The sequence below is a fragment of the Rheinheimera pleomorphica genome (assembly GCF_011634895.1).
In the GTDB taxonomy this organism is placed as follows: domain Bacteria; phylum Pseudomonadota; class Gammaproteobacteria; order Enterobacterales; family Alteromonadaceae; genus Alishewanella; species Alishewanella pleomorphica.
In genome coordinates this window covers 230,438-288,108 of record NZ_SIRR01000031.1, presented here as the reverse complement: position 1 = coordinate 288,108, position 57,671 = coordinate 230,438, and the positions used below count along the sequence as shown (strand labels likewise).

45 protein-coding genes (1 of these 45 cut by a window edge) are annotated in these 57,671 nt (G+C 49.9%); 22 read left to right on the top strand and 23 right to left on the bottom strand.

The annotated features are described in order from the left end of the window. Positions 1–131 precede the first annotated feature (131 nt). The 4 genes from thrS (at position 132) to rplT (ending at position 3,288) form a co-directional block, all read left to right on the top strand. On the top strand, positions 132–2,042 hold the full coding sequence (gene thrS, locus EYB30_RS17620; RefSeq protein ID WP_166840708.1) for a threonine--tRNA ligase: 1,911 nt from the start codon (positions 132–134) through the stop codon (positions 2,040–2,042). Between the two features lie 40 nt (positions 2,043–2,082). Beyond that, positions 2,083–2,625: a translation initiation factor IF-3 gene (infC, locus tag EYB30_RS17615; RefSeq protein ID WP_166840879.1), complete on the top strand. Its 543-nt coding sequence runs from the start codon at positions 2,083–2,085 to the stop codon at positions 2,623–2,625. A gap of 88 nt (positions 2,626–2,713) precedes the next feature. Next, entirely contained in the window at positions 2,714–2,911 is a 198-nt protein-coding gene (gene rpmI, locus EYB30_RS17610) for a 50S ribosomal protein L35 (protein ID WP_027672243.1), read from the top strand. Between the two features lie 17 nt (positions 2,912–2,928). After that, the gene (gene rplT, locus EYB30_RS17605; RefSeq protein WP_008219135.1) at positions 2,929–3,288 is read left to right on the top strand and encodes a 50S ribosomal protein L20; all 360 of its coding nucleotides are present in this window, start codon (positions 2,929–2,931) and stop codon (positions 3,286–3,288) included. A gap of 86 nt (positions 3,289–3,374) precedes the next feature. Here rplT and EYB30_RS17600 read toward each other — a convergent pair whose 3' ends face one another. Genes EYB30_RS17600 through upp form a run of 3 tightly spaced genes read right to left on the bottom strand, consistent with a single transcriptional unit; the run spans position 3,375 to position 6,096 of the window. Beyond that, on the bottom strand, positions 3,375–4,481 hold the full coding sequence (locus EYB30_RS17600; protein ID WP_166840706.1) for an META domain-containing protein: 1,107 nt from the start codon (positions 4,479–4,481) through the stop codon (positions 3,375–3,377). Positions 4,482–4,540: 59 nt separating this feature from the next. Continuing rightward, a complete protein-coding gene (locus EYB30_RS17595; protein ID WP_166840704.1) occupies positions 4,541–5,431 on the bottom strand; it encodes an alpha/beta fold hydrolase in 891 nt (296 codons plus the stop codon). Positions 5,432–5,469: 38 nt separating this feature from the next. Continuing rightward, positions 5,470–6,096 carry a uracil phosphoribosyltransferase gene (gene upp, locus EYB30_RS17590; RefSeq protein ID WP_166840702.1) on the bottom strand — a complete coding sequence of 209 codons (627 nt, stop codon included), beginning with the start codon at positions 6,094–6,096 and terminating at the stop codon, positions 5,470–5,472. A 117-nt stretch (positions 6,097–6,213) separates the two neighbouring features. On the opposite strand from upp, the gene EYB30_RS17585 reads away from it, so the two are divergent. Then, a complete protein-coding gene (locus EYB30_RS17585; RefSeq protein WP_166840699.1) occupies positions 6,214–8,433 on the top strand; it encodes a S9 family peptidase in 2,220 nt (739 codons plus the stop codon). Between the two features lie 41 nt (positions 8,434–8,474). Here the strand turns inward: EYB30_RS17585 and EYB30_RS17580 are convergent, their stop codons facing one another. Then, positions 8,475–9,731: a cyclic di-GMP phosphodiesterase gene (locus EYB30_RS17580; protein ID WP_166840695.1), complete on the bottom strand. Its 1,257-nt coding sequence runs from the start codon at positions 9,729–9,731 to the stop codon at positions 8,475–8,477. A 116-nt stretch (positions 9,732–9,847) separates the two neighbouring features. Then, positions 9,848–12,448, bottom strand: a complete 2,601-nt coding sequence (locus EYB30_RS17575; protein ID WP_166840691.1) for a TonB-dependent receptor plug domain-containing protein — start codon at positions 12,446–12,448, stop codon at positions 9,848–9,850. A gap of 458 nt (positions 12,449–12,906) precedes the next feature. Here EYB30_RS17575 and psrA point away from each other — a divergent pair, with 458 nt between their 5' ends. From psrA to EYB30_RS17550, 5 genes are all read left to right on the top strand, one after another. Then, complete coding sequence (gene psrA / locus EYB30_RS17570; protein WP_166840688.1) at positions 12,907–13,605, top strand: TetR family transcriptional repressor PsrA; 699 nt, start codon at positions 12,907–12,909, stop codon at positions 13,603–13,605. A gap of 1 nt (position 13,606) precedes the next feature. Further along, positions 13,607–15,922 carry an acyl-CoA dehydrogenase gene (locus EYB30_RS17565; RefSeq protein WP_166840686.1) on the top strand — a complete coding sequence of 772 codons (2,316 nt, stop codon included), beginning with the start codon at positions 13,607–13,609 and terminating at the stop codon, positions 15,920–15,922. Continuing rightward, the gene (locus EYB30_RS17560; RefSeq protein ID WP_241698080.1) at positions 15,879–16,520 is read left to right on the top strand and encodes a GNAT family N-acetyltransferase; all 642 of its coding nucleotides are present in this window, start codon (positions 15,879–15,881) and stop codon (positions 16,518–16,520) included. Before EYB30_RS17565 ends, EYB30_RS17560 begins: the two co-directional genes overlap by 44 nt. A 145-nt stretch (positions 16,521–16,665) precedes the next feature. Beyond that, entirely contained in the window at positions 16,666–17,532 is an 867-nt protein-coding gene (locus EYB30_RS17555) for a PEP-CTERM/exosortase system-associated acyltransferase (protein ID WP_166840679.1), read from the top strand. Positions 17,533–17,577: 45 nt separating this feature from the next. Further along, positions 17,578–19,230, top strand: coding sequence for an FAD-binding oxidoreductase (locus tag EYB30_RS17550; protein ID WP_166840674.1), 1,653 nt, complete (start codon positions 17,578–17,580; stop codon positions 19,228–19,230). A gap of 27 nt (positions 19,231–19,257) precedes the next feature. On the opposite strand, the gene EYB30_RS17545 is transcribed toward EYB30_RS17550, so the two are convergent. The 4 genes from EYB30_RS17545 to EYB30_RS17530 all read right to left on the bottom strand — a co-directional run bounded on the left by EYB30_RS17545 (position 19,258) and on the right by EYB30_RS17530 (position 24,673). Beyond that, entirely contained in the window at positions 19,258–20,118 is an 861-nt protein-coding gene (locus EYB30_RS17545; protein WP_166840670.1) for a PEP-CTERM sorting domain-containing protein, read from the bottom strand. Between the two features lie 217 nt (positions 20,119–20,335). After that, positions 20,336–23,095 (bottom strand): XrtA/PEP-CTERM system TPR-repeat protein PrsT, encoded by a 2,760-nt coding sequence (prsT, locus tag EYB30_RS17540; protein WP_166840667.1) that lies wholly within the window; start codon positions 23,093–23,095, stop codon positions 20,336–20,338. A 31-nt stretch (positions 23,096–23,126) separates the two neighbouring features. Then, complete coding sequence (gene wecC, locus EYB30_RS17535; protein WP_166840663.1) at positions 23,127–24,371, bottom strand: UDP-N-acetyl-D-mannosamine dehydrogenase; 1,245 nt, start codon at positions 24,369–24,371, stop codon at positions 23,127–23,129. 59 nt (positions 24,372–24,430) lie between these two features. Next, on the bottom strand, positions 24,431–24,673 hold the full coding sequence (locus EYB30_RS17530; protein ID WP_166840660.1) for an acyl carrier protein: 243 nt from the start codon (positions 24,671–24,673) through the stop codon (positions 24,431–24,433). Between the two features lie 158 nt (positions 24,674–24,831). On the opposite strand from EYB30_RS17530, the gene EYB30_RS17525 reads away from it, so the two are divergent. The 6 genes from EYB30_RS17525 to EYB30_RS17500 are packed head-to-tail and all read left to right on the top strand — an operon-like array spanning position 24,832 to position 31,428. Next, positions 24,832–26,424, top strand: a complete 1,593-nt coding sequence (locus EYB30_RS17525) for an acyl-CoA ligase (AMP-forming), exosortase A system-associated (protein ID WP_166840876.1) — start codon at positions 24,832–24,834, stop codon at positions 26,422–26,424. Beyond that, entirely contained in the window at positions 26,421–27,659 is a 1,239-nt protein-coding gene (locus EYB30_RS17520; RefSeq protein WP_166840658.1) for a pyridoxal-dependent decarboxylase, exosortase A system-associated, read from the top strand. Before EYB30_RS17525 ends, EYB30_RS17520 begins: the two co-directional genes overlap by 4 nt. Next, positions 27,656–28,054 carry a GtrA family protein gene (locus EYB30_RS18835; RefSeq protein ID WP_166840656.1) on the top strand — a complete coding sequence of 133 codons (399 nt, stop codon included), beginning with the start codon at positions 27,656–27,658 and terminating at the stop codon, positions 28,052–28,054. Before EYB30_RS17520 ends, EYB30_RS18835 begins: the two co-directional genes overlap by 4 nt. 12 nt (positions 28,055–28,066) lie before the next feature. Further along, positions 28,067–29,023 (top strand): glycosyltransferase family 2 protein, encoded by a 957-nt coding sequence (locus EYB30_RS17510; RefSeq protein WP_166840654.1) that lies wholly within the window; start codon positions 28,067–28,069, stop codon positions 29,021–29,023. Further along, complete coding sequence (locus tag EYB30_RS17505; RefSeq protein WP_166840652.1) at positions 29,024–30,478, top strand: glycosyltransferase family 39 protein; 1,455 nt, start codon at positions 29,024–29,026, stop codon at positions 30,476–30,478. After that, positions 30,475–31,428 (top strand): sulfotransferase, encoded by a 954-nt coding sequence (locus tag EYB30_RS17500; protein WP_166840650.1) that lies wholly within the window; start codon positions 30,475–30,477, stop codon positions 31,426–31,428. The genes EYB30_RS17505 and EYB30_RS17500 overlap by 4 nt, the downstream gene beginning before the upstream one ends. Before the next feature lie 8 nt (positions 31,429–31,436). On the opposite strand, the gene EYB30_RS17495 is transcribed toward EYB30_RS17500, so the two are convergent. The 3 genes from EYB30_RS17495 to EYB30_RS17485 are packed head-to-tail and all read right to left on the bottom strand — an operon-like array spanning position 31,437 to position 35,665. Further along, positions 31,437–33,959: a PHP domain-containing protein gene (locus tag EYB30_RS17495; protein ID WP_166840648.1), complete on the bottom strand. Its 2,523-nt coding sequence runs from the start codon at positions 33,957–33,959 to the stop codon at positions 31,437–31,439. Between the two features lie 18 nt (positions 33,960–33,977). Then, positions 33,978–34,832 carry a hydrolase 1, exosortase A system-associated gene (locus tag EYB30_RS17490; RefSeq protein ID WP_166840646.1) on the bottom strand — a complete coding sequence of 285 codons (855 nt, stop codon included), beginning with the start codon at positions 34,830–34,832 and terminating at the stop codon, positions 33,978–33,980. Then, entirely contained in the window at positions 34,829–35,665 is an 837-nt protein-coding gene (locus EYB30_RS17485) for an alpha/beta hydrolase family protein (protein ID WP_241698078.1), read from the bottom strand. Before EYB30_RS17485 ends, EYB30_RS17490 begins: the two co-directional genes overlap by 4 nt. A gap of 168 nt (positions 35,666–35,833) precedes the next feature. Between EYB30_RS17485 and EYB30_RS17480 the strand changes: the two genes are divergently transcribed. Together EYB30_RS17480 and EYB30_RS17475 are read left to right on the top strand one after the other, a co-directional pair. Beyond that, positions 35,834–36,952 (top strand): DegT/DnrJ/EryC1/StrS family aminotransferase, encoded by a 1,119-nt coding sequence (locus EYB30_RS17480; protein ID WP_166840644.1) that lies wholly within the window; start codon positions 35,834–35,836, stop codon positions 36,950–36,952. Further along, positions 36,949–37,986: a GNAT family N-acetyltransferase gene (locus EYB30_RS17475; protein WP_166840642.1), complete on the top strand. Its 1,038-nt coding sequence runs from the start codon at positions 36,949–36,951 to the stop codon at positions 37,984–37,986. The genes EYB30_RS17480 and EYB30_RS17475 overlap by 4 nt, the downstream gene beginning before the upstream one ends. Positions 37,987–38,002: 16 nt before the next feature. Here the strand turns inward: EYB30_RS17475 and EYB30_RS17470 are convergent, their stop codons facing one another. From EYB30_RS17470 to EYB30_RS17460, 3 genes are read right to left on the bottom strand one after another with little or no spacing between them, the layout of a single operon-like run. Continuing rightward, entirely contained in the window at positions 38,003–38,947 is a 945-nt protein-coding gene (locus tag EYB30_RS17470; protein ID WP_241698077.1) for a polysaccharide deacetylase family protein, read from the bottom strand. Continuing rightward, on the bottom strand, positions 38,940–40,712 hold the full coding sequence (locus EYB30_RS17465; protein WP_166840640.1) for an asparagine synthetase B family protein: 1,773 nt from the start codon (positions 40,710–40,712) through the stop codon (positions 38,940–38,942). Before EYB30_RS17465 ends, EYB30_RS17470 begins: the two co-directional genes overlap by 8 nt. Positions 40,713–40,735: 23 nt before the next feature. Then, positions 40,736–41,965, bottom strand: a complete 1,230-nt coding sequence (locus EYB30_RS17460) for a glycosyltransferase (RefSeq protein WP_166840638.1) — start codon at positions 41,963–41,965, stop codon at positions 40,736–40,738. A gap of 166 nt (positions 41,966–42,131) precedes the next feature. Here EYB30_RS17460 and EYB30_RS17455 point away from each other — a divergent pair, with 166 nt between their 5' ends. Genes EYB30_RS17455 through EYB30_RS17440 form a run of 4 tightly spaced genes read left to right on the top strand, consistent with a single transcriptional unit; the run spans position 42,132 to position 46,864 of the window. Further along, on the top strand, positions 42,132–42,809 hold the full coding sequence (locus tag EYB30_RS17455; RefSeq protein WP_166840636.1) for a tetratricopeptide repeat protein: 678 nt from the start codon (positions 42,132–42,134) through the stop codon (positions 42,807–42,809). Then, positions 42,806–44,305: an asparagine synthase-related protein gene (locus EYB30_RS17450; RefSeq protein ID WP_166840634.1), complete on the top strand. Its 1,500-nt coding sequence runs from the start codon at positions 42,806–42,808 to the stop codon at positions 44,303–44,305. The genes EYB30_RS17455 and EYB30_RS17450 overlap by 4 nt, the downstream gene beginning before the upstream one ends. After that, positions 44,292–45,770: a lipopolysaccharide biosynthesis protein gene (locus EYB30_RS17445; RefSeq protein ID WP_166840632.1), complete on the top strand. Its 1,479-nt coding sequence runs from the start codon at positions 44,292–44,294 to the stop codon at positions 45,768–45,770. The genes EYB30_RS17450 and EYB30_RS17445 overlap by 14 nt, the downstream gene beginning before the upstream one ends. Next, positions 45,767–46,864 carry a CapA family protein gene (locus EYB30_RS17440; RefSeq protein ID WP_166840630.1) on the top strand — a complete coding sequence of 366 codons (1,098 nt, stop codon included), beginning with the start codon at positions 45,767–45,769 and terminating at the stop codon, positions 46,862–46,864. The genes EYB30_RS17445 and EYB30_RS17440 overlap by 4 nt, the downstream gene beginning before the upstream one ends. On the opposite strand, the gene EYB30_RS17435 is transcribed toward EYB30_RS17440, so the two are convergent. The 8 genes from EYB30_RS17435 to EYB30_RS17400 all read right to left on the bottom strand — a co-directional run. After that, entirely contained in the window at positions 46,832–48,184 is a 1,353-nt protein-coding gene (locus tag EYB30_RS17435; RefSeq protein ID WP_166840628.1) for a putative O-glycosylation ligase, exosortase A system-associated, read from the bottom strand. The two genes, EYB30_RS17440 and EYB30_RS17435, sit on opposite strands and share 33 nt — an antisense overlap. Positions 48,185–48,263: 79 nt before the next feature. After that, entirely contained in the window at positions 48,264–49,622 is a 1,359-nt protein-coding gene (locus EYB30_RS17430) for a phenylacetate--CoA ligase family protein (protein ID WP_166840625.1), read from the bottom strand. Then, positions 49,619–50,737, bottom strand: a complete 1,119-nt coding sequence (locus EYB30_RS17425) for a glycosyltransferase family 4 protein (protein WP_166840623.1) — start codon at positions 50,735–50,737, stop codon at positions 49,619–49,621. Before EYB30_RS17425 ends, EYB30_RS17430 begins: the two co-directional genes overlap by 4 nt. Then, a complete protein-coding gene (locus tag EYB30_RS17420; RefSeq protein WP_166840621.1) occupies positions 50,727–51,935 on the bottom strand; it encodes a TIGR04063 family PEP-CTERM/XrtA system glycosyltransferase in 1,209 nt (402 codons plus the stop codon). Before EYB30_RS17420 ends, EYB30_RS17425 begins: the two co-directional genes overlap by 11 nt. Beyond that, positions 51,935–53,827 (bottom strand): XrtA/PEP-CTERM system amidotransferase, encoded by a 1,893-nt coding sequence (locus EYB30_RS17415; protein WP_166840619.1) that lies wholly within the window; start codon positions 53,825–53,827, stop codon positions 51,935–51,937. The genes EYB30_RS17420 and EYB30_RS17415 overlap by 1 nt, the downstream gene beginning before the upstream one ends. A gap of 2 nt (positions 53,828–53,829) precedes the next feature. Next, on the bottom strand, positions 53,830–54,981 hold the full coding sequence (locus EYB30_RS17410; RefSeq protein ID WP_166840617.1) for a TIGR03088 family PEP-CTERM/XrtA system glycosyltransferase: 1,152 nt from the start codon (positions 54,979–54,981) through the stop codon (positions 53,830–53,832). Beyond that, positions 54,974–56,458 carry an exosortase A gene (gene xrtA / locus EYB30_RS17405; protein WP_166840615.1) on the bottom strand — a complete coding sequence of 495 codons (1,485 nt, stop codon included), beginning with the start codon at positions 56,456–56,458 and terminating at the stop codon, positions 54,974–54,976. Before xrtA ends, EYB30_RS17410 begins: the two co-directional genes overlap by 8 nt. Beyond that, positions 56,455–57,671 carry the 3' portion of a TIGR03087 family PEP-CTERM/XrtA system glycosyltransferase gene (locus EYB30_RS17400; protein ID WP_166840613.1) on the bottom strand. It continues 4 nt past the right edge of the window, so 1,217 of the gene's 1,221 nt are visible here — the last part of the coding sequence; its start codon lies off the right edge, out of view — the gene reads right to left on this strand; the stop codon is at positions 56,455–56,457. Before EYB30_RS17400 ends, xrtA begins: the two co-directional genes overlap by 4 nt.

The following is a 57,671-nucleotide window of genomic DNA, read 5'->3' as shown; positions in this document are numbered from 1 at the left end:
CGCCTAGCTGTCGGCACCTTCTTATGACTTTTCGTGTAAGTCATTAACTGACGGTGTCGTAGCGAGGGTGTCAGCCCTTTGTTTAAAACATGTGACCCTTGGTATGGGCCACCACTGTATAAGGATTTATCATGCCAGTTATTACTCTGCCAGATGGCAGCCAACGCGCTTTTGATCATGCTGTTTCTGTTATGGATGTCGCCAAAGACATCGGCCCCGGTTTAGCTAAAGCCACCATCGCCGGTAAAGTGAATGGCCAGTTGGTGGATGCCTGCGATCCTATTGAAACTGACGCTACCTTAAGCATTATTACCAGCAAAGATCAGGAAGGTCTGGAGATTATCCGCCACTCCTGCGCGCACTTATTAGGCCATGCCATTAAGCAGCTGTGGCCGAATGTAAAAATGGCCATAGGTCCGGTAATAGATAACGGTTTTTACTACGACGTCGATTTAGACCAGCCGATTAGCAGCGACGACTTGGCTAAGCTTGAGCAGCGCATGCTGGAGCTGGCGAAAACTGAATACGACGTTATTAAGAAAAAAGTCAGCTGGCAGGAAGCGGTCGATACCTTTAAAGCCCGTGGTGAGAGCTACAAGCTGGAAATTCTTGAGCAAAACGTCAGTAAAGACGACCAGCCGGGTTTGTATCACCACGAAGAATACATTGATATGTGCCGTGGCCCGCATGTACCGAATATGCGTTTTTGTCAGCACTTTAAAATTATGAAAGTGGCTGGTGCCTATTGGCGCGGCGACTCAAAAAACAAAATGTTGCAGCGTGTGTACGGCACTGCCTGGGCAGATAAAAAGCAACTTGCGGCTTATTTGCTGCAGTTAGAAGAAGCGGAAAAGCGCGATCATCGTAAAATTGGTAAGGCGCTGGGCCTATTTCACTGGCAGGAAGAAGCACCTGGCATGGTGTTCTGGCACAACGATGGCTGGACCATCTTCCGCGAGCTGGAAAGCTTTGTGCGCGAAAAGCTGGGCGAATACGACTACGACGAAGTAAAGGGTCCGTTAATGATGGACCGCGTGTTGTGGGAGAAATCCGGCCACTGGGAAAAGTATGCCGACAATATGTTCACTACCCAGTCTGAGCACCGCGAGTACGCCATTAAGCCAATGAACTGCCCGGGTCACGTGCAGATATTCAACCAGGGCTTAAAGTCGTACCGTGATTTACCGCTGCGTATGGCCGAGTTTGGCTGTTGTCACCGTAACGAGCCATCCGGTGGTTTACACGGTTTGATGCGGGTGCGTGGTTTTACCCAGGACGATGCGCATATCTTCTGTACCGAAGATCAGGTGCAGGCTGAAGTCACCAAATGTATCCAGATGGTATTTGATACCTACAGCACCTTCGGCTTTAAAAACGTCGCGGTAAAACTGTCAACCCGGCCGGCGCAGCGCATCGGTAGCGATGAAATGTGGGACCGCGCTGAGCAAGGCCTGATGGAAGCGTTAAAAGCCAACGATATAGCCTATGATTTACAGCCGGGTGAGGGTGCCTTTTACGGCCCGAAAATTGAATTTACCCTGCATGACTGCTTAGGCCGTGCCTGGCAGTGTGGTACTGTGCAGTTAGATTTTGCCTTACCGGGCCGATTAGGCGCGACTTTTGTCGCGGAAAGCGGTGAAAAGCAAACGCCAGTGATGATCCACCGTGCTATCTTGGGCTCAATTGAGCGTTTTATCGGAATTTTAATTGAAGAATACGCCGGTTTCTTCCCGGCTTGGTTAGCACCAACGCAGGTGGTGGTGATGAACATTACCGATAATCAGGCCGAATATGTACAAAATTTAGTAAAAACTTTCAAATCTCGTGGTATTAGAGTCATAAGTGACTTGAGAAATGAGAAGATAGGCTTTAAAATTCGCGAGCACACGCTTAAGCGCATTCCTTACCTTGTTGTCGTTGGTGATAAAGAAATGGAAGCCGGTGATATTGCACTGAGAACGCGCAAGGGTGAAGATTTGGGTAAAATGTCGGTTGAGGCTTTTGTAGAGAAGCTAACCACTGAGATTAAAACCCGGGTTTAACCAGGTTAAGCGATAAGAATAATTTTCGGAGGAACATACTATTAAAGTAGGAAAGAAGACATTACCTGCAAACCGTCCTAACAGGATCAATGAAGAGATTAACCTGCCAGAGGTACGGTTAATTGGTTTGGAAGGTGAGCAGCTGGGAGTAGTAAGTATTGCTGAAGCCATTCGTTTGGCCGAAGAAGGCGGCGCCGATTTAGTAGAAATTAGCCCGACAGCCGAACCGCCAGTTTGTAAGTTGATGGACTACGGTAAGTTCCTGTTCGAAAAGAGTAAAGCTCTGAAAGAGCAAAAGAAGAAGCAAAAACAGATCCAGATTAAGGAAATAAAATTCCGGCCTGGAACTGATGAAGGCGATTACCAGGTAAAACTACGCAACCTGCGTCGCTTCATTGAAGAGGGTGACAAAGCTAAAGTAACGCTACGTTATCGTGGTCGTGAAATGGCGCATACTGAGATAGGCATTGAGATGTTAAATCGGATTAAAGAAGATTTATCTGACATTGCCGTGTGCGAATCTTTCCCTTCACGGGTGGAAGGTCGCCAGATGATCATGATGCTGGCCCCAAATAAGAAGTAATAAGCGCTTTCAAGTGTAGCCCTGCTCTGTAAAGGGTGGGGTTGACGCCTTATTATTCGTTGTAATTTAACAATGCGAGTTTTTAACTATGCCAAAGATGAAAACCAATAAAGGTGCTGCGAAGCGTTTCAAAAAAACCGCTTCTGGTAGCTTTAAACGTAAGCAATCACACCTTCGCCACATCCTGACGAAGAAGACCTCTAAGCGTAAGCGTCAGTTAGGTCCAAAAACCTTAGTCGCTAAAGTAGACATCGCCGGCTTAGTCCGTTGCATGCCTTACGCATAATTAATTAGGAGTCTGACATGCCAAGAGTTAAACGTGGTGTAACGGCGCGCGCGCGTCATAAGAAGGTGTTAAACCAGGCTAAAGGTTACTACGGTGCCCGCAGTCGTGTTTATCGTGTTGCTTTCCAGGCTGTTATTAAAGCCGGCCAATATGCTTACCGTGACCGTCGTCAGCGTAAGCGTCAGTTCCGTCAACTGTGGATCGCGCGTATTAACGCTGCGTCACGTATGAATGGTCTGTCTTACAGCCGTTTCATTGATGGCCTGAAAAAAGCCTCTGTGGAAATCGACCGTAAGATTTTAGCTGACATCGCCGTATTCGACAAAGCAGCCTTTACTGCTTTAGTTGCCAAAGCGAAACAAGCCTTAGCCGCTTAATTTAAGTTGCTAATAAAAAAGCCACCTTAGGGTGGCTTTTTTTATACCGTTGCTCCGGCGCTATGTCATTTGAAGCGACGCTGCGGTTAGTTAACCGCAGGCTTAAATTGCAAAATCAGCTGATTATTTTTAAACAACTGCAGCTTGTCGCCGTTAACTTCAGCGCGATCTGCCGATTGCAGTGAGCGGGTAAACTGCTGCTCTAACTCACTACTGTCAGCGCAGAATTTACGGGTGCTAACCAGCGGCTGAATGCTCAACTGGCTGGAGCGCTGCTTATAGTTGCCGTTAAAGTTATTACAACCGGCAAAGCCATAAAGCCGCTCATTTTGATCAAAAATAACCCGTACATTTAATTGCTGCGGCACATATTGGTCGGTCAGTTTTTCTGCGCGCCAGACAATACCTTGCATTTTGCCTGGTGGCACCTGATCCGGGCAAACGGCGCCAGGCCAGAATTGCTCAAACTTATCAATAAATAAGGTACCAGCCTGATCGTCCTGGCCTCTGCGACCCAGTAGAGTGGCGATAACGGCCTGTCCTTGATAACGCTCGTCCTGTTGATACTGGCGCATTACTGGTAAATGGTGTTGGGTATTGGCGACATTTAACGTCTCACCGCTGCGACAGCTGGTAAAGCTGGCCTGATTATCGGTTAACTTATACAACCCCAACATGGCCTGACGGGTGTCGAGTTTTTTAAACTCAGCATCACGCTGCAATTGGTACTGCTCGTTGCCAGCGATAGGTTTATTGTTTAAACCTAACATGGCTAAACGTTGGTTAGATAAAAAATGAAAGGCCGGCAAAGTTTGCTGCTGATTAACCAGGTGCAGGCTGCGTTTCTCCAATAACCAAATGCCTTTGACCAGCTCTACCTGATTGCGCTCAAGATACTCCTGGCGCACCTCAAAGCGACCATCACGAAATAAATTCAGATGGTAGCTGATACCCGGACAATCGGCACAAGGTAAAGTACCGGTAAACGTCATATCACTGTCGACAAAGATATGCTCAAAGTCTGTTGCGACAGACTCGGTAGTGTCGGAATTTGCTATCACGACTTCTTCAGCGACGTCGGGCTGTGAGCTTTGGCCCGGCACAACCAGGGTATCAACTTCAGCACTGCGCTCAGAAGGCAACTGACTACAGGCTGACAACAGCAGTGCGGTAAACAATAAGCGCTTTTTCATCTGGGGTTCCAGGTTAAAATTTTCGCTATTATAACGGAATTCCTAAGCCGCATTAACTGCTATTTAAGCTTTGGATCCAGTGATTTGATCGCATCCCGCACTTGCTGTGCAGCTAATGTGGGGTGTTCTTGCATAAAGCAGTGGCCGCCACTGATGCTGGCTACACTGACGGCAGCATTACGTTTTTGCCATTTTTGCACAGCTTTGGCCACAAAGTCATAGCTTTTGTCACCATAAATAATCTGTACCGGCGGACAGGGCTGGGCTAATTGCTGCCACAGTTTGTCCGGATAAGAGGCAAAAATTTCCGCCTCGCGCTCTGGCTGGCATTTTAAACTTAAACCGTGTTCAGTCGGTTTTAACGCATGGTCGATATAGGCAGCCAGGGCATCGGCCTGCCAATTGGCAAACATGCCGCGGTTGGTCAGGTAATGTATGGCACTGTCACGATCGGGCCAGTGCTGGCGGCGACGTAAGGCGGCTTTGGCCAGCGGGTTTTTATGATACAGCCGCACTCCGTTTAACGTGCTCATCAGGGCTAGCATAGTGGGGGTAAATAATACCGGGTCCAATAAGATAGCCGCGCTAAACGGGCTTGGGGTGGTAGTATGAATTAACGCTGTTAATACGCCACCAAAACTGTGGCCGATACCATACACCGCAACACCTGTGTACAAGTGCTTGTGCGCTTGCCAGGCAGCCGCGGCCAGTTCGGCGCTTTTATTCCAGCCGACAAAAGGGCCGCCATGATCGCTGTCACCATGGCCCTGGGCATCGGATAAAAATAAATCAAAATCTTGTGCCAACTGCTGCAGCATAGGCTGATACATGCGACTGCAAAAACCATTGCCATGCAGCATATGCAATACCGGTTTGCCTCGTGTTTCGCTACGGTAACCGCGCAGGGTAAAGCCCATAGCGGTATGAAAAGACCACGGAACTAACTGCAAAACGGGCTCCTTATTTGTATGGTTAAAGCCGAAAATGGTTATTTGGTACCAAAGAGTTTATCACCGGCGTCACCCAGGCCAGGTAAAATATAGCCCTGCTCGTTCAGGCAGCGGTCAATGGCGGCGGTATAGAGTTCAACATCGGGATGTGCCTGTTGCAGCGCGCGAATCCCCTCTGGTGCAGCCACCAGCACCAGGGCTTTTATCTGCTTTGCGCCTTGTTGTTTTAACAAATTAACAGTGGCAATAAGCGAGCCGCCGGTGGCCAGCATAGGATCTACAACAATGGCCAGCCGCTTGTCTAAATCGGCGGCCAGTTTCTGAAAATAAGGCACCGGTTGCAAGCTTTGTTCATCACGATAAATGCCTACTACACTGATGCGGGCGCTGGGCAGCAGCTCAAGCACGCCATCGAGCATACCAAGGCCAGCTCTTAGTATCGGTACTATGGTAACCTTTTTGCCCTGAATTTGTTCAATGCTTACCGGGCCGCTCCAACTGTCGATGCTAACCTGTTCGGTGGCCAGATCGCGCGTGGCTTCGTACGTCAGCAAACTGCCCAGTTCGGCCGCCAGCTGGCGAAACTGTTTAGTGCTGATGTCGGCTGCACGCAGCAGGCCAATTTTATGTTTAACCAGCGGGTGTTTCACTTCGGTCAGTTTCATGTGTTTAATCCTCTGTTTAGCGCAGATTAGCCTGTCGCAAGCGGCTTTTTCTTGCAGTTTAGTGCGAAGCATTATACAAACGGCAGGCACAATTAAAGCAAGAACGCAGGGACACTAATGCAAGTTAAATTACCACGTTTTTTACTGACACTCAGTTTATTACTCGGAGGCGCCGGTATGGCAGATGCAAAGCAACTGGAATTGGAGCGCTTGTTTGCTGATCCGGCACTGAGTGGCACCACACCTCGCTCACTAACGATGGCGCCGGATGGCAGCCGGGTTACCTATTTAAAAGGCAAAGCCGAGGATGCTAACCGTCTTGACTTGTGGCAGTACCATATCAAAGACGGCAAACACAGTCTGCTGGTTGATGCCGACAGTTTAGTTACCGGGGCAGAAACCCTGTCGGATGAAGAAAAGGCCCGCCGCGAGCGGATGCGCTTGTTTGCGTCTGGCATTATTAGCTATAGCTGGTCGAAAAACAGTGATGCTTTGTTGTTTCCGTTAAATGGTGATTTGTACTACTACGAACTGGCCGGAAAAGCGGCAAAAAAACTGACCAACACCAGCGAGTTTGAAACCGACGCGACGATTTCGCCCAATGGCCGTTATGTGGCCTTTATCCGCGCACAAAACCTGTTTGTGCTGGATATTGCCAGTGGCAAGGAAAGCCAACTAACCTTTGATGGCGGCGGTGAGATTAAAAACGGCATGGCCGAATTTGTTGCCCAGGAAGAAATGGGCCGGATGACCGGCTACTGGTGGGCACCGGATGACAGTAAAATAGCCTTTACCCGCACTGATGAGAGCGCTGTGGCAGAGGTGGTGCGTAATGAAATTTATGCTGATGAGATTAAGCTGTTTAACCAGCGTTACCCATATACCGGCACCGCCAACGCGAAAATTCAACTGGGTGTGGTGAGCCTTAGTGATGGCAGCGTGCAATGGATCCCACATGGCGATAATGAGGATATTTACCTGCCGCGGGTAGAGTGGAGTAAAAGTTCACGCTACTTAAGCTATCAGTGGCAAAGCCGTAATCAGCAACAACTTGAGTTGCGACTGGTTGATTTGAACAAAAATCAGCAAAAAGTGCTGCTGACAGAAACCAGCAACACCTGGCTGAACCTGCACGATGATTTGCATTTCCTCAGTGCAGAGCAGGGTTTTATCTGGGCATCTGAGCGCAGCGGCTATAAGCATCTGTATTATTATGACTTTAACGGCAACTTAATGCGCCAGCTCACCTCGGGCGACTGGGTGGTTGATGAGCTGGATGCGGTGAATGAAAAGCAGGGCATGGTGTACTTTAGCGGCCGCAAAGATACCCCGCTGGAGCGCCACCTGTATCAGGTCAGTTTAAAAGACGGCAACATTAGCCGCTTAACCGAAGCGGGTTTTGACCATGCGCTAGTGGTAGCCAAAGACGGCAGCAGCTTTATCGACAGTTTTTCCAATGTCAGTACACCCAATAAGGTGGCACTGCGTGCCATTGACGGCAAGGTGCTGACCTGGCTGGAGCAAAACACCCTTGATAACACGCACCCGCTAACGGCTTATCATGCCGAGCTTAACCCGCCGCGCTTTGGCACTTTACAGGCTGAAGATGGGCAAACGATGCATTACCGTTTGTTTGCGCCGAAAACGCTGACTGCGGGTAAGCAGTATCCGGTGATCGTCAGTGTTTATGGTGGGCCACATGCACAGCGCGTGACTAATAGCTGGAGTGCCCGTGACTTATACCTGCATTATCTGGTGCAGCAGGGCTATCTGGTGTTTCAGCTGGACAACCGCGGCTCTTATAACCGGGGCAAGGCCTTTGAAGATCCGATCTATAAAAAGTTAGGCGAAGTGGAGCTGCAAGACCAAATTCGCGGCGTAGAGTATCTGCGCAGCCTGCCGTATGTGGCCGCCGATAAAATTGCCATTTACGGCCACAGCTATGGCGGCTATATGGCGATAATGGCGATGTTTAAAGCCAGTGATTATTTTGCTGCGGGTGTATCGGGCGCACCGGTCACAGATTGGGCTTTGTATGATACGCATTATACCGAGCGTTATCTGGGCCACCCAGCAGAAAACGCTAAGGGCTATACCGACAGTGCGGTGTTTCCTTATGCTGATGGCTTAAAAGGCCGCTTGCTGATTTACCATGGTATGGCCGATGATAATGTGTTGTTTACCCACAGCACCAAGCTGTACAAGCAGCTGCAGGATAAAGGGTTAATGTTCGATATGATGAACTACCCGGGCAGCAAACATTCAATGTTTGGCCAACCGGTGCAAACGCATTTGCATAAAAGCATAACGCAGTTTTTTGACCGTTATTTAAAGTAAAAAAGCAGGCCGGTGTCAGTACCGGCCTTTCTTTACGCCTGTCAGGGCTTGCCCTGAAGATGATAGCTAACCTGGGCTCTGGGGTTGAGGTATTCTGCAACCTGTTGCGGTAGATGTTGAATTTTCAGTACTTTACTAATACTTAGCTTATCTGCATCCAGGGTCAGTACCGGTGCTTCTAAGCGCGGTACATCAGCGTCGTATACCATTACGTTCGGGCATAACAGGTTGTCGCTGTTAACGGACATAACAATACCGACCCGCTGGTCCGATAGCTGCACTATAGTACCTGGTGGGTAAACGCCCATCATTTTAATCATCACCCGCATTTCCAGCTCAGGCAGTTTACCTTTCATACTGCGATACATATAAGATAGCGCGTGGTGCGGTGAGCGGGCTTTGTTGATATCCAGTGGATGACACAGGTTATCAAAGGCATTGACGACACAAACAATGCGGGCAAGTTTATCAATTTGTTTCTCTTTTAACCCCTTCGGGTAACCGGTGCCGTCAATTAATTCGTGATGCTGCTCTATAATAGGCCAGGCCTCAAGTGGAAAGGTATCGGTCAACCCCACCAGTTCAACACCATAATGAGTATGTAGTTTTAGCAGGTTTTGTTCCGGCGCAGTCAGTGCGGTGGTTTTGCGTAATATTTGCGATGGAATTTTAAGCTTGCCAATATCATGAAACAGCGCTCCCATGCCGACAGCTTTTATCTCTGAGGCACTGAGTTTCAAATTTTTTGCCAGCATCATTGATAAGGTGGCTACGTTCAACGCGTGATAATACAAGCCTTCCTGCTCTTTATTGGCAGCGGAGATTAAATGCAGTATCAGCGAGTCTGCACCCAGTAATACATCGGCCATTGCGCTGATAAGGCTGCTGGCATCGTCAATCGCATTCAGCGGCCGGCCTTTTATCTTGCTCATTAATGCCTTTACCTGGATCAGCGATTGGGCGAAGGCTTTTTCGGTTTTCTGAATATCGCGGCGGTTAGCTTTGGCTTGCTCTATCCGCTGCATTTTCTCCTGCTGTAGCTTTATTTGCGCCTCATTGGCCGCCATATTAAAGCTGGCCAGCTCATCGTCGGATAGCTCAGGCGGTTGCGCCAGTTTTTTGCTTTTATCGGGATAAAAATAAACATAGTCCAGATTTAATGCGCGGATAATTTGTAATTGCTGATGGGTTTCGATCACCATATCACCAGACAAAAAAGGATGCTGCATCCAACTGCCGGGCAACTTCACGGCATAGCCCAGTTTTAACTCTGCTGGCTTAATTTTTAATACAGACAACCAAGATGCTCCAAAGGCGATAACTTTAAATAGTTTAAGCCCGTTAACTGACAATACCAATGATACAGAACAAAAAAAGGCCAGAAAACTCTGGCCTTGGTTGTGGTAACGGCGCTTTAGAAGCGAAGGGTGTAGCGCACCGTCCACAGGCTGCCTATCCAGTCATGCACTGAGCTGGCGTAGCCATTAGTCGGCGAGGACGCATAAGGTGGCTTCTTGTCGGTCAGGTTGCGTACCGATAACAGCAGTGATTGGTTGTCGTCAATGTCATAACCCAGACTGGCGCTAAATACCAGCCAGGCGTCTACGGTTTCGTTGCCCCCAAATTTAAAATCGCCATCACCCAGCTCACTGATATAGTGGGCTGAAACACTGGCAGACCAGTTATTCAGTGTCCAGTCTGTGCCGATGTCAGCGACAAAATCTGGCCGGGCGATCTCGTTGGCCCCACTGAGCTTGCCAAGTAAATCTTCTTTGGCACTGTCCGGCGTAACCTGGCGTTCATAGCTAAAGGTTTTGGTACCGGCCGCGAACAGTTTAAAGCTACCAAGGTTGTTGGTGTCAATACGGTAGTTTACTTTAACATCAAGGCCATCGGTTTCCTGGCTACCTACGTTAAAGAAGCCGGTACGTAAAAAGGTCAGGTCGCCGCCGGCATCCAGGACACAGCCAAATTCGCCGTTTAATGCCGCTATGTTATCTGTAACCGGGGCGGTACCGGCGATACAGGCTTTTAGCGTGGTATTAGCATCAACATCAACGATATCAGTATGTTCATAACGCCAGTAATCTGCGGTAAGTTGCAGGTGTTCTGTCAGGTTCCAGGAGAAACCCAGGTTAACGGCTTCTGAGTTTTCGGCACCCAATCCCCGGTTACCCAAAGTTTCCTGATCCAGCTCCAGCTCGCCGAATGAGGCACCAAAGTCACCGCACAGGGCATCAAAAGGCTGCTCAGCACCACAGTTAATATAGGCTGTACCTAAAGACTCACCAGCACCTAGTTGCGACAATGACGGCGCACGGAAGCCGGTGCTCCAGGAAGCACGCATAATCAGATCGTCAGTAGCGCGATAACGCAATGACAATTTCGGATTAACGTCACCGCCAAAGTCGCTGTAGTGGTCATAACGCAGGGCCGCAATTAAATCCAGACTGTCGCTCAGTGGCACATTAAATTCAGCATAAGCTGCGTACTGTGTACGATCAGCTTTGGCGTCGCTGGCGCCCAGGGCAAATACACCATCCTCTTTGGCGATTTGCGCGGGCTGGTCAAAAATATCTTCGCTACGGAATTCACCGCCGAACACGGCGCTGATATTACCGGCGGAGAGTTCCAGTGGTAAATCACCGGCAATATTGAAATCAACTGAAAGTACTTCAGACTCGCCAAGCCTTGGTGCCAGTTCACGCACCGCAGCAAACGCCGTTTCGCTGTTATCCCGGCCCAGGTTAAACGGATTAAAGCTACCGCTGGCAATGCCCGCAGCCACTTTATCTTTGCCTAAATAGCCTTGCACATGAGTAATTTCGTTTTCAGTTTTGCCATAGGTGGCTGCAGTTTCCCAAGACCAGTCGGCCAGTTCGCCCCGTAAGCCAGCTAGTACCCGGTAGCTGGTCGTGTCGTAATCCTGGATACGTGTTTCGCCGAAGCGCGAACGCAACCGAATGGCGTTGACTTCGCCGTCTTGCGCATCGATATCGCGCGCCCATTGGGGCACCAGCACAGAGTCGCCGTCGACATCAATATCAAAGGCCGCGGCGGCGTCGTAAGCTGAACCGGTATTATTTTGCAACATGGCTTCGGCAAAAAATTCGTTGCCGTTACTCAGGCGGTAGTTGTGGTGTAATGTCGCGCCCAGCGCTGTGGTATCAGGCTGAATGGCACGTTCAATAACGTAGTCATAGCGGCAGCGTGTGCCGCCACTGCTGGTATTGTCACCACACCAGGGTTCTGCATAGTCCACGCCGTCTATGGTTGTGCGGGTGCTGGATGTCAATGTCACTTCAATTGGCCGGTCGCTGTTAAACAGCGCTTCACGATCAAAATAGTCAATCACCAATGTGGTGTTGCTGTTGGTTGTGTTAAAGCCACCGACATAAGTCAGGTTAGTGCGGCCAAAGTTACTGCTTTTGGTATCGTCACCATATGACGCCGAAATTTCATGGCCTTCAACATCTTTACGCAGAATAAAGTTAATAACACCAGCAATGGCGTCAGAGCCATAAACCGATGAGGCGCCATCGGTTAATACTTCTATGCGCTCCAGCGCAGACATTGGAATGGAGTTGACGTTAACAAAAGAATCAAAACCATTGGTAAAAGAGTCAACTGCCACCCGGCGGCCATTTACCAATACCAGGGTAGAACTGCTGCCCAGACCACGTAGACTTACACCTGACGAACCCGCTGGCGCACCATCGGCACCACCAACACCACCGTTTTCGGTAAAGGTACCTGCGCTGGACGCCTGGGGTAAGTCACGCAGGAAAGAGCCGACACTGTCATAGCCACGGTTCGCCATGTCTTGCCGGCTGAAGATTTGCACCGGGTTGGCGCCTTCCATATCCACGCCTTTTAAGCGTGAGCCGGTTACCTGGATTTTTTCTATTTTTTCCAGTTCTACGGCATCCTCTGCTGCCTGCACAGCATAGCCAGATGAGGCCATTAACATGGCCATACTTAGGGTAGATAGCTTCATTTTTGCTTTAACGTACATACACATTCCTCTGGATAATAAACGCTGCCTTAAATGGCAGTCTGATTAAAAAGCAGTAAAAATGCGTCTTAGCAGCGGGATCTGCCATACACGGCCTGATCGCATAGCGCGATGACCAATCAGATCAGCAAATGGATAGCAAGATTGCCCTCTGCCAGACGCAGAGGGAGAACTAATTATTGAACCACTCGGATAAGTAGTAGGGAGAGACGTAATAGCCGTAATGATTAACTGCACATTTTTGCATCGTTACGTCTCCTGTAGTAATGGGGTAGGTTATAGCCAGTTAAGCTCGCGGATCTGCGCGTCAGTGTCAAGCGCTTTTTAACAATTGGCTGAAATGTACCCATATTGCTGCTTATTCTACGACTGAGGTAAGACCAGAAGTGGATTTGTCGCTTGACAGTTGGCATATTCAAACGTACATTTCAAACACTTGTTTAAATATTGGTTTGGTTATGTCGAACAAACTCAGTACACAGCATAAAATACTGGATGCGGCACAAAGCCTGTTTGCTGAAACCGGCTTTAATGGCACCTCTTTGCGGCAGATTACCAGTCAGGCGGAGGTAAACCTGGCATCGGTGAACTATCATTTTGGTTCGAAAAAAGAGCTGATCCAGGCGGTGTTGCAGCGCTATCTGGTGGTGTTAATGCCAAGGTTAGATCAGGAGTTTACCCGACTGTTAGCAGCGCAGCAGCCTAATAGCCTGAGCCAGGTGTTGTCGGTGTTTGTAAAGCCGCTGCTGGAATTAAATAAAGTGCATTCGCACGGCACTCGTATTTTTTTGCAGCTGTTAGGGCGTGGCTATACCGATGTGCAGGGGCATTTGCGCTGGTTTTTTAACCATCATTATGGCCGCGTACTGGATAAGTTGGTGCTGTTGGTGCAGCAGGCCTGTCCGGATTTGCCGGCCAGCGAGCTGTTCTGGCGTTTGCATTTTTCGCTCGGTACTGTGGTGTTTACCATGGCATCCAATGAAGCGCTGGCCGAAATTGCCGAAGCTGATTTTAATGAAAAAGTCGATATTGAAGGCGTCATTTTACGCCTGTTGCCGTATTTATCTGCTGCCATTGCAGCACCCGTACCCCAAGTTGCTCAACTTAGTCAAACTACAAGTCAAACCGCGCCGCTGATGGCGAGTGAAGGAAGGTAATATGTTAGTCCTGTTAATATTAGTTGTTGCTGTGGCGGTGATTTTTGGCGTTGCCGATATTCGCCGTAATCTGATCACTAAACCGGTATTTACCGTGTTTAAAAAGATCTTACCGCCCTTGTCAGATACCGAACGCGAAGCTATGGAAGCCGGTGATGTGTGGTGGGACGGTGAGTTATTCAAAGGTAAGCCAGACTGGCAGCAACTGCACAGTTTCCCTAAGCCTGAATTGAGCGCCGACGAGCAGGCCTTTATGGACAATCAGGTTGAAACCCTGCTGGCAATGCTGGATGACTATAAAATTGTGCAGGAACAACGTGACCTGCCAGCCGAAGTGTGGGACTTTTTAAAGCGCGAAGGTTTCTTCGCCATGATTATTCCTAAAGCTTATGGCGGCCGCGAATTTTCTGCTATCGGCAACTCGACCATAGTGTCGCGCATTGCTACCCGCAGTTTGACGGCGGCCGTTACCGTTATGGTGCCAAACTCGTTAGGCCCGGGCGAGCTGCTAATGCACTATGGCACGCAACAGCAAAAAGATTTTTGGCTGCCAAGTTTAGCCAACGGCACTGATGTACCTTGTTTCGCCTTAACCGGGCCGGAAGCAGGATCTGACGCCGGGGGTATTCCGGATACCGGTGTGGTGTGTAAAGGTGAATTTGACGGTAAAGAGGTACTGGGGATCCGGTTAAACTGGGACAAGCGTTATATCACGCTGGCACCGGTGGCAACGGTGCTTGGCCTGGCGTTTAAACTGTACGACCCTGAGCAGCTGTTAGGCGACAAAGAAGAGCTGGGTATTACCTGTGCGCTGATACCCACCAGCCACAAAGGTGTTGAAATTGGTGACCGCCATTTCCCTATGAATATGGCCTTTATGAACGGTACGACCTACGGTAAAGACGTATTTATTCCGTTGGAGTGGATTATCGGTGGACCGGATTACGCCGGTCGTGGCTGGCGTATGCTGGTAGAGTGTCTGTCTGCAGGGCGGGGTATCAGCTTACCTGCTCTGGCGACGGCCACCGGACATTTAGCAGCACGTATGACCGGCGCTTATGGTTATGTGCGCCAGCAGTTTGGTATGTCTATCGGTAAGTTTGAAGGTGTCCAGGAGTCGCTGGCACGCATCGGTGGCTTAACGTATAGCCTTGAGGCGATGCGGGTAATGACCGCCGGCGCTATCGATATGAAATTAAGCCCGAGCGTGGTCACGGCGATTGCCAAGTACCACATGACCGAGATGTCGCGCACCTTAATGAACGATGCTTTTGATATTCATGCCGGCCGCGCAATTCAGGTTGGGCCGAAAAACTATCTGGCTCACGGCTATATGGGCATTCCCATTTCTATCACGGTGGAAGGCGCCAATATTTTAACTCGCAACCTGATGATTTTTGGTCAGGGCGCCACCCGTTGTCACCCTTATGTGCTGGCAGAGTTGGAAGCGGCGGCAAACCCGGATGCAGAGCAGGGCTTAAAACAGTTTGACAGCTTGCTGCTGAAACATATTGGCTTTGCTGTGGGCAATACCTTTGGCGCGCTGTGGCAGGGTTTGAGCGCCGGTGCTTTTAACAGTGCACCTGTATCGGGTGAAACCGCTAAGTATTACAAGCAGCTTAGCCGGATGAGCCGGGCATTGGCGTTAAGTGCCGATTTCTCGATGCTGATTTTAGGTGGTGAATTAAAGCGCCGTGAAATGTTGTCTGCCCGCTTAGGTGATGTGCTAAGCCAGTTATATATTGCCTCAGCAGTACTGAAGTTTTATGAAGACAGTGGCCGTCAGCAGTGTGATTTACCTTTTGTGCATTACAGCCTGGAGCGCGCGCTGTTTGAAATTGGCCGTGCTTTTGATGGTTTCTTTGCTAACTTCCCTAATCGTATTGTCGCGCGGCTGTTAAAGACACTGGTGTTTCCGTTTGGTATAGGTTACAAAATGCCGGGTGATGATACCGCTATTCAAATCTGTGAGGCCTTATCTAAGCCTGGCGTGGTGCGCGATCGTTTAACGCATCTGTGTTATATCGGTGCAGATGAAAACGATGCTACCGGCCTGATGGAGAGCGCTTTTGTTGCTATGTATGAAGCCCAGCCGCTGCTGAAGAAAATTTATCAGGCGCAGCGCGCCGGGACTCTGGCACGTAAGCAGCCAATGCAGCAGACCATAGAGCAGGCGTTGGCCGCCCAGGTGCTTACCGATGCCGAGGCTGAACAGTTGACACAAATGAATAGCCTGCGTTTTAGCGCTATTAGTGTTGACAGCTTTAAAGCTGGTGAGCTGGAAGCGATGGCGCTGGGCGCTACTGACGCCGCGTAAACAACTTGCTACACTAAAACGCCGCCAGGGTTGTGCCTTAGCGGCGTTTTTTTATTACCCAACACTGTTGTTGGATGATGTGTTATTAATGGAGAAAATTATGTCTGCACAGATCAGCCTACGTTTGGCTACGCAAGATGACCTTGCCACCATTTTAAGCTTTATCAAAGGGCTGGCAGAGTATGAAAAATTATCGGATCAGGTCGTTGCAGATGAAGAAAAGCTAAGGGAAACCTTATTTGGCAGCAAAGCCTATGCAGAAGTCGTCATTGCTGAATATCTGCAGCAGGCTGCTGGGTTTGCGTTGTTTTTCCATAATTACTCGACCTTTTTAGCCAAACCCGGCATTTATCTGGAAGATTTATTTGTATTGCCGGCGTTTCGTGGTAAAGGCCTGGGTAAGTTACTGCTTAGCTACCTGGCTAAATTGGCGGTTGAGCGCAATTGTGGCCGGCTGGAATGGTCTGTATTGGACTGGAATCAACCGGCGATTGATTTTTATCAGTCTCAGGGTGCCCAACTGCTGCATGATTGGCGCATTAACCGGCTTACTGGTCAGCAGCTTGTCGCGCTGGCACAACAGTATCCGACGTCCTGACACTGTGGTATTTTTTGCGTAGCGCCTGAAATATCGTGCCGGCAAAAATAAGCCGATTTTGGTGTGGCAACTCATCTAACTCAGACTAAGCTAAGTAGAGTTATTTCCCGTATATTGCTTGGTCTGAAGGATCAGAGGAGTTCCCATGAAACGTTTAAAAGCGCTGGCAGACAAGCCAATTATTGGTGGTGTGGTTAAAAAAGCCATGGCGTCATTGGCTAGCAACGATGCGAAAACCATTTCCGAGCATTTCTCACAGTACTTAAAGCCGCAAATTGCCGATACTGAACAGTTAAAGCATGAAGTGTATAAGCTGCGGCATAATGTCTACTGCGAAGAGCTGCATTTTGAAGATGTAAAAGCATCTCACGAAGAGCACGACGAGTTTGATAGCCGGGCCATCCATTGTTTTGTCCGGCACTTAGGTTCAAATGCGCTGGCGGGCACCGTAAGGCTTATTACGTCGGCAAATGCAGATCAGCTATTACCGATAGAACAGTTTTGCTCACATGCCCTGACCGATGCCAATTTGCATCCGAAAGATTTTGGCCGGCATGAAATTTGTGAGATTTCCCGTCTGGCGGTACCGGCGGCGTTTAGAAAGCGTGAGATAGATAAATTTTCTGGTGCGGCGACAGGGGCCATTAATGAGCAGCAATATTCTGAGACCGAGCTGCGCTGCTTTCCCTATATTGCAATATGTCTATATTTGTCTGCAGCAGCCATGTCATTGAAGACAAAGCGGTTTCATGTTTTTGTGATGATGGAGCCCCGGCTGGCGCGCAGTTTATCTTTTGTGGGTATTATGTTCCGACAACTGGGCGCAGCGATTGAGTTTCATGGCAAACGCGCACCTTATTATGTCGATGCCCGCGAGCTGAAACGCACCCTTAGCCCAGGCTATCTTAAGCTGCTCCATTCCATGGAGGCGTCGCTCTTTAACACTCCGGCACAGAAATCCAGCCCGGGTTCGGCGAAAAGTGCACCTGGCAATGCCATTTTGCTACGCTAATCTATTTGGCCCCGGCGTGAGATAGCAGCCTTACAGTAGAAATGTATGAACGAAATATGTCTGAATGAAATTAGCCGGGTGCTGAGTGCTAACAGTGTATTGCTGAGCACACCAGAGCAACTGCAGCCGTATCAACTGAATTGCGAAGGGCGTGATGCCAGCGTCAGTGCAGTGGTAAAAATTGCCAATAAAGCCGACATCAAGGCGATTTTGCTATTGGCAAATCGGTTAGCTGACACAGAGCAGGCGTTTTCTGTTTATCCGATTAGCACAGGGCATAATTGGGGCTACACCTCTGCATTGGCAAATGACAGCCGTTCAGTGTTACTGGATTTATCGGCGCTAACTAAGATCAGCCTGAACAGTAAATCACTGGGGCTAGTGACGGTAGAGCCTGGTGTCACCCAGCAAATGCTATGGGACTTTTTCCAACAACAGCAATTACCTTTTTTAGTGCCTGTTACCGGTGCCGGGCCGTCGTGCAGTATTTTGGCCAATGCGTTGGAGCGCGGTTATGGTATTACACCTTTTACCGACCATTTTGCCGCGGTAAATAGTGTAAAAGCTTATCTGGCAGATGGCAGCTTTTATCAATCTGCTATCTCAGAGCTGGACCAGTCTGGTAGCGATTTTATCGATAAAACCTTTAAATATGGTATCGGACCTTATCTGGATGGCATGTTTACCCAATCAGGGTTTGGCATTGTTACCGAGGTTACGCTGCGGCTAAAAGCCCGGCCGCAGGCGTTTGACTCATTTTATATTCAGTATGCTGCTGACAGTGATTTTGAATCTGCCGTTACCACGGCTTTTACGATTTTGCAGCAGTTAGATGGCATTGTCGGTTCAGTTAACCTGATGGATCAGCGCCGCTTGTTGTCGATGATGGCGGATAACCCTAATGGTCGCGCTGTTCATAAGGCAATGAGCGCAGAGCAGGTTCGGCAGCTGGCAAAACAATACGACACGCCAGGTTGGATGTTAGTTGGTACCTTGTATGGTCAGAAAAGTGTCGTCAAGGCTGCCCGTAAAGAGGTTAAAGCCTTTGTGGCGGGTAAAGCGAAGCGGATTATTTTTTCCGAGGGGGCTTTGTTAACCGTGGCAAGGCGGCTGCTGGCATGCTTACCTGCGACCTGGCTGACAGAGATCCGCGGTATGCTAAGCACATTGGATAAAGGCATAGAAGTGATGCTGGGTAAACCTAACCAGGTGGCGTTGCCTTTAGCCTACTGGCGTAACCCGACCTATCAGGCAGGCACTGAGCTTAACCCGGCTGCCGATGGCTGCGGCCTGTTGTGGTATGCGCCGCTTATTCCGATGGATAAAGTGGCGATGCGCCGTTTTATCAGTATGGTAAGAGAAATATGCCCCAAGTACGGCATAGAGCCGCTGATTACCTTTACCAGTTTAAAATACGATACGGTGGATAGTACTGTGCCTATAGTGTTCAACCGGCAGGATCCTGCTGCTGTGGCGCAGGCGCAACAGTGTCTGCAAAAGCTGGTCAACACCGGCTTAAAACAGGGCTGGGTACCTTATCGGTTAAACCTGCAGCAACAACAGCAGTTACTCGACCAGAATAGCGTATTTTGGCAGTTTGCCGGCCAACTAAAGCAAGCGGTTGACCCGCACGATATCGTTAGCCCCGGGCGCTACCAACCGGGTTACTTTAGCAAAGCAGATAAAAAAACCCTGTAATAACAGGGTTTTTTTACAGGACAACAATTATGCTTTTCTGCGCATTAAGCGTAAGCCTAATAAGCCGGCACCAAACATAAACAGTATGCCAGGCTCAGGGATAGTATTGGCTAATACTGCACCGTTACCACCTGATGAAAAGCGTGAGTTTAAGTTGATATCAATTGGGTTGGTACCAAAATAAGCACTACCATTATAGGATAACAACGCAGGGTCAAAATTGTCTGCTGCCTGACCACCAATAATATTGAAGGTTGCAGAAACAAAACCTGACGCCGCACCTGAAATTAAAGAGGTAAATTGTAAATCAGCAAATGATAAGTCCAGCCAGACGTTGCCGTCATGTGCGTTAGCTGGCATGGTGCCGGCATTTAACGTTGACACTGGGATAGCAAAATCCGGGCTGCTGTCGACATAAATTCTTGCCCAGGCGTTGGTTAAATCAAATGACAGATCGTCAAATAATTCTAAACCACCAAAAGCAAATGTCAGCTCACAACCTGGGCAAAAACTACCCAAGGCACCACCAAAGGGGTCGGCAATGGTGACATCATTTAAAGGGTCATTAACCTGATAAAACTCACCTGCACCACTTAAAAAATAGCCGGTAGAATCGCCAGGACCGCCACCTAAACCACCTGCGGCTAAAACATCACCAATGGTAGCGGCACTGGTAGCACTGCCTAATGAGCCCAGCGGATCGGAAACTGTGCTATACCACTGGGTGAAGTTGTAGCGACCAATAAAATCTTGCTCTGATGCCGGATCACCGCCATCTGTCCAATCTGGATCCCAAACCACACCACCAACATTTATTTCGCCAGCTTGCGCAGCGAAACCGGACATAGCAAGTACAGATGCTGCGGCCAGTGTTTTTAAATATTTCATAACGAGCTCCTTGTTATACATATAAAGTTACAACACCCTTACATTAAGCATTATCCGTGCCTGAATTTAATTTTTTTTAACTTTATGAATTATATGAAGAAAAAAGAATCGCTGAGCAATGGTCTTGGCTAGGTGTAAATTTATCTGACAGCTGCTTTGCAACTGGAGATTGCCATGTGCCTGCCAATTAGGTTGCCAGCACATGGCTTGGTGAGTGTTATGGTAAAGCCGCCATTAAGGTTGTTTTACGCGCCATCAGATTGGGATCATCGCTGTTCACGGCGTTTAGTATCTCTTCTGCTTGTTGATAAACTGCGGTTTTTATCAATAATTCGGCATAATTTAACTGCACTTCAGCATTAGCCGGCCTAAGCTGCAGCGATTTTTCATACTGTGCTTTAGCTTTGTCGTACTGGCCTAGCGCGAACAAAATTTTGCCGTATGAATCCAGAATATCCGGATGGTTGGCATTAATTTTCATTGCCCGCTCTATATAGGGTAAAGCGTCTTCCGTTTTACCTGCTTGTTGTAGTACCCAGGCGTAATTATTTAATGAGATAAGGTTATCTGGTTCTTCTTCTACCAGCTTCTGGTAAATGCTGACCGCTTTGTTAACATCGTCCTGCAGCAGCAGGTTGGCATAAAACGCCCGTAGCGCTTTGTTGTCGCCGTGTTTGGCAAAATGCTCTTCAACGAAGGTTACCGCACGGCGATAGGAGATATCCTTTGCCGTGGCTTCGGCAATCGCCAGGGCTGTCACGGGCGAGGGGTGTTGGTTGTATGACTTATGCAGTGACTGCAGCCCCGGTGTGAGTTGGTTGTCCAGCAGTTGGATACGGCCTTTATGATACAGCATATCGGCGTTTTCAATAATGTCAGCCGGCAGTTGTGCATAAGTTGCTAAAGCACCTTTGTAATCTTTATTTTCGGTTTGCATATGCATTTTGGTTTTCAGCAAAATGGCATTTTGCGGGTGTCGCTGTAAGGTGTTATTCACTATCCGCAGCGCTTCGTCATAGCGTTTTGCTGAGGCTAAAAAATTAACATGGGCAAAAGTGGCCGGCAGGCTATTGGGGGTTTCATTTAACCAGCGCTGCGTTACTTTAAGGCCAGGCTCAACTTGATTAAGCGTGGCATAAGCGCGTGACAACAGCAGGTAAAATGCCGGTGGCAGTTGTTGCTGCTGATCGACGACGGGGGCAATCAGTGAAACTATCTCCGCCGGACGTTTATTCAGCTGATACAGGTTCGCTAATAATAGCCTGAGCTGAATATTATCAGGGTGCGCTTTTTGTGATTTTTCTACCAGGGCAATGGCGACTTCGGGCTTGCCCTGGCGGCTTTGTGACTGGTAGTAGTTAGCCAGCGCGGGTTGATAGTCAGAACGTAGCGAAATCGCTGTTAGCAGATGCTGATCTGCCAGTGCTGTATCGTTTTCCTGTTGCGCCACCACCGAGAGCAGGAAATAGGTAAATACATTGTCTTCATCAGCAGCAAATGCTTCAGCCAGCAAGGCTTTGCCGCCGCTGAGGTCCTGTTGTAATAAGGCCAACAGCGCTTTTAGATTGTAACCTGCTGCAGCGGTCTCGGTGTTGTTTATCCACTCATCAGCCAGTGCGGCGGCCTTATCGTATTGCTTCAGCCGGATATAGCTGCCGGCTAAAATAAGCCGGGTATGATGTTGGCTGGGATCAAGCAGTAAAGCCTGCTCCAGAGCCTGAATGCCGGCGGTTTCCTGACCGCTGATACTAAGTTTAAGCCGGCCTAAGGTTTGCAGTGATTCGGCATCTTCGCTGACCACAAATTGCTCATAGCGTGCTATCAGTTCAGCCGCTGCGGCATCGTCGCCTTTTTTTATCAGTTCTAATGCAGTTGTGGAGATTAGCGCCAGGTCCTGGGTAGTTAACTCGGTTGTACTTATCGATTGCGCTGCGTCCAGCGTTTCCCCGGCTTTTAACTGTAAAGCCGTATATAGCCGGTTAATGTCAGGCAGTTGCGGTAAATATTGTTTTACCGCAGATAAGTGCACCAGGGCCTGGGTTTCCAGCCCTAACTGATAGTTGGTTAAACCGGCCAACACCCGGCTTTGCAACGTATTGTGCTTTGCCTGTAAGGCTTTATCGATATGTTCTTTGGCGGCTTGATAATTTTGTTTCTGGTATTCAACAACGGCGGTTAAATAATTCGTCAGGCCATGTTCTGGGGCGGCCTTTTGTAATTGGTTTAGATGGCGCTCTGCTTCGGCAAACTCGCTTTTTTGCACTAAAATCTGCGCTGCCAGCAACCTGACTTTTAATGCTGATGGCATATAGTCCAGATAACGGTGCAGCCCCTCCAGAGCCGCATCGTGCTGTTTTAATATTAATGCGACATGCGCCTGCATTAGCACGGCCTGAAAATACACCGGGCTGTCTGTTGCTATCTGCTGTAATTTCAGCTGGGCGTTGTCATAGCTTTTAGCGCTAATTGACAGGGCGGCCTCGGCGAATAAATTGAGATCAGTTTGTTCAACCAGCAACAGCTCATCAAATAGTGGTACGGCACTGTCAATGCTACTGAGTTCAATTTCTGCCAGGGCCTGATATAACTTGATATAGTTTTCTGTCTGTGGGCTTAGCGTCGTTGTCTCATCTAATCCGGCCAGCACGGCCTGATAATCTTCTGCCAGATAGCGTGCCTGTATCAGCGGAATAGCGACTACTGAGGCATCAGCACCGAGTTCCAATGCGCGTGACAACTCTTTTGCTGCTGAGACAGGGTCACCCAGTTGCAGATAAAGCTTACCCAGAGCCTGGCGGTAGTCGGCTTGCTGCGGTGACTGCTGTATGGCCGATTTCAGTTCGATCACCGCGGCGTTATATTTTTTCTCGGCGATGTAATTTTGAGCATCAGTATAATGCTCGGCGGCGTCTTTACTGCCACAGCCTGTGAGAATGGCCAGCATAACAGCGCTGGCCAGTAGAGTTGTTTTTTTCATCGTACACTCCCTGTAACACGTAATAAATTAACTAACCGAAAATCCCTCTGGTGTCGATAACGACTTTAGTGGCCACATCAGCAGGGTGTAGTGTTTTAAATTGTTTATGGTCAACCAGTACCACCAGAATATTCGCCTGCTCCAGCGCTTTCGGCAGCGGCGTCAGCCGTGCAGAGTGCTTGGCATGTTTGTTTGGCAGTTGCTTAATATTCGGTTCTACCAGCAGGATTTCGCCAACGTCACTTTCCAGCAATGCCATGGCGATATCCAGTGCAGGGCTTTCACGCAAATCGTCAATATCGGCTTTAAATGCCAGACCTAAACAGGCTATCACCGGCTTTTTAAATTGGTCAGCTGCCTGTTTAATCTTGTCGATGACATAGTGTGGTTTACTATCGTTTATTTCGCGAGCTTTACGGATAATTTGTGCCTGTTCTGGCGCTGAATCGACAATAAACCAGGGGTCAACGGCAATACAATGGCCGCCGACACCAGGGCCGGGTGACAGAATGTTCACCCTCGGGTGACGATTTGCCAGTTTAATCAGCTCCCAGACGTTGATTTTTAAATGGTCGCAAATCATCGACAGCTCGTTGGCAAAGGCAATATTGACATCACGAAACGAGTTTTCGGTTAGTTTCGCCATCTCAGCGGTACGGGCGTTGGTTAGCAAGCATTCACCACGGACAAATAAATGGTACAGCGCTACCGCCTTTTGCGCACAGCGCTCGGTAATGCCGCCGATGATGCGATCATTACTGACCAGCTCTTGCAATACCCGCCCAGGTAGCACCCGTTCCGGACAATGCGCAATATAGACATCCGCTTTATCAGGGTCTTGGTGAGGCATCACCAGATCCGGGCGCAGCTCTGCCAGCCAGGCTGAAATTTTATCTGTGGTACCCACCGGGGAGGTAGACTCCAGCACAATCAGATTGCCTTTGCTAATCACTGGGGCAATATTTTCCAGCGCCGCTCTGATATAGCTTAAATCAGGGCTTTTATTCTCTTTAAAGGGGGTTGGTACCGCTATCATAAAGGCTTCGGCCGGTTCGGGGCTAAGCGATGCTTTGAGCTTGCCGGTGGTTACTGCCGCCTGCACCAGCATGTCTAAGTCCGGTTCAACAATATGAATTTTACCCTGATTAATAGTGTTAACTGCGTGCTCTGATACATCTACACCCAGTACTTCTATGCCACGTGAGGCAATAACCGCCGCTGTCGGTAAGCCGATATACCCTAAACCGATAACTGAAACTTTGGAGAATGTCTGCATACTGTTTCCTAAAGCGTTAATTAGGTTTTGATAATACTGTTGCCCGGACAGAAGGCTTCTCAGGCGGCTTGCTTTTGTTCAACAAATTTACGCAACTGACCAAAACTCTCAAACACCTCAGCGGAGATTTCGTCGTCGTTTATTTCAATACCCAGCTGGTCTTCGAGTTCGGTAATGACGGCGATAACCGCCATGGAGTCAAATTCTGCGATAGCACCGAGCAAGGGTGTGGAGTCGGTAAATTGTTTATCAATTTGCAGTACATTGCGCAAAATATCGGCGAGCAGTTGTTGATACGACATAACGCTTTTCCTTAAGTGATTTATCTGTTCCTGTATTTTGCAATACCGGGCCTTGCGCTAAATTAATGACGAAGACGCTAAATTCCAGTCGGTTTTTTTGCAAAACTGTTTTATTATTGCACACAAAAGGATGAAAAGTGAAAGGTCTGAAGGACGCTATGACCAAAAATATCTACCAGCTTATCACCCAGTCTGCTGCGCGTTATCCAACACGTCCAGCGCTGCATTTTAAACACCAGACGTTAACTTATGCTGAATTGCAGCACGGAGTCAGCAGTACAGCCGCGCTGTTACAACACTGCGATGTGCAGCGCTTCGACCGCGTCGCGGTGTATTTACCGAAACAGTTTGAAACGGTATACAGTTTATTTGGCAGCGCCATGGCAGGTGCCGTTTTTGTGCCGGTAAATCCGGGGTTAAAGGCGGCGCAGGTAGCGCATATCCTGCAGGACTGTAATGTGCGGGTGCTGGTGACCAGTAAAGCGCGCTTAGCCGACATTGAAGCTGAGCTGCACCTGTGCACTGATTTACATACTGTGCTGTTAACGGATGCCAGTTCGGCGGATATTGCACCGCTGGCGCATATCCAGGTTAAGGCATTTGCGCTTAACAACGATATGATGCCCAAGGTACAGCCTCATGCCACTGATGCCGATATGGCCGCGATACTCTATACCTCAGGCAGTACCGGCAAACCCAAAGGTGTGGTGCTGTCGCACCGCAATATGCTGGTGGGTGCGCACAGTGTAGCCAGTTACCTTAATAACACCTGCGATGATGTTGTGCTGGCGTTATTGCCGCTCAGTTTCGACTATGGTTTGAGCCAGCTGACGACCGCCTTTTTAAGCGGGGCCGCTGTAGTGTTGCTGGATTTTTTCTTAGTACAGGATGTGGTGCGCGCCGTGCAAACCCATCATGTCACAGGCATTGCGGCCGTGCCACCCTTATGGGCACAACTGGCCAAAGCCAACTGGACTGCGGACAGCAGCAAAAGCGTGCGTTACCTGACTAACTCAGGCGGCGCCATGCCATTACCGCTACTTAATCAGTTGCAACACATTTTTAGCCAGGCTGAGCCGTATTTAATGTATGGCTTAACTGAGGCATTTCGCTCAACTTATCTTGCGCCAGCCGAGCTTGCTAAGCGGCCGGGCTCTATGGGCAAAGCAATACCGAATGCAGAAATTGTGGTGGTGCGTGAAGATGGCAGCCTGTGCGGCCCGAATGAACCTGGTGAACTGGTTCACCGTGGTCCCTTGGTTAGCCTGGGCTACTGGAATGCGCCGGAAAAAACCGCTGAGCGCTTTAAGGCCGATCCAGTGGCCCCCAAAGGTATTCAGCTACCGCAACTGGCGGTGTGGTCAGGCGATACCGTGCGCTATGACGAGGAGGGTTTTTTGTATTTTATTGGCCGGCGCGATGAGATGATTAAAAGTTCCGGTTATCGCATTAGCCCGACCGAAGTGGAAGAGGCCGTATATCAGTTAAGTCCCTTGTTGCAGGACGTCGCTGCTATTGGTGTACCGCATGCCGAGCTTGGTCAGGCTATTTTGGTGTTATTTGCCTGTAAAGATGGCCAACAGCCTGACACCGACAACTGGAGCAATCAATTAAAGCGCAGTTTGCCCAATTTTATGCAGCCTAAAGCCTTAGTTGCTCAGGCAGTACTACCGAAAAATGCCAATGGTAAAATTGACCGTAAATTGCTCTCAGAGCAGTATCAGGACTATTTTAATGAGGCAACAGTATGAGCCAGACGATAGCGGTGCAGCATGAATCGATGTCGCAGTTTTGCCAGCATAACAATGCGCTTATGCTGGGCGGCTTTAGTTTACAGCAAATCAGTACCATGCTGGATAAAGACGTGTTTTACGCTTACGACAAAGCGGTGATTCAACAGCAGGTTCAGCGTTTTCGTGCGGCGGTGCCGCCGCGGATTAAGTTGCACTATGCTATTAAAGCTAACCCTTATTGGCCGGTAATACAGTATTTGCGCCCACTGGTTGATGGTTTTGATGTGGCGTCGCAAAAAGAAATGCTGCTGGCGCTGCAAAGTGGTATGGCGGTGCGGGACATCAGCTTTGCCGGCCCGGGTAAAACGGATGCTGAGCTAAGCGCTGCGATTTGTGCTGGCGTGACGTTAAACGTTGAATCTGCAGGCGAGCTAAACCGCTTGTGTCAGCTGGGGCGGCAACTTCAGCAAACCCCGCAGGTAGCACTGAGGGTTAACCCGGCATTTGAATTAAAAGCCTCTGGCATGAAAATGGCCGGTGGCGCTAAGCCGTTTGGTATTGATGAAGAGCAGGTGCTGGAGTTGCTGGCAAACATCGCTGACATGCCGGTTAATCTGCGCGGTTTTCATATTTTTTGTGGCTCGCAAAATTTAAAGCCTGAAGCACTGATTGAAGCGCATCAGCTTACCTTTGCCCTGGCGGCAAAACTGGTTGCTGCCTGCCCGTACAAGCCTGAGCTGATTAATCTGGGCGGCGGTTTTGGTATTCCCTATTTTCCCGGTGAGAAACGGCTGGACTTAACGGCAGTATCCGCCTCGTTGCAGCAATTATTACAGCAGTATAATGAAGCGTTCAACGATATTGAGCTGGTGATTGAGCTGGGCCGTTTTCTGGTGGCAGAAGCCGGTATTTACGCCTGCAAGGTGGTGGATAAAAAAGTATCGCGAGGCACCACCTATCTGGTGTGTAACGGTGGTTTGCATCATCATTTGGCTAACTCGGGAAATTTTGGTCAGGTGATCCGCAAAAATTATCCGGTGGCCATCGGTAATAAACTCAGCAGCGACACGACAGAGCAGGTGACTATCGTCGGCCCTTTGTGCACGCCGCTGGATATCCTGGCCGACAGAGTCACCTTACCGCAGGCAAACGTGGGGGACTGGGTAGTGGTTTACCAGTCTGGTGCTTATGGCCCCACGGCCAGCCCACAGGATTTTCTCGGCCATCCGGCGGTAGCGGAAATTCTGCTGTGATATCGGTCACCTCGGACAGTCGTCTGGCGACCTTCAGCCGGTTTTTGCTGACCGGGGGCCTGGCAACGGCGATACAGTTTTTGTTGCTATGGCTTTTTGTCGATATGGCCAAATGGAACCCAACATTTTCTTCGGGCCTGTCCTTTGCACTAAGTGCCTGTGTTAACTACGCTTTAAGTTACTATTTTACCTTTGCTGCCAAGGTGTCACACCGTACTGCTACGCTTAAATTCGTGGTTATGGTGTGCATAGGGTTATTGTTAAATACGTCGTTTTTTCACTTGTTCAATTATTTGTTATCCGGCCAATATTTATTGGCCCAGATGGTATCAACACTGCTTGTCATACTTTGGAATTTCAACATCAGTAGTAAATGGATATTTAACAAAACATGAAGGGAGATACTTATGACGCCAGGCCCTGCCAGCAAGCCCAATCTTGCTATAGTTATACCTTGCTATAACGAAGAAGAGGTATTGCCGATAACCGTTGAGGTGATGTTGGCCAAAGTTACCGATCTGATTAAACGCGACAAAATCAGTGCTGCCAGCCAGATTTTTTTTATTGATGATGGCAGTAAAGATCAAACCTGGAGTCTGATACAGCAATATGCAGAAAAACATCAGGCTGTCAGGGGGATTAAGCTGTCACGAAACAAAGGCCATCAAAACGCCCTGTTAGCGGGGTTAATGACGGCAGAGGGTGATATTTTAGTCAGCATTGATGCGGATCTGCAGGATGATATCGATGTTATCGAGCAAATGATAGCACGCTATGCCGATGGCTGTGATGTGGTTTACGCTGCCAGGGCAAAACGGCAAACCGACACGGCCTTTAAAAAGATGACTGCAGAGCTGTATTACGCCATCTTGCACAAAATGGGCGTAAATGTGGTATTTAACCATGCTGATTACCGTTTACTGAGCAGAAAGGCGATTGAATCTTTAAGAACCTTTAGCGAAGTAAACTTGTTTTTACGCGGTATAGTGCCGCTGCTGGGGTATAAGTCAGACACCGTTTTCTATGACAGGGCACAGCGTGCAGCGGGCGAATCTAAGTATCCGATTCGCAAGATGCTCGCTTTTGCTATCGAAGGCATCACGTCTTTTTCTAATGTTCCGCTGCGCCTTATTACTTTTCTTGGTTTTAGTGTGTCGGTTTTCGCCTTTGCAATGATTTTTTGGGTCGGTTGGATTAAATTTTTTACCGACACGGCCGTTCCCGGTTGGGCGTCAATTTTGATACCGATGTTTTTTCTCGGTGGCGTACAACTGCTTAGCCTGGGGGTGATAGGGGAGTACATCGCTAAAATCTATATGGAGACCAAGCGCCGTCCAGCGTACTTTATTGATAAGGTGGTCTGAATGTTGCGCGTCTTATTTTTTCATTTACACAGCTTTGTGTTAGCCAGCTTACCCTGGCTGGCGCTACTCAGTGTTGGCTTTATGATTGTCAGCCAGTCGGGCTACAGTGATCTGCAAGCTTATACGGTGGCAGCTATGGTTACTGTACTGCTATTTTCGCTGCTGAGGTTATCCGGCATAAAAAATAAGCAGCCGCGGTTGTTGGCCCCGCTCGTTGTTAGAGTGTTATCTGTGCGACTTAGCGTCTGGCCGCTGGTGATTGCCGGCGTATGCTTACGGCTAATCTGGTTTGTGGTTTTTGACGTGCAGCAGGTATCCGATTACAGCACCTACACCTTGTTAGCGAATAAGCTGATTGCCGGGGCGCCCTATGAAATAGCCGGAACTAAAGCCTATTGGCCTGTTGGTTATCCCGCTTTTCTGGCGGGGACGCATTTAGGCCATTTTCCGGTGACGGCGTTCAGTATTTTTTTACTGAATATCCTGCTATATCTGCTTTCCAGTTATTTTATCTACCATATTGCCAAGCGGCTTTTTAATACAGAAACCGCTGTGCTGGCGCTGGTTATCGTCACGTTTTGGCCGTCAAACTTTGCTATGGTTGGTATGGCGTTTAAAGAGTACCTGGTTTACACCCTGTTAGCCGCTTCAATCTATTTATACCTTACTAAAACGCATTATCTGTACTTTGTTATCAGCGGAGTATTGCTTGGCTTTTCTGCTTTGGTGCAGCCTGGCACCCTGTTATTTGTCAGTGTGTTTATTGTGGCAGCCTGGGCGGCGGCTAAACCGGTTAAAAGGCAATTGCTGCAAATACTTGCGCTGGTTATTGGTATGGTGATCGCCATATCCCCCTGGACATACCGGAACTATCAGACGTTTGATCAGCTGGTGTTAATTAGCAGCAATGGCGGGTCTAATTTTTTCCGGGCGAATAATGATCTGGCTCATGGCGGTTATCTTGAATATTTTCTTGATGACATTGAAGCCCTGCCTGAAGCAGAGAAAGATAAAGCCTATAAAGCGTTGGCGATAGACTGGATTAAGCAAAACCCGGGCAAATTTTTAAGCTTGTCGTTACGTAAAGTCATGCTGTTTCTTGGTGATGACAGTACCGGCTTTTATCTTTCGCTTAAACAAGCGGCAGAGCAGCCGGTAACCAACCTGGTGTATCTCGTTGCCAAACTGTCGGCCAATATGTTTTGGTTACTGCTTTGGTTGTTGCTGTTGTTGCGGGTAAAACAGTTTAATACGTTAGCGAAACAACAGCCTGAACTGCTTACGCTAACCTTAGGCTTTATGTATTTTTTAACCATCCATGCGGTGTTTGAAAGCAATGCTAAGTATCATTTCCCGGCCAGTTGGATGTTAGCCATCATGGCGGCGGCATCGTTATCTATGCGGGGTAAATCAGCCAGGGACGCTCAGCTAAGTAGCGTAAAGGACGACGAATGAAACATATTTTGCTTTTTGGTATGCCTCGCTCGGGCACGACCTGGTTGGGAAAACTCTTTGATGCGCAGCGCCAAACCTATTACCTGCATGAGCCGGACAGTGTCGATGCCAATATCGCGATACCTTTACTGTTACCTGTCGGCCAAGCGATGAGCAGCGAGTTGCCGGCGCAGCTGCCACGCTGGTTAGCGAGTAAGGCTGAAAAGGTTATTGCGTCCAGACCGTTTTTTAATAAAGACTATTTAAATCCAATCAGTTGGGGGCTATTTCTGGCAACATCCTATGCCACTAAGGCAGCAGGGCGCCTGGGGCTAAACGGTTTACTTAAACCGGTGCGTCTGCAGTTTGGCGCGGCGCCGGTGGTGGTGTGGAAATCCATTGAGTCTTTGGGCCGAATGGCGGCTATCCGTCAGTTAACAGAGGCGCGCTGTATTCATATTTTACGCCACCCCTGTGGCCATATTGCATCAACGCTAAAAGGCCAGGACGCCGGTTTATTTGACGGCAGTTTACCTATTTGGCAAGACTGGGATTTGTTTGACAAACTGCTGCAACAAAGTGGTGATACGCGCTTTACGCTTGACGATGTAAAGCAAATGACGAAGGAGCAGCGGCTGGCGCTGCGCTGGGGATTAATTAACGATTTTGCGCTGGCACAAGCTGACGAACAGCACACTATGGTGCTGGTGTATGAAGATTTATGCAAGGATCCGGCAGAAGTGTTTCAGCGCTGTCTGGCATTTTGTCAGCTAACGCCGGATAGGCAATGTCTGGATTATTTGCGCAGCTCAACCCAGGGCAATGACGACAGCGCGTATTACAGCACCACTAAAGATCCGCTGACATCGGCCTATAAATGGCGTAAACAGCTGAGCGCAGCGGTGCAACAACAGATTTATGACGTCATGATCCAGTTTAACGCCGGGCGTTATTATCAGGATGATTTTTAAGCACCGTTTTACCAGATAAACCGCAGCGGGTTGGTGTAAAAGTAGTAGCGCTGCCCCTGTGGGTTTACTGTGTAGCCACGTAGCCTTACAGCGGTATCGCTGCTGGTGCTGTTAAGCTGATGCTGTGCCAGCCAGCGGCCATCAGTTTGCTGCTGTAAAGGCAGTACCAGGCTGCTGATGGCGTCTTGTTGTATCACGATAAGCTCGGCCTGCGGCGCACCGACCGGCTGACCTTGCCAGTCAGAGTTGTTTAAGTGCAGTGACAACGTAAGCGTTAGCGTCGAGTTCGGTGCAACGGTTAATCGCTGGCCAACATAAGCTGTTGTGCCCTCAGCGGTACTGGCATAAAAGTCAACTGTGGCAACCGCATTACCGTGTGAACCCCAGAACTGGCCTTTTCGCAGCGCGTCAAACACGGCGCGGCTGGTGTTGACGTTGGAAAAAATATGGGTGCGGGAAAACTGGCAGGGCGCATAGTCGAGCGTGTCATTGTGATAATCTGAGTTGGCCAGCGCGCCCCAAACATCCAGGCCTTGCTGCAGTAATTTATCCCATTGACCACCAACAATGGCTACGGCCGGGTCCCAACCGTGCACAGTACGATAATGATAGGTGTAGCTGCCATTTTTTTTGCCTTGTTGCCGCTGATGGCCTGGGCCGCCTTCAAACCCAAGTAAGTTGCTGGCTTGACTGCGCCATTGCAACACATCAAACAGGTTTTCTGCGCCAGACAAATCCTTTCTGCTGGGATGGTTATAAAACAGTATTGCCTGTTGTTGGCGCAGCGCCGGTTGGTTGTTTAGCCAGTCCAGCGCCTGTTGTGCGCTGTAGGGCGTGTTAGCGCCACTGTCAAACTGCTGGCGAAATTGTTGTAACAGGCTAGCGGCATCATCGATATCTGGCAGCAACAGCCCCAGATGTTCGCGGCCTTTAAACGGCAGTACATTCCATTCCAGGCCGGTAATGACAGTGAGCGGGGCAAAGCGCGCTCTGGCTGCTAGTATATCCTGCTGGTAGCGGCTGGTATCAAATTTGTTTAAACCACGATCCGAATGGTCGGTCAGGGCAATGACATCACAACCTTGTGTTTGCGCCAGTTCGGCCAGATCTGCAATAGTTCGGGCCCCATCTGAGTAGCGGCTGTGCAGGTGTAAGTCTGCTATCAAGGCGCGGCTGGCCGGGCGGCGGTTGTCTGTTATACCCAGCGTACTTATACCGGGCCAGGGTTGAGCCTGCTGGTACAGTTTTAATTGCTCCAGCCTGGTTTGAATTTGCTGCTCCAGTGCCTGAAAGCCGCTGCCCTGATAGCCGCCTAACCGGCTGATAACCTGTTGCTCAGACAAACGCTCGGGTAAGTCATGCACAGCCGGCATCATGGCTATTTCCATATCGTCAGTGTCGAAGTGCGCTAAGCGAGCGCTACTGATACTGCCTAAACGCTCAGCGAACATAATACCGGCCCGGTCGGCGGCTAAATCGGCAAAACTAAAGCCGGAGCCGCCGCTGTCGGCATCGAGAATCTCTTTTAAGTTACCAATCTGGGTTGAAATATTCGCATTGCCCAGCTGCTGAAATACGGCGGAGTATAAAAAGTGCAGCGCTAAATCGTGCCGGCCCAGCAGGGTGGCTTTGGGCAGCTGAGGCACCTGGCTGATGTCGGCCTGTGGGTCGGCGTAGCGGATAAAATAGCGGTTGCCAAAGCCAACCGCCAAGGCCCACATAGCCTGGCGGTATTCACGCTCGGTATTGCTGTCATCGGCGTGGTTGGCGGCAAACAGTAACAATTCGCGGCTGAAAAACGCCAGCCGTCGCTCTTCTGGGTGTTGTAGGCTAAGCTGCTGCAGATGGTTAAGGTATAGGGCGATGTCCGGCGCAAACTGCGTGTCGCCCTGTAGCAGGTCTCGCGCCATATTACGGGCACTGTATAACTGCGGGTTTAAGCGTATTTTCAGCGCACTGGCGTTTTCATCAACAAAATGTAGTTTTCCTTGCGCCAGTTCGCCTTTGCGCAGTAATGACAACAGCTGTTGATCAGCCGGCGATGCCAAAGCCAGTTTTACCGCGCCGGCTAGCATGGCGTTGGCAATAACGCCCGGCAGCGCTATTTTACCCAGTTTGCAATGATCGATGGCAAAGCCATCATCGCCTGGCAGTAACAGGCAATACGCGCTGATCATCCGGTTAGACGTCAATTGCCAGTCACTGCGAATGGCAACACCAAAGTCGGAAATTACACCGCTAAACTGCAGCGGCGCTGCGGTATAGCTGGCCACATTCATCAGGGCATCGAGCTGAGCCTGTTCAAAGCGCAGTTCAATCCTGTCATCAGCCTTACCTAGCTGGCGTAAAGTGCCACTGAGTACTTTACGGGCTGTGGTGACATCTTTGCTGCTAATGCGGTTGCTATTACTCTGGCCGCTAGTGGTTAGCAGCCACCACAAACCGGCCAACAACGCCAGCAGTATCAGTAGCCGGCGTAGCCAGGGGTTAACAAAACGGCGGTGTTGCTGTTGTCCGTTGCGGCTGGCCATAGTGTATTGCCTTGTTGGCTAGGTTAACTGTTGCAGCAGTGTTAGCGTGGCCTGTTCTACCTGTTCGCGCCATAATCGGCTGGAAAAAGTATGGTTGGCATCGCTTATCTGCAGATGTTGTGCCTGCGATAAACAGTCCGCCCAGGGACTGTCAGTGGCGCATAGCTGTAAAAACTCTTGCGCAGTTAAGTCGTTACCACTGGTAATTAACAATACCTTACCGCTGAATTTTTGCCAGCCACTTAGCATCAGCTGGACATAGTTCTCTGCGCTGGCCTGGCTGGTGTGCTGCGCCGGGCGCTGTTTTGCCTTGCGTTGCTGCGCCGTTTGCCACAAGCCGGTGACACTCTGACGCAGTGCGACACCACCACCGAGTAGCTTTTGCCAGAATTGGCGGCTAAACAGCCGTTTTACATAGTAATGTTTCAGCATCACTTCAGCATGGCTATGTTGCTGGCGAACCCAGGGGTTTAACAGTATAGCGCCGCTAATACGTGGGTCAGGGGTGTTGGCATATAACAAGATAGCGCTGGCCGCATCGCAAAGGCCCCACAGCACCAGATGCTTTACATCAGGGCAGTGCTGGAAAAAGGCTGATATAGCTGCTGATATATCGGCATCCTGCTGGTAAAAGGCCTGTTTTTCCCCCGAAGCATCGCCCATGCCGCGGCTATCCAAACGCATAGAAGCAATACCTTGTTGTGCCAGCGCGCGGCTTAATTTAATAAACTGGCGGTGACTCCCGACCCGATATTGCGGCCCGCCAACAATTATCAGCACGCCGGTGTGGTAGTTAGTGCCGCTATCTGCGCTGTGCAGCACTGCGCTAAGGCTGGCATCAGCGCAGGCTATGCTGATATAACGCGGGCTCATGCTCTACCCTCACAAATTTGCTGTACGGTTAACTGAATGAGTGCATCGGCGCTGGCTAACTCACTGGTTTGCCAGTAAGGCTCGGCGTTTAGCTGCACAAAGTTTACCGCAACAGCTTGTTGTAACTGTTGTAGCTGCTGTTGTACCGGCAGGGCAATGTTGTCTAGCTGTGAGGTTTCAAACCAGCTCAATTCAAACTGACTCAAGCAGGTGGGCAGGGCGGTGTGCATTTGCAGCAGGCTGTGATAAAACGGCGTGCTGATCGGGTAGCCGGCTATTTCAATAAGCTCGCCCTGGTTTAATTGCTGCTCTAAGGCTTTTTGGCTTATTTTAGTGCCGGCGGCCATGGCTTCAGCCACTTTAATCCGCACAAATTGCTGCCAGAACTTCTCCACACTATATAGCGGCTGCCAGAAAATCAGTTTTCCCGGCGTAAGCGGCAGCGGATGCTGATTCAGTAAATCGAACAGTTGTAACACGCCAAAGCGAACGGCGATAAAGCTGACTTGCGCAAAGCCCTGTTGCTGCAACAGGGTAAGTAGTTGCAGCAAATCTGTGCGCCAGATAGCGGTGGTGGCGCTGTCTAAGTCGCCGTCACTATCGCCGGTGCCATAATTATCCAGCATAAAACAGCTGTGGCCCTGCGCCGCCAGTTGGCGCATTAAGGCGCTTAGCAGATGACGGCTTTTGTTCATTTCTTCAGCGAAAGGCGGCAGTATGACGATCGCCGTGTTGGCAGTTAACTGCAGCGGCGCATATAAAAAGTTATGGCCGGTACTCATTTTAATAAAACCGTTTTGCAAAGCTGCGCTTGCTGCCGGATCCTTTTGCAATGTTGCCTCCTGCGTCCATATGCCTTAATCAGTTATCAGCAAAAATAGTAACCTGCCTTAACCTTAGCGCCAAGTGTTAAAACGACCCCGCGCATTTTAACCGGATGTTGTGTCCGTTCAGAAGTTAGTGTTAGCATTGGCGGGAGGTTTTTTTGGGGTTAGCACTACATGGATGTTAAATTTGCCCCTGTCATTGCAAACTCGATTAATTTTCCTGAGGCCAGGATCCGGGCGACGCCAGGGTTTAGTCTTACGGATATTCGAACGCTGTGGCAGTCTGATGCGCTAAAGCAATGCAACTATACCCGTAACGGCCGGGCCGCCATCGGTATTGCTGCACAACAGCTGATGCAGACACAAGGTAGCAATGTTGTACTGTTACCAGCCTATCATTGTCCGGCATTGGTCGAGCCCTTTCTCTGGTTAGGTTATCAGGTGCGGTTTTACCCGGTGCAGCCTGATCTATCTGTCGATGCCAATCTGTTTCAGCGTATGCTCACCGCTGATGTCACACATTGTTTGTTGGTACGGTTTTTTGGTTTTAAGCAAAATATTGAACAATTAATTACGCTCAGTAGTGCGGCAGGTAAAGTCATCATTGAAGACTGCGCGCATGGCCTGCTGGATTTTGTCAGCGGCGTACAGCAACCCGATCCGCGCGTCGCTGCCCGTATTTGCAGCATCAATAAAATTCTGCCCACCATAGATGGTGGTTTGTTGTATATGTATGCCCAGCCCGCCCAGCAACCACAGCACTGTGGTTGGTACGAGGAGTTAAAAGGCGTTGCCTTTTTATTGAAAATTCCGCAGTTGCTACAGCGGGTGCGTAAACGCCGTAATGCGACCAATACACTAACGCAGGATCAGGCGCAGCCCTCAGCCTTTAAATACTTTCGGCCAGCAGATCTAACGTCAGCCAGCTTCCGGCACACTAAACTGATCGTGCAATCTAGTCATTTCCCCGACATTAAAGCTAAGCGACGAGCCAACTACCGCTATCTGGTGCGCGGCCTGGCGGCAGCCACCGCCGGTAGCTGTTTGTATCCTACCATTAGCGATGAGGCGCCTTATGTGTTGCCATTTGTACTGCGCGATGAAAACGATTTTCAACGTCTGCGCATGCAAAGAATTCAGGTGCTGCGCTGGGAAGAAATTGCAGACAGCGGCTGCGTGGTCAGCGAACGTTATCGTAGCCGGCTGGTCCAGTTACCATGCCATCACAAATTAAAACAAGCCGACTTAGATTATATTATCAACGCGGTGTTAAAACTGGCGGACAAGGGATGAAATGTACAGTTTATACTTCGGATCACTTTGCTCATTTTAGTCAGCAGTGGGATCTGCTTAACCAACAGACAGTAAAGCAGGCAATTTTAGATGCCGATTTTATTCTGAGCCTGATACGGTACTTTTTTACAGGCCAGGAAAAATTGCTGGTTGTCGAACAGGCAGGGCAGGTGCATTTCATCGGCTTTTTGCAGCGCTGTGGTGTTGGTCGCTGGCAAAGCGTCATGCCATCACAGGCCCCGCTGGGATTATGGTTGGTGGCAAAGCAACATGTTGATGAGGCGTTGTTGCAGTGCATTGCCCGCGCATTGCCAGGGCCAGTGCTGCAAATTGACTTACTGCAGGCAGACTCGCGCGGCCTTGTCGTGGCGCCCTCGGTGTATCAGCAATTTTACATTGAAACCGGTAACCGGCCGGTACCAGCCCAGTTTGAAGATTTCGCTAAAACCATCGGTAAAAATCTGCGGCAGAATTGCAATAAAGCTTATAACCGGGCTGAACGCGATAACGACACCTTAGCCGCCAGGGTCGTTGACAGCGTGAGTGATATTGCCGAGGGCGTATTGCGCTATGGCCAGATAGAGAGCCAGAGCTGGAAAGCCAAAGAAGGCACGGCTTTAAGCCCGGATAACCAACAGGGCCGGTTTTATCAGCAGATGATGACCACACTGGCACAGCGCGATGCGGCCTGTGTCTGGTATTTTATGGTATCTGGCCAGGTTGCGGCGGTGGATTTGTGTGTTAAAAAAGATGCAAACCTGATTATTCTGAAAACCACTTTTGATGAGCAATATTCGCGATATTCACCGGCTTTGCTGTTAAAACTGGAGATGCTGAAATATTATGCAGCCCATCCTGAGTTAGGGGTGCAAAACATTGAGTTTTATGGCAAAGCGATGGATTGGCATAAACGGCTAAACTCAGAACTACGGCCAATAGTGCATCTGAGCTGGCAGCGTACCCGCTTGCTGCAGTGGCTGGTGCGTAAACTTAAGCAGTACCGCAAGCCGAAAACGTCGTTAGCGGCAGACTGATTAAAAGCCTGGTTGACTAAGACACCATATTTTTAATCAGCCGCAGATGAAACCGGGCGGGTGTTTTATCCCAGGGGGTAAACCGCTTTAGCAAGTGCGGCGCAGTGTTAGCATCTGAGACTCCCCAGTTTGTGACAACCGCACTGGCAAAACCGCTGCGTTTTACTATTTCCGTCGTCGTATCATCAAAATCCACACCTTGTACGCCATTCGGATAAGCAAAATGTTGTACGCTTTGCCCCAGCCATGCTTCCAGTTGTTGCTTAGAACGGCTGATTTCCTGCTGTTGCTGTTCTTCAGGCAGCACTTTTAAGATCGGGTGATTCACCGTATGGGCGCCGATGGTTACACCATACTGCGCCAATTGTTTAATCTGCGCCGGTGCCATCATCAAGGGTGCTTGCTCGGTAGCCTTATTTTGCTGATAAAACTGGTCAATTTTTGCCAGCCGTTCGTTAAGTGGCAGATACTTCAGTTTTTTCAGCCATTGCTGAGCCTGGCTGCGGCGGTTTTGCCAATCGCCAAGCGTGACTAAGTTGTCATCCAATGTCAGCTGTTGCCGTGTCGCATCGGCAAACAGATGGATTAACCGGTCATTCCACATATTAAGGCCATTGCTAAAGCCGGTAGCCACATACACTGTGGCCGGAATGGCGTATTTCGCCAATATGGGTTGCGCGACCGTCAAATTATTCAGATAGCCATCATCAAAGGTGACACAGACTGCATTGGCCGGCAGGGTATTATGCTTAAGGTGTTGTAATGCCTCATCCAGTGACAGCGGGGTAAAATAGTGGCGCAGCAGCTGCATTTGCCAGTCAAAGACCTCGGCAGTGGGTTCGCTTGGCCGCATAGGATCCGCTTCAGCTAGCACCTGATGATAAATCAGAATGTTCAACTTATGCCGGCCACAGTACTTCCCCGCCAACTGCAGGCTATGATGTAGCAGGGCATTAAACATGGTTTACTCCATGTTGTTGTAGCCAAAGCTCTAAAACCACAATAATCCATACCAGTTCGCCATAGTAGCCGGCATGGCCGTTTTCAAAGGTCTCTATGGCCTGGTCAATAAACGCCGGCTGTAAAATATCACGCTGTTTAAAGTGCTGTAGTGCTTCTAAGGCAAGGCTATGCAGATCAGGCCGTTGTTTCATCCACACGCCAAACGGCAGGCCAAAACCATGCTTACTTTTACTTAATGTGGCGTCTGGCAAGAAGCCGCGAAAACTGTTTTTATAAAAATCGCGCAGTTTTTGCCCGGGGGCTTTTAACTCAGCCGGGACCGTGCAACTAAAATCGACCAGTTCTTTTTCGAATAGCGGAAAGCGCACCTCGACACCGGCCAGTTGGCACATTTGGCTTACCTTAACTAAATCGTTATCGGCCAAAGTAAACTTCCAATCCAGGTACATCATTTTATCTACAGCATCGTCCGAGCGGCAGGCATGGTAGCGGTCACGTTTTTGCTGCGCAGGTTGGTTAGTATCGATGTGTTGCAATAACGTCGGGCTGAACATTTGGGTTAAATCGAAGCGGTTTAAAAAGTTGTAGCTGTCTAACCTGTCAGGCAATGGCACTTTGGCCTGGCGTACATAGCTGCTGGCCTTTTTCAGCAGCGGCAGTTTGTCGGCCAGGCTGTTGTTCAACCCCAGGTTTAACAAAGTTTGCAGCGGGCCAGGTAGGGCGCTAAAGCGCTGAAACACTTTTTGTTTTACGTAACGCTCGTTACCGGCAAAAATCTCATCGCCGCCATCACCGGCCAGCATTACTGTGATGCCATCTGCTCTGGCTGTTTTGGCGCAAATATAAGCTGCCATCGCCGATGAGTTGCCAAAGGGTTCATTGAAGTAACCGGCTACTTCGGTAAAGTGCTTTGCAATTTCATCGGGTTGTAAATAATGTACCTTGTGCTCAGTTGCAAAGTGTTTAGCGGTAATTAACGCATACTCGGTTTCATCATAGCCTTTGGCTTCAAAGCCTATGGAGTAGGTTTTTGCCGTTTTAGCTAACGTCTGCTGATGGTTAGCCAGCATACCGGCCACTGTCGAGCTGTCGAGGCCGCCGCTTAAAAAAGCCGCACAGTTATCATCGACGTTACGCCGTACGGCTTCTGCTATCAGCTGGCGACAGCGCTGCATTAACTGCTCGGGGCTGTTTGCTGAGCGGGTAAACGCTGGCTGGTAATAGCGGTTTTGTTGCACGTTACCATTGCTATCGATATGGGCCATCACCCCCGGTTCCAGCTTACTGATACCCTGATAAACACTGAGCGGAGAGGGTATGCAGTGGAAAAACAGATAGTTGAACATGGCCTGGGCGGCCAGTGGCGGCTGAGTGGCTGACAACGCCGGTAAATTATCGCTGATAGCCACACTGCCGTCTGTTTGTTGTCTGATATAACAGGGAATGCTGCCAACATGGTCGTTAATAAGGTAAACGCTGTCTGTTGTTTTATCGGCAATAAGTAACAAAAAGAAGCCGGCAAGCTTATCAGTCACCGCATCAGTGTGCTGTTGATAGCAGTTAAGCAGCCACTGTGCTGCATTGTCCTGCAGATAATCTTCGCCGTAAGGCCTTACCCTGCCTATAACTATCGCTATTGCTGTGGCCGATTCAGCCCATTGGCATGGCAGCTGACAATGTAACTTCAGCTGTTGTCGCTTGGGATGTGTTAACAGGATATGCTGTTGCTTATCCTGTTGCTCAATAGTGCAGTGCCAGCTCATTCTCGTATCCTTACTTAAACTGTCTATAGCTGCAGCAGCAATTGGCGGAGTTTTTTGGCCTGTTGCTGGCGGGAAAACGCTGTTATTGCTTCGTCACAGAGCGGTTTGTAACGCTGGGCGTCGATATTTTGTATCAGGGCTACCAGGGCATTTAAAATCTGCCCGCTGTCATTTAATGACGCAATTTCGGCCATGCCGCTTTGTTTTACTAACGCCGCAGTGTCACCGCTATCATCGGTTAATGCCAGTATAGGCCGTTTCGCACGAATATATTCATAGGCTTTGGCAGGCGTTTGATAATTGCAGTTACTGGCTTGTAATAACAACAATGCATCAGCAGTCAGCATTTCTTCCAGGGCTTCGACATAGTTTAATGACGGTGTCAGAGCGACAATATCGGTGATATTCAGCCGCTCTATCATGGGTTGAAACAGGCTATCATGGCCACTGGCCCGTAACACTACCTTGAGCCTTGCTGCCCGCTGTGGGTGGTTTTGTTTTAATTGCGCCAAGGCGTTAAAGAAATGTTCAGGGTCGCGCTCTGACGGGTAAATGGTGCCACTGTGGAGTAAGGTTATGTTGTCAGTTTTGCTGTAGCGGACATGAGCCGCGCGGGCAAAGAGGTTTTCATCATAGCCGTTTGGCAACACTTGCCATACCGACTCTGCCACTGCCGGATAGCGCTGGCGATATAATGCCAGCGCTCCGGGACTGGTGAAAATAATGTATTTGCAGTGTTTGGCGATTTTTCGCTCTATCCAGGCAAAAATTTTTCGTACTGCCGGATTGGCGGGGTAGTCCTGCTGTAACATTGGGTCACGCAGGTCTGCAACCCAGGGGACACCGCTGAGTTTATGCAGCAGGTAACCAATGATATGGGCAGAGGCAATAGGGTAAGTGCTGATAATCACGTCTGGCTTGTGTTTGCGAATATAGCGCAAACCACTGATGACGCCGCCGACTATCCAACTTTGCCAGCGATCGGGCCAGGCCATAAAACCCAGATAGCGTTTACGAAATGCGAAGTGCCTGGCGGTATCGCGCGCATAAGCGTTGATCACTTTGATGCTGTCGGGGATCAGTTGCACATTTTGCTCATCATAGTGTTGATAAGCGGCTTTATCCGCGCTGAGCACGCTAACAGTGTCGCCTTGCTCGGCCAGATAACGGCTAAACGCCAAAGTGCGGTGCACGCCGCTGCTCATTTGTATTGGCGGAAAGTGAAAGGCGATATATAAAATATGTTGTGTCACAAACCTTCCTTGTTTGCATGTAATAGCGTCTATTAGACCGTTTTGTACTGCAGCTTGCAACTATTGTGTATGGCTGAAGATCGTTGACTTGAGATATAAAATGTCTAGACTAAGCTAGCACAGGCTAGTCAGGCTGTTTGGAACGCAGTGTTTTGTAAAGGATTACATGATGACCCGCTCAATATTTTTCTATATAGCAGGCTATTTGTTGCTGTTTGGCGTCACTCCGCCTGCTATGGCAAATCGTTATAACAATAACACCTGTGATATTATTCCCGGTCAGCCGCTAACAAATGCCTATGGTCCCTTTAGCGCCACCAATCCGGCTCATGCAGATAAACTCCCTATTGTCCTGGGCGCACACTTTACCCCTGAGGTTGAGCGGTTAATCAGAGGGAATCGGGGCTCGATAATTGGCGACATCAACTATACGCTTAAAGCTATCCCTAATTATCACCGGGCTTTGGCGGCTATGGCTAAGTACCAACGTCGGGAAAAAATAAAGTTAGCCCCACAAGATGAATACTACACTGCAGATTGTTATTTTCGTCGAGCAGTTTATTTTCAGCCTGATGATGTGACGGCCAGAATGCTTTTTGCGATGCATTTACACCTGACCGGCCGTTTAGATGATGCTGAAAAGCAATACAAGCAGGCGCTTAGCTATGAACCAGATTATAGTGAGTTACACTATAATTATGGCTTGCTGCTGGTGCAGCTGAAACGTTATGACGAAGCGCTGGACTATGCCAACCGGGCTTATGCGAAAGGCTTTCCGTTGCCAGGTTTAAAAAATAAACTGGCGGAAAAAGGCCGGACAGTGACAGTGGAACAGCGCAATTGAATCCTTTAGTGAACGCTATTTCCGCCCGTTTTTACTTTGAAAATGATGAACTTAAATGTGATGGTGTAGCAAGTGCTCTGATGGGCTATCGCTATGCTGATGGCGGCGGTGTGTTTAATCAGTGGCAGTTGTTGCCAGATAAGGTGGTTGTTTCAAACGACTTTTTTGGCTTTCGGCCGCTGTACTACAAAGCAACGGCCGACAGCTTGCAGATCAGCGAAGACATTAATCAGTTGATTGCACCAGCTGAACCCTTTAATTTCAGAGCCTTGGCGGTGTTTTTACGCAGCGGCGATTTTCTTGGCGAGCAAACGCCTTTTCTGGCAATTAAGGTATTGCCACCCGATGCCAGGCTTACCTTTGATCGCAGTGGGCTTAGCCTGCAGCTGAAACCGAAACCGGTCAGTAGCAGTTTTACCTTGCCGGCGGCACAGTTGCAGCACGACTATAAGGCTATTTTCTCGGCCAGTATTGCCCGCTCGCGGCAGTTAATAGGTCAGCAAAGCTGTCTGGTGCCGCTGTCAGGTGGCCGGGATTCCCGCCATATTTTGCTGGAGCTGCATGCTCAGCAGCAGACGCTAAGTTGCGTGACGGTGAAACATCAACCGCCTAAATCAAACGAAGATTTTCATGTCGCGGCTTTGCTGGCCCGGCATTTAGCGCTGCCTCATATCGCGCTTAAGCAGTCGCTGTCCTATTTGTCGGCTGAGCTTAGCAAAAACCGCCTGACCAGCTATTGCGCGCTGGAGCATTCATGGTTTTTGCCACTTTATAACTATCTTAAAGACAGTGCGACACCTTTTGTGTTCGATGGCATAGGGGGCGATGTACTGTCTACCGGCTCATCACGCTTAACGGCTGCCCGATTGGCGCTGGCCCGCGCCGGGCGCTGGGAGGCGCTGGCAGAAGACTTGCTGGGGCCAGAGGGATATTTAAGCCAGATGCTGGCACCTTCACTGTTTGACAAGCTGCCGCGCGCGCAAGCCGTGGCAGATATGTCGCAGGCGTTGGCACAGTATGCCGATACTGCTAATCCTATTGCACAATTTTATTTCTGGAACCGCGCCCGGCGCACTATTGGCAGCTCGGCATTCGGTATACTGGGACGGGTTTCTACACCGTTGGCGCCATTTTTAGATCAAGCGTTGTATCAGTTGCTCAGTGCCGTACCGGCAGAGTACTTTTTGCAACAAGGGCCAAAGCAACTGCATGATCAGCTTATTGCCAATTGTTATCCACAGAGTGCCGGCATCCGGTATGAGGATAAATCTGTGGCAGATAACCATAGTTACCTGACGACACGCATAGCGCAGAACCTGCAGCAGCTTGGTTATTTAAGCTGGCATAAACCCGCGGGGCTGAAAATGGCACCATTGCTGCTGCGTTTGCCCAAGCGGATTGTTAACGCCCAATTTCATTATAGTTCTGCCGCACTGGTCAGAACGGCTTTGTATCTTCATACGCTGGAGCAGATAACTGATCATGGCTTTATCTGAACTGGCCGGAAAAATCGTCAAAGGCAGCTTATGGACAGTGTTAATGCGCTGGTCGTCCAGGTTGCTTGGTATTATATCGGTGATTATTCTGGCGCGATTATTATTGCCGGAAGACTATGGTTTAGTGGCAAAAGCGGTACTGTTTTCCAGCTTGTTGGAACTAATGACCCAGTTTGGTTTTAATACCGCGTTGATCCGCAATAAGCATGCGACCTCTGAACAATACAATACCGTCTGGACACTGAGCATTTTACGCGGTGTCGCACTGGCACTGATCGTATGGAGCTGCGCAGGAATTGTCGCTGATTTTTTTGATGAGCCGCGTATCTATCCACTGATCCTGGTTTATGGGGTTACTATATGCATTAACGGCCTGACAAATGTCGGCATAGTTGATTTTCATAAGCAAATGCAGTTTAACAAAGACTTTAAACTGACGATCTTGTCCAGGCTGACTTCCTTTACCGTTACGCTGACCATTGCGGTGCTATATCGCAGTTATTGGGCATTTCCACTGGGCTCCCTGGCTGGCGCCTTGGTTCATCTGCTGGCGAGTTATCAGATGTCGTCATTTCGGCCATGGTTTAGCCTGAGCGCCTTTAGCAGTATTTTCAATTTCTCTAAATGGTTTTTTCTGTATGAATCCTTCAGTGCTCTGGCCACTAAATGTGATACGTTTTTGCTGAGTAAATGGGGCAGTACGGAGGAGTTGGGGCTGTACACAGTATCCAGCGAAATCGCAGGTATGCCGTCGACCGAAATTGCGATGCCGGTGGCCAGAGCCTCTCTGCCTGCCTTGGCGCAACATGCCGATAACCTTGAAAAATTCAGGCAATTGTATACGCAGGTACTGGTTTCGGTGTTGTTTTTTGCTGTACCGGCTTCGGTTGGCCTCAGTGTGTTGGCCGATTATGTGGTAGTGGTTGTGTTAGGAACGGCCTGGGCCGGCGCCGCCATTTATATCAAGATCCTGGCATTTATTGGTATCTCCAGAGTGAATGTCGCCTGTGCCGTCTCTGCACTGGCTGCCGCGGGTAGGGCGGATATGCTGGGGCGCTATTCGATGCTAATGTTAACAATTAAGTGCGTTGCGATGGCCGCTGGTATGTACTGGTATGGCGCAGTAGGCTTGGCGTGGGGGGCGTTGCTGGCCAGCCTGCTGGGGATGCTCCTGATCCATCAACTGCAAAACCAACTGGGTTTAATTGCATTTTCCAGCTTATACCAAGGTTTGTGGCGGGTTGTGCTGGCGGCTGGTGTTATGTGGTCTGTTTTATACCTGGTGTTGCAGCTACAGCTGGTGCAGCAGTGGGATGTCTCCTTGGCTGTTACGCTGTCGCTGGTGTTGACCGGTGTGGTGCTGTATGTACTGGTACTAATGTCGCTGTGGCTGTGCGTTGGCCGTCCTGAAGGACCCGAGCATAAGGTGGTGCAGATGATAGCAGAGAGGTTTTCACGTCGATGATCAGTATCGCTTTTACCGGAGATTTATGTCTGTGGGGTGTCAAAGAGGCACCATCTGAAACGGTGACCCGGGCATTTCAGGATATTCATGACGTGCTTAAACCCTACGATCTGGCGGTGATGAACCTGGAGTGTTCGCTGTCTTTAACCGCCCGGCCAGAGCTGAAAATGAATATTCCAATTAACCGCTGTCCACCATTAAGCGATATGTCTACCGGCGTGTATTGCCTGGCGAATAACCATGTTAAAGACAGTGGGCCTGAAGCGCTGATGCAAATGCTGGACTTTGTGCAGCAGTCAAACGCCGATACCGTCGGCGCGGCAGCAGATGTACATACAGCCTACCGGCCATTACGCAAGACTATTCAAGGTATACAGCTTGCCATTATTAATGTCACCGATGCCAGCCATTACGGCGCAACATCCAAAGAACCCGGCGTTGCCAGCTTAAAGCCCCGGGCATTGCTGCGACAGGTAAAGCAATTATCAGCCGAAGTAGATGCCGTTATCGTGGTGATGCATGCCGATCTGGAGTTTTCCAACTATCCGGCCCCCTGGCGTGTCAGGCTGTCACGTAAGCTGGCGAAATACTGCAAACTGATAGTGCAGCATCATTCGCATACGCTGCAGGGCATAGAACAGTATCAAGGTTGTATTATTGCCTATTCGTTAGGCAATTTCGTGTTTCCGGCACAAGAATCGGCCTATATGCACAACCGCCCCGGAGGGGTAGACGAAGGCTTGGTACTGGTTGCGGGATTAACGCGTACTGCAACGGGCGTGCAAGCGTCAGTATTGCATACGCTGCCAACCCGGATTGGACGTTGGGGGTTTTTACAGCCGGTGTCGCCGGCCGATGCTCAGCATACGTTGCAAAAACTGTCGTGTTATTCCGCGCTGTTGTCAGATGCCAAAGCGCTACGGCGTCACCATGCCGACCTATGCTATCAGGCGGCACGGCATCTGATGTTGAACACCTGGTACCGCCTGCGCCGTGGGCAGCTCCGTCAGGCATTTAGCTATCTGGTATGGCATGTTAAAACCGACCAGCATCGTAACTGGTTACGCGGTGCCCTGAGTTTTGGCTGGTTGTAACCCCGTGACCTTAACCGCATCATGGCCAGAGTGCTCAGTTAACAATTCCTGCCGGCGTAAACTGACAACGGCAATAAGGCCATACAGCGTATACGCCAGGTCAAAATAAGCCAGACTCACATTAGCACCGGTCACGGCGTAGCCGATAAGTGACAAATATAGCGCTGAGCACAGCTGTATACCCCAATCATTTTTATGTTTTCGCATCAGTTTAAGGCTTTGGTTGCTGGCGAGAAAGGTACTGAGCAGCAACAACATAAAAATAATAAAACCGACAACACCATGATCCCCCAACACCTGAAAATACACATTGTGTGCCGCTTTAGGGGCTTTATCCGCTGGAATTTCCGGTGTGTCTATCGGGCCAAACACCGGGGTGTAGGGCGCATAACTATGCCAGAGTATAGGGTCGGTAACGGCACGGAAGCCACCACCGGTAAGGGGGTCGTCCCGCGCAATCATGCTGGAAATTTTCCAGGCCCAAAGCCGGCCAATAAAAGAGCCATCCTCCGTGGCTGCCGTTTGTATTGTACTTTGCCGCTCGCGCCACTGCTCTGGCGTATACTGGTAGGCTACTGGCAACACCAGCGCTGCCAGCAGCAGCCAAATCAGCTTATGTCTTGACCGCCACCAAAATGCCAGTGCCAAAATAGCAAGGCCAATAAAGCCACCGCGCGATCCTGTGCCTATAATAGCAATTACGTTTAAGCCCAGTAGCAGCCACAAGCCATGGCGGACCAACCGATGTTTACTGCTTTGAATAAGATAGACAATAAAAGGGATACACATGTTAATAGCGACGGCGAGATCATTCCGGTCGATCATAATGCCGGCGCGGCCAACCACTTTATGGCCACCGCCAGACAGAATAAACTTAACGGCTTCCATTCCGGCATAAGATGAGACTGACAGTATCAGCGCCCAGATAATAGTGTCGATATGCAGACGTTTTCTCACTATTAGAACTAAAAAGAAAAATAGCGCAGCCACTTTCAAAAATTCTGTAAAGATATACCAAACGTATGATGGGCTGGAGTTATTGTTAAACAAGGTTGTTATAAAAGTCCAAAAGCAAAACAAGATGACTAACATGCCTATGCCGCCGAGTTTAAACGATTTCTGCTTTTGTACAAAAACATAAGCCAGGGCGGTTACCAGCACGATAGTTAAGTTTAGCCGGAAGTCTTGCGAGAAACCAAAAGCCCAGTTAGCCGGGGCCGTCAGTGCTATCCAGACCCAGGCAGCAACCCCCAGATAAGGCCGTTTAAAGGCATAAAAGATAGCGACAAATAAAAAACCAACCAGTAATAAATCGCGCATCAGGATTTATCCTGCTTATCAGCCCAATAGAATAAGTAACACACCGATATGATGGAGACGAGAAGGTAAAGGCTGTCTATCATGCGGTCACCTTGCTAATAACATAGCGGTACTTGCCGGATTTTTCCGGCGCGATTTCGTCCAGCTGTTCAAATGTGATTTGCACCTGCGGCCCCAGCCTGGCCTGAAAGCCCTGCTGGATTTGCTGTTGCACAGCCGGCGGCAGTGCGCCATCAGGCCATACCAGCTGCACCCGGGTATGCAAAAGTGACTCTTGCACAATTTTAAAGGCGGCAACGCCCTTGATATCACGCAGAATGTATATCAGCGCCAGGCCGTGCATCATGGTGCCATCGGCTGCGACGACAAAATCGGTACTGCGCCCCTCAATCGACTCCAGCAGCGGCAGGCTGCGGCCGCAACTGCAGGGCTGTGGCGATAACGTGGCGATGTCACCGGTACGATAGCGGATAAACGGAAATTCTGACGTCGCAAGATGGGTGACCACGATTTCTCCGGCCTGGCCGGCCGGTAAGACGGCGCCGCTGGCAGGGTCAACAATTTCTACTACTATATCTTCAAAGGATAAATGCATGCCACCCGCTGGGCATTGGTGGGCAATAAAGCCGGCATCGCGTCCGCCATAGCCATTGGCCACCGGCGCGCCAAATACGTTTTCTATTAGTTCGCGCTGATACGGATACAATCGCTCTGAGGTGACAAACACCACCTTAATGCCCAGATCATTCATCGCAATGCCCTGTTTTTGTGCCGTTTGTGCCAGTAAATGATACACCGAGGGGTAGCCAAACAGCATCTTAGGTTTGTTGTCGCGAATGCGTTGCAAAAATGCCAGCTGCTTTTGCTCGCTTAAATCAAAAGCGGCGATAAGCTGGGAGCGAAACAGTACATCACGGAAGATGCGCACTCTGTCCTGGGCACCAAGCTCAATGGGCGAGCCCCAGGCAACGATTTCTTTGTCACCAATATCGACACCCCACCAGCGGGTGGCGCGCCATTTTGCGGCCACATCATGTGATACCCGCTCGTTACCCAGCAGGAAGATTAGTGGCTGACCGCTGGAGCCGCCGGTGTTAAAGCGTTTCAGTGGCCCGGCGTTGTCTGCTTTTAACTGGTCAAACTGCTGGCGGATAATATCCTTAGTTAAAAATGGCAGCTTGGCCAAATCGGCAACGCTTTGAATATCGGCGGCGGTTAGCCCTAGTTGTTGCAGGGTATTGCGATAATAAGGCACATGCTGACAGGCGCTGCGTATAAAGCGCTGTAATTTTTCTGCTTGCTGTTGTTGTAAGCTGGAAAGCGGTAGCCATTGGCTTTGTTCCAGCTCGCCTCGCCTGCGTACACTGCTGTGCTTTTTCAGATACTCTTGCAACGGAAAAATGATAGTGGCGATAAATTTTGTGTATAGCGATGTCATACTTGCTTATCCTTTGCCATTATCACCGCCTGGTAGTGCGCACTAAGTTGCTCACTGACGGCATTCCAGTGAAAGCGCTGGCTGTTTTGCAGGCCATTTTGCACCAGTTTGCTTCGCAGTTCAGCCGAGTGTAGCACTCTGACGGCCTGATGATACATCGCCTGGTGATCGCCGGCGGCGCATAGCAGGGCATCGTGCTCGTCTGTGACCAGATGAGTGATACCGCCGACATTGGTAGAGATAATCGGCACGGCACAGGCCATGGCTTCAATGACCGAGTTTGGCGAGTTGTCGACCAGGCTGCTGTTAAACATGATATCGGCGCTGCGGTACAAGTCGGCCATTTGCTCCGGGCTTAATCTGCCGCTAAAGGTGATGGCGTGATCAAGGCCCAGCTGTCGGCTTTGTTGTTGTAAAGCGCCAAGCAAAGGGCCGCTACCGGCGATGGTTAAGCGGGCCCCGGGGTACTGCCGCTGAAGCAAGGCAAAAGCCGAGATAGTCGTGGCGACATCATAAATGGCTTCCAAATTACGGGTGATGATGCAATGTGGCGCTGTGATCTCGCCATCAGACAGGGCGCGGGGCGTTTTGGCCGGATAAAATACATTGTGCTGCAAAATATTGGCCACGATGGCGCTGCTTTGCTGATAGCTGGCAAAGACTTGCTGTAAAAAGGCAGAGGGCACCAATACCATACTGGCCCGACGCAATGAAAACTGCACACTCCGCCAGCTGTTAGCAAAAAAGTCCGGCGCATGGCCGCCACGATAATTAATGATCACCGGGGTGTCTCTAAGCCAGGCCAGCCAAATAGCCGGCGCGGCGAACAAATGCCAGGACCAGCCGGAGTTGGCCATCACGTGCAATAACTGCGCCCGGCCAGCGGCCTGATATAGGCGTATCATATAAGGGACTAAACGAAACAGCGCTCTTAACCCTGGTATCCGGCCGACAATCTCCGGGCGATAAGGAGCATTGACGGCGATCAGCTGCACTGATGCGCCGTCTTGTGTTAACAATTGCTGCAGTTGCCGGGTTTGGTTGGCCATGCCACCGGCTGGCGGCGGAATGGGCCCTACCAACGCAATGCGCAGCCCTTGTAATTTACTGGCCATGCAGCAGCCTCGTGTACAGCACCTGATATGGGGCAGTGGTAGCCGCCCAGTTGCGCTCGGTCTGAATAAAGTGCCTGGCATTGTCAGTAATACTGCTGTCAGCACCGACATTGCTCAGTGCCCGTATCGCTTGCTCGGCTAAATCCTCTATATTGTCGCGTTGAAACAGCCAACCGGTTTTGCCATGCTCAATTAACTCAAGATGACCGCCAACATCAGATGCCAGCAAGCGCATGCCCTGTGCCATGGCTTCCAGCGGTTTCAGTGGTGTAACCAGTTCGGTTAAACGCATGGCTTTACGCGGATACACCAGCAAATCAACCAGGCTGTAGTATTGCATGACGTCGCTATGGGGCACCCGGCCGGGCATTATCACCGCATCGGTCAGATTAAGCTCGTTAACCAGTTGCTTTAATGCCGCTTCTTGTGGCCCGCCACCGATTAGCAACAACGTGGCTGATGGCAGTTTTTGCCGGATCAGCGGCAAGGCCCGGATCAGTAAATCCAGGCCCTCATAGGCATAAAATGAACCGAGAAAACCCAGTACTAATTTATTTTTTAGTTGAAATTGCTGTTCTAAACGCGGGTTTTTCTCGTGGATAAGCGCAAACTGATTAGGGTCTACCGCGTTGGCTATCACGGTAATTTTATCGCTTTTTATACCGCGGCTGATTAAATCCTGCCGCAGCCCCTGGCATATGGTAGTAACCGCATCGGCTTTTTTCGCGACATAGCTCTCTAAAGCCCGGGTCAGGTTGTAGCGTAAGTCGCCTTCTGTGCAGCTGCCGTGGTCGACAGCTGCATCTTCCCAAAAAGCGCGGATTTCATACACCACGGGTAACTTCGCTTGCTTTGCGGCCCATAACGCCGCCAGTCCATTCAGTGCTGGCGAATGCGCATGCAGTACAGCGGGCTTTTCCAGCCGGATCACCTGCGCCATGCGTTGTTTCAGTGCCAGGACTACCGCCAGCTCTTTTAGTACCGGTAAACGCCAGAACCAGCTGCTATAAGCTTTCGTGCGGTAAAAACTAAAGCTTTCAGCCTGTTCTATGCTGTGCTCCGTTGCCGGATGTTTCGGGCTGGTAATGTGACAGGTTTGGTAGCCCATATTATGCTGTTGTTGCAAAATGGCACGTGAGCGAAAAGTGTAACCACTGTGCAGCGGCAATGAATGATCAAAAATATGTAAGATTTTCATTAGCCAGCGCGCTCCAGAAAAGCTGCAAACATCAGCAGCGTCCAAAGCGGTGCGCTGTTGTCTTTTACGCCGCGCTTATGATCATCCAGCAGTTGCTTTAGCTCGGCAACGTTAAAGTAACCGCTGTTAAGCATGGCATCTGACAATAATTTGTCCTGCAGTTTTTGCTGCAACGGGCCGCGAAACCATTCTGCCAACGGCACAGCAAAGCCCATTTTTTTCCGGTACAACACGTCTTGTGGCAGGTACGGCTGCAGCGCTTTTTTCAGGCTGTATTTGCCAATACCCTGTTGCAGATTGGCGGCTGAATCAGCGGTGAAGGCCCATTCAACAAATTTATGGTCTAAAAACGGCACCCGCACTTCCAGTGAATGTGCCATTGACGCACGGTCTACTTTGGTCAGAATATCGCCAACCAGATAGGTCTTCATATCCAGATACTGGGCAATTTTCATTGGATCAAAATGTTTAACCTTGTCACCGTAGCGACGAAATACCTCAAGTGAGCTATAGCCGTTCAGCCGCTGTTTAAAGGCGCTAGAGAATAGCCGGTCGCGCTGATCCTGACGCAAAATGGCGATAGAGTTGTGATAAGCCGCAACGGTATCCAGCGCCAGCGACTGAAAGGTGGTTTTAGCCCTTAAAAAGCGCGGCGCCCAGTCCAGTTTGGGATAGATTTTACCCAGCACACCAAATAACGGTCGGCGCAGCGCCAGCGGCAGCCACTGCCTGAAGCGTTCTTCATGCAAGTGCAATTTGTAGCGTCGGTAGCCGGCAAACAGCTCATCCGCGCCATCGCCGCTCAGGGCAACGGTAACGTGTTGCCGCGCCATCTGACAGACGCGGTAGGTCGGAATTGCAGAGCTGTCAGCATAGGGTTCATCATATAAATCGGCCAGTTTATCCAGCAGCTCAAAATCATTCTGGCTTACAATATCTTCATGGTGATGGGTATGGTAGCGCTGGGCGACCTGGCGGGCAAAATCGGTCTCGTTAAATTCCGGGCTGTCAAAACCGATTGAACAGGTATTGACCGGATCCTGTTGCAGGCCGGCCATCATGGCGACGACGGCGCTGGAGTCAACGCCGCCGGATAAAAAGGCGCCCAGTGGCACTTCGGCGACCAGACGGATATCAACGGCTTCGCGAAAACGGCTGATGATCTCAGCCTCCAGTTGCTGCCCGCTTACGCTATGCTGCCACTGGGTTGGTATATCCCAGTATTGTTTCGGCTGGGGTAAAGTGGCATCACCGTGGCGTAACAATAAGCTGTGGCCGGGCGCTAATTTGTAGCTGTGCTGATAAATGGTGTAAGGTTCGGGCACATAGCCAAAACTAAAATAGTCTTCAATGGTACTGTCGCGCAGGGTGCTGACAAAAAGCGGATGCTGGCGTAATACTTTAAGCTCGGAGCCGAAAACAAATTCGCCGTTTTCCAGCAGCGAGTAAAACATCGGTTTAATACCCAGCCTGTCGCGGGCCAGAAACAGGCACTGACGTTGACGGTCCCAAATCGCAAACGCAAACATGCCGCGTAGCTGGTGCACGCAGTCTTCACCCCATTCCAACCAGGCATTGAGTATGGTTTCGGTGTCGCCGTGGGTGTTAAACACATAGCCTTTGTCTGACAACTGCTGGCGCAACTCACGGTAATTGTAGATCTCACCGTTAAACACGATGCAGGCCTGCTGATTGGCACTTTGCATCGGCTGTGGGCTGCCGGCAATGTCGATAATAGACAGCCGCCGGTGCGCCAGTGCTATGGTCGGTTGGTAGAAATAGTCACCTGCATCGGGGCCGCGGTGCCATTGGCTGTCATTCATCTTGCTCAGCGTTGCACTGTCTGGCGTCGCCTGCGTTTTTAGCTGATAAATTCCTGCTATACCACACATGGTTAGGGCTGCATCCTTGTCAGTTCATAAAGCTCACGATAACGGTTTACCATCGTATCTATACTAAAGTGCTGATGGCAATGGTTTTTTACCAACTGCGCATCAGCCTCTAATGCTTGTGGTTGTTGCAGATAGCGCAGCATGGCGTTGGCCAGCTGGCTGGGGTTGCCTGAAGCTACCAAATTCGTCTGTTTTAATGGTTCAGGTAACAAATCCGGGTTGCCACCCACGTTGGTGGCAATCACCGGTGTGCCGGCGGCCATTGCTTCGAGTAGGGTGTTAGAAATGCCTTCTGCCAGTGAAGGCAACACAAAGACATCGGTAGCCTGCATAATTTGGGCAATATCGTCACGCTGACCGGTAAAGCTTACCAGGTCGCTTAATTGCAGCTGTTGGCATTGTAATTCCAGGTTTTGTCGGCAGGGGCCATCGCCAACGATAACCAGCCTTGCCCGGTTACAATATTGCGGTTGCTGTTGTAACAACAAGGCAAAGGCATCCAGCAGCAAGGTGTGGTTTTTCACCGGTGCCAAGCGGCCAACACTGACAAACAGTAGTGGTTTGTTGCCATCAGCAGCCTTGTCCAAGGCGATATCTGCCGCTAGCGCATTAGCAAAAAGGCCGGTGTCGACACCGTTACAAATGCGGCTGATGCGGCGCTTTTTTATGCCGATGATCTGGTTAAGGTAGTGCTCGGACTCGGCTGATAAACAAATAAAACGCTGGGCAAAACGCTGGAAAATACGCCGGATAAGCCGGTTTTTTCTGTTGCTGCCGCCGACATCGTTAACGTCCCAACCATGCTCGCCATGCAGGCGCAGTGGTATGCCACGCCACCAGCCGACGGCTTGTAGCTCCAGGGTGGCAAGGTTGCGGCTGTGCAGCACGTCAGGCTGCAGCTGTTTTAACAGGCTATTCAGGCGCGAAAACGTGCCCCAGTCGTGTCCGGGCTTTTTATGCAAGCAATAGAAATTAACGTTATTGGCAGTAATGCGTTTAACAAAGTCCGTATCGTGCCCCGTCAGGGTAATAATACTGTGTACATAATCAGTTTCTGGCAGATGATTAATCAGATTGACTACGCCATTTTCCAGCCCGCCGGTACTAAAGTGCCAGATAAGGTGAGCGATATGCAGCGGTGTGTGTTCAGTCATCGGCAGCTCCTGCACTGAGCTGTAGCCGGGTTAAATCAGTACCGGCTAACAGCCTTGCGGCCTGATGCAGCCGTTGCAGCTGCGCTTCAGACGGGGCGGCAGCTACTGAAACGGCAAACACGCTGGACGTTGAGTGGTCATCAGATAAATAATTACATGCCTGGTGCAGCTTGGTGTCAAACTCAGACACGCTGCGCTGTTTCCCTACCTGATACCAATACAACAGGGTACGATGCTGCCCGGACAGGCTTTTTAGCTGCAAGATGGCATGCTCAGGGCCAAGAATACGCTGCTGCACCTGCCAGCGCTGCTTATCATAAAGCTGATTGTGCCAGCTGATTAGCTCACCTTGTTGCTGCTTATTGGCATACTGGGCAATAAAATATTCAGTACCAGCGCTATCTTCGCCCCTTGCCTGCAACAGGCTATCTGTAAAGTGGATGCCCCAATTGCTTGCCTGTGCAGCTGCGTTGGCAAAGGGCAGCGGTATAACGTTGGCGGTAACCGGTGGCACTGTTACCTGTAATGACAGGCGATAGCTTAGCGTTAGCAGCAACGCCACGGTGGCTGCGGTTAACGCTAACCTGTGTACTGTGGTGCTCGGGTAATCCACTTGGGTGCGCTTGGCGCCGGTATCCGTTATCTGCGGATCGGCAAATCTGGCGCCAAGCCAAAAGCCGGCCAACAGGACCAAGCCAAAAAATAACCATCCGTACAAGTAATGGTCGGCACCAAAACCCAGTTGCATGTTACTTTTTTCGCCGATATACACCAGCATAAAAGCCCGTATGCCATTGGCCAGCACCGACAGCAGTGCCATAAAAACAACAAAGCAGCATTGCTTATACAGTTTGCGGTAATGCAGATGCGCAAACAGCACTGAGATTGCCAGAGACGCGATTAAAAAACGCAGGCCAGAGCAGGCTTCGGCCACTTCAAACAGGCCTGCCGGCGTGGCCAGGTATAAACCCTCGCGGTAGATGGGTACCTGCACCAGATGCAACATGGATACCGTCAGATCGGCGGTAATATTTTGTAAAAAAGGTGATAGCTCCTCACCAAAAGGCACCAAAAATAGCAAATATCCCAGAGCAAAGCGCTGCTGGCGGGCACGACTGTTGCCCAATGCCAGCCAAATTAGTGCTTGTAGCGTCATTACCGCAGCAACATGCATAAATAAGGCAATATCTGCCGCGTAGCCGAATAACCACACCAGCTGCAACAGGATCAGGCTGCTGGCTGGCAACCAGAGCCAGTGGGATGACTCCACCGCGCCATGGCTAGCCTGGCGGTTACGGTAAAAAAAGTACAGGCTGATGGGCAGGATCAGATAACAGTGATTATAGGTCGCTGAACTGCGCCAGACCCGCTCCATGTCCAGCCAAGTTGAGCTGTATAGCATCAGATAGGCCACACTTAGCACGCTTAACAGCACAACCAGCAGCACAGTATGTATTTTGCCTGCCCCGCTGTTCATGCAAATGGCTCTTGTTGTATTAGCTGATGTAACGGCGCCAATGTTTGTGGCCAGGTAAAATGCTGCAGGATCCATTGCCGGTTCGTCGCTGTCGGTGTATCGGCATGTAGCTGTTGCAAACAGGCCTGAGTAAATTGCTCAACACCACTGGCAACAACAGTGTTCGCGTTTATTGGCGCATTAATGCCTTCCATTGCCATTGGGCTACATACAACGGCTTTGTCCATGGCCATCGCCTCGAGCACCTTATTTTGAATACCGCGGGCGATCAGCATCGGGGCCACAGCAAAGCGTGACCCGGCAATATAAGGTCGGACGTCTTTTACCCGCCCGGTAACCACGACGTTGTCGCGCTGGGCAAGCGCCTTTACCTCTGTGGTCGGGTTACCGCCGACAATCAGAAAATGCAATTGCGGATAATGTTGCTGTAAGCGGGGCCAGACATGCTGACAAAACCAGCATACCGCATCAACATTGGCCCAATAATCCATGGCACCGGTAAACACGATATAGTGCTCGGGCAGTGGCTGTTCGGCGCTGGTGATCGCGGCATCGGGTGAGAAATAGTCGGTGTCTACTCCATTGAGCAGGCTGTGCACTTTGGTTTGTAACTCCGCTGGTAGCAATTGGCGAAACGCCTTGGCTTCGTCGTCAGAAACAAATAGGCTGCAGTTAAAGCGGCGGCAGATAGCCTGTTCATATTGCTGAAGTAAGCGGGCCTCGCGCTGATAAAACCAGCGTTTGAATCCTGTGGCTTTGGCGGCATACTGGCGCCATTTGTCTGAGTCGATATCGACAAAATCGATTACCCGGGTCAATGTTTGATAAGCAGCGTTATCAACGTATTGCGCCATCGACGACGAATACACCAATATTTTATCAATGCGGTGCTGCCGCTGCGTTTGTTTAACCCAGGTTGCCATAGCCGGGTGATAGTAGTAGGGCAGGGTAATGGCGTTGTGGCTGATAAAGCCACTGAGGCCGGTAAGCATCGCCCGCCATTTTGTCAGGCGCAGGCAGCAAACACTTTCGCACCACTGATCCAGGCTACTGATGTATTGCTGGTCAAAGGCATCATCGTAAAAGCAGCCAAGGTGCACCTTGTATTGTGTGCTTAGGGCTTTTAACAGATTAAACGAGCGTATTTTATCGCCTTTATTCGGTGGATAGGGAATTCGGTGCACCAGTAACAACAGATCCGGTTTTGTCTGTG

Coding starts and splice junctions, on each gene's coding strand:
- EYB30_RS17425 (WP_166840623.1), bottom strand. CDS start 50,737: ATGGCCAGTAAATTACAAGGGCTGCGCATTGCGTTGGTAGGGCCCATT.
- EYB30_RS17525 (WP_166840876.1), top strand. CDS start 24,832: ATGACCAAAAATATCTACCAGCTTATCACCCAGTCTGCTGCGCGTTAT.
- EYB30_RS17565 (WP_166840686.1), top strand. CDS start 13,607: ATGTTAGTCCTGTTAATATTAGTTGTTGCTGTGGCGGTGATTTTTGGC.
- EYB30_RS17470 (WP_241698077.1), bottom strand. CDS start 38,947: ATGTTTAATGCCCTGCTACATCATAGCCTGCAGTTGGCGGGGAAGTAC.
- EYB30_RS17475 (WP_166840642.1), top strand. CDS start 36,949: ATGAAATGTACAGTTTATACTTCGGATCACTTTGCTCATTTTAGTCAG.
- rpmI (WP_027672243.1), top strand. CDS start 2,714: ATGCCAAAGATGAAAACCAATAAAGGTGCTGCGAAGCGTTTCAAAAAA.
- EYB30_RS17550 (WP_166840674.1), top strand. CDS start 17,578: ATGAACGAAATATGTCTGAATGAAATTAGCCGGGTGCTGAGTGCTAAC.
- EYB30_RS17585 (WP_166840699.1), top strand. CDS start 6,214: ATGCAAGTTAAATTACCACGTTTTTTACTGACACTCAGTTTATTACTC.
- wecC (WP_166840663.1), bottom strand. CDS start 24,371: ATGCAGACATTCTCCAAAGTTTCAGTTATCGGTTTAGGGTATATCGGC.
- EYB30_RS17435 (WP_166840628.1), bottom strand. CDS start 48,184: ATGCGCGATTTATTACTGGTTGGTTTTTTATTTGTCGCTATCTTTTAT.
- xrtA (WP_166840615.1), bottom strand. CDS start 56,458: ATGAACAGCGGGGCAGGCAAAATACATACTGTGCTGCTGGTTGTGCTG.
- EYB30_RS17505 (WP_166840652.1), top strand. CDS start 29,024: ATGTTGCGCGTCTTATTTTTTCATTTACACAGCTTTGTGTTAGCCAGC.
- EYB30_RS17600 (WP_166840706.1), bottom strand. CDS start 4,481: ATGAAAAAGCGCTTATTGTTTACCGCACTGCTGTTGTCAGCCTGTAGT.
- upp (WP_166840702.1), bottom strand. CDS start 6,096: ATGAAACTGACCGAAGTGAAACACCCGCTGGTTAAACATAAAATTGGC.
- EYB30_RS17420 (WP_166840621.1), bottom strand. CDS start 51,935: ATGAAAATCTTACATATTTTTGATCATTCATTGCCGCTGCACAGTGGT.
- psrA (WP_166840688.1), top strand. CDS start 12,907: ATGTCGAACAAACTCAGTACACAGCATAAAATACTGGATGCGGCACAA.
- EYB30_RS17455 (WP_166840636.1), top strand. CDS start 42,132: ATGATGACCCGCTCAATATTTTTCTATATAGCAGGCTATTTGTTGCTG.
- EYB30_RS17465 (WP_166840640.1), bottom strand. CDS start 40,712: ATGAGCTGGCACTGCACTATTGAGCAACAGGATAAGCAACAGCATATC.
- EYB30_RS17575 (WP_166840691.1), bottom strand. CDS start 12,448: ATGTACGTTAAAGCAAAAATGAAGCTATCTACCCTAAGTATGGCCATG.
- EYB30_RS17520 (WP_166840658.1), top strand. CDS start 26,421: ATGAGCCAGACGATAGCGGTGCAGCATGAATCGATGTCGCAGTTTTGC.
- EYB30_RS17415 (WP_166840619.1), bottom strand. CDS start 53,827: ATGTGTGGTATAGCAGGAATTTATCAGCTAAAAACGCAGGCGACGCCA.
- EYB30_RS17440 (WP_166840630.1), top strand. CDS start 45,767: ATGATCAGTATCGCTTTTACCGGAGATTTATGTCTGTGGGGTGTCAAA.
- EYB30_RS17480 (WP_166840644.1), top strand. CDS start 35,834: ATGGATGTTAAATTTGCCCCTGTCATTGCAAACTCGATTAATTTTCCT.
- EYB30_RS17500 (WP_166840650.1), top strand. CDS start 30,475: ATGAAACATATTTTGCTTTTTGGTATGCCTCGCTCGGGCACGACCTGG.
- EYB30_RS17430 (WP_166840625.1), bottom strand. CDS start 49,622: ATGACATCGCTATACACAAAATTTATCGCCACTATCATTTTTCCGTTG.
- EYB30_RS17555 (WP_166840679.1), top strand. CDS start 16,666: ATGAAACGTTTAAAAGCGCTGGCAGACAAGCCAATTATTGGTGGTGTG.
- prsT (WP_166840667.1), bottom strand. CDS start 23,095: ATGAAAAAAACAACTCTACTGGCCAGCGCTGTTATGCTGGCCATTCTC.
- EYB30_RS17495 (WP_166840648.1), bottom strand. CDS start 33,959: ATGGCCAGCCGCAACGGACAACAGCAACACCGCCGTTTTGTTAACCCC.
- EYB30_RS17445 (WP_166840632.1), top strand. CDS start 44,292: ATGGCTTTATCTGAACTGGCCGGAAAAATCGTCAAAGGCAGCTTATGG.
- thrS (WP_166840708.1), top strand. CDS start 132: ATGCCAGTTATTACTCTGCCAGATGGCAGCCAACGCGCTTTTGATCAT.
- EYB30_RS17490 (WP_166840646.1), bottom strand. CDS start 34,832: ATGAGCCCGCGTTATATCAGCATAGCCTGCGCTGATGCCAGCCTTAGC.
- EYB30_RS17530 (WP_166840660.1), bottom strand. CDS start 24,673: ATGTCGTATCAACAACTGCTCGCCGATATTTTGCGCAATGTACTGCAA.
- EYB30_RS17545 (WP_166840670.1), bottom strand. CDS start 20,118: ATGAAATATTTAAAAACACTGGCCGCAGCATCTGTACTTGCTATGTCC.
- EYB30_RS17410 (WP_166840617.1), bottom strand. CDS start 54,981: ATGACTGAACACACACCGCTGCATATCGCTCACCTTATCTGGCACTTT.
- rplT (WP_008219135.1), top strand. CDS start 2,929: ATGCCAAGAGTTAAACGTGGTGTAACGGCGCGCGCGCGTCATAAGAAG.
- EYB30_RS17510 (WP_166840654.1), top strand. CDS start 28,067: ATGACGCCAGGCCCTGCCAGCAAGCCCAATCTTGCTATAGTTATACCT.